Annotated in this window: 37 protein-coding genes (1 of these 37 cut by a window edge); 9 read left to right on the forward strand and 28 right to left on the reverse strand. The window is 61.5% G+C overall.

The window, feature by feature from the left end; all coding sequences use genetic code 11:
- The 3 genes from BJQ17_RS14250 to BJQ17_RS14260 form a co-directional block, all read right to left on the reverse strand.
- A protein-coding gene (locus tag BJQ17_RS14250; RefSeq protein ID WP_004575852.1) for an SdiA-regulated domain-containing protein crosses the window boundary here: on the reverse strand, positions 1–276 show its 5' portion. Its footprint begins 645 nt before the window's first position; only the first 276 of its 921 coding nucleotides appear in the window; it begins with the start codon at positions 274–276; the stop codon falls past the left edge of the window.
- Between the two features lie 202 nt (positions 277–478).
- Complete coding sequence (locus BJQ17_RS14255) at positions 479–1,144, reverse strand: fumarylacetoacetate hydrolase family protein (protein ID WP_012054022.1); 666 nt, start codon at positions 1,142–1,144, stop codon at positions 479–481.
- 26 nt (positions 1,145–1,170) lie between these two features.
- Entirely contained in the window at positions 1,171–2,568 is a 1,398-nt protein-coding gene (locus BJQ17_RS14260; protein WP_003248997.1) for an FAD-binding oxidoreductase, read from the reverse strand.
- Between the two features lie 171 nt (positions 2,569–2,739).
- Between BJQ17_RS14260 and serA the strand changes: the two genes are divergently transcribed.
- Positions 2,740–3,969, forward strand: coding sequence for a phosphoglycerate dehydrogenase (gene serA, locus BJQ17_RS14265; protein ID WP_003248995.1), 1,230 nt, complete (start codon positions 2,740–2,742; stop codon positions 3,967–3,969).
- Between the two features lie 48 nt (positions 3,970–4,017).
- Here the strand turns inward: serA and BJQ17_RS14270 are convergent, their stop codons facing one another.
- Entirely contained in the window at positions 4,018–4,494 is a 477-nt protein-coding gene (locus BJQ17_RS14270; protein ID WP_004575850.1) for a DUF4399 domain-containing protein, read from the reverse strand.
- A 223-nt stretch (positions 4,495–4,717) separates the two neighbouring features.
- Here BJQ17_RS14270 and BJQ17_RS14275 point away from each other — a divergent pair, with 223 nt between their 5' ends.
- Positions 4,718–5,206, forward strand: a complete 489-nt coding sequence (locus BJQ17_RS14275; RefSeq protein ID WP_003248991.1) for an ABC transporter substrate-binding protein — start codon at positions 4,718–4,720, stop codon at positions 5,204–5,206.
- A 190-nt stretch (positions 5,207–5,396) separates the two neighbouring features.
- Here the strand turns inward: BJQ17_RS14275 and BJQ17_RS14280 are convergent, their stop codons facing one another.
- Together BJQ17_RS14280 and BJQ17_RS14285 are read right to left on the reverse strand one after the other, a co-directional pair.
- Entirely contained in the window at positions 5,397–5,900 is a 504-nt protein-coding gene (locus tag BJQ17_RS14280; protein WP_012054026.1) for a DUF523 domain-containing protein, read from the reverse strand.
- Positions 5,887–6,519 (reverse strand): 2OG-Fe(II) oxygenase, encoded by a 633-nt coding sequence (locus tag BJQ17_RS14285; protein ID WP_014861370.1) that lies wholly within the window; start codon positions 6,517–6,519, stop codon positions 5,887–5,889. The genes BJQ17_RS14280 and BJQ17_RS14285 overlap by 14 nt, the downstream gene beginning before the upstream one ends.
- 113 nt (positions 6,520–6,632) lie before the next feature.
- On the opposite strand from BJQ17_RS14285, the gene BJQ17_RS14290 reads away from it, so the two are divergent.
- A complete protein-coding gene (locus BJQ17_RS14290) occupies positions 6,633–7,385 on the forward strand; it encodes a DUF2059 domain-containing protein (protein WP_047603666.1) in 753 nt (250 codons plus the stop codon).
- Here the strand turns inward: BJQ17_RS14290 and BJQ17_RS14295 are convergent, their stop codons facing one another.
- Positions 7,386–8,312 (reverse strand): alpha/beta hydrolase, encoded by a 927-nt coding sequence (locus BJQ17_RS14295; protein ID WP_047603667.1) that lies wholly within the window; start codon positions 8,310–8,312, stop codon positions 7,386–7,388.
- A 280-nt stretch (positions 8,313–8,592) separates the two neighbouring features.
- Between BJQ17_RS14295 and BJQ17_RS14300 the strand changes: the two genes are divergently transcribed.
- A complete protein-coding gene (locus tag BJQ17_RS14300; protein WP_004575847.1) occupies positions 8,593–9,162 on the forward strand; it encodes a DUF6436 domain-containing protein in 570 nt (189 codons plus the stop codon).
- Here the strand turns inward: BJQ17_RS14300 and BJQ17_RS14305 are convergent.
- Positions 9,141–9,707, reverse strand: a complete 567-nt coding sequence (locus BJQ17_RS14305; protein ID WP_004575846.1) for a sugar O-acetyltransferase — start codon at positions 9,705–9,707, stop codon at positions 9,141–9,143. The genes BJQ17_RS14300 and BJQ17_RS14305 overlap by 22 nt on opposite strands.
- A gap of 86 nt (positions 9,708–9,793) precedes the next feature.
- Between BJQ17_RS14305 and BJQ17_RS14310 the strand changes: the two genes are divergently transcribed.
- The gene (locus BJQ17_RS14310) at positions 9,794–12,160 is read left to right on the forward strand and encodes a penicillin acylase family protein (RefSeq protein ID WP_070096198.1); all 2,367 of its coding nucleotides are present in this window, start codon (positions 9,794–9,796) and stop codon (positions 12,158–12,160) included.
- A 134-nt stretch (positions 12,161–12,294) separates the two neighbouring features.
- Here the strand turns inward: BJQ17_RS14310 and BJQ17_RS14315 are convergent, their stop codons facing one another.
- The 11 genes from BJQ17_RS14315 to BJQ17_RS14365 all read right to left on the reverse strand — a co-directional run bounded on the left by BJQ17_RS14315 (position 12,295) and on the right by BJQ17_RS14365 (position 24,499).
- Entirely contained in the window at positions 12,295–13,080 is a 786-nt protein-coding gene (locus BJQ17_RS14315; protein ID WP_016502129.1) for a MetQ/NlpA family ABC transporter substrate-binding protein, read from the reverse strand.
- Positions 13,081–13,255: 175 nt separating this feature from the next.
- On the reverse strand, positions 13,256–14,086 hold the full coding sequence (locus tag BJQ17_RS14320) for a sigma 54-interacting transcriptional regulator (RefSeq protein ID WP_004575844.1): 831 nt from the start codon (positions 14,084–14,086) through the stop codon (positions 13,256–13,258).
- A 64-nt stretch (positions 14,087–14,150) separates the two neighbouring features.
- A complete protein-coding gene (locus BJQ17_RS14325) occupies positions 14,151–14,732 on the reverse strand; it encodes an alpha/beta hydrolase (protein ID WP_010955697.1) in 582 nt (193 codons plus the stop codon).
- A gap of 210 nt (positions 14,733–14,942) precedes the next feature.
- On the reverse strand, positions 14,943–15,932 hold the full coding sequence (locus tag BJQ17_RS14330) for a sulfate/molybdate ABC transporter ATP-binding protein (protein WP_003248965.1): 990 nt from the start codon (positions 15,930–15,932) through the stop codon (positions 14,943–14,945).
- A 3-nt stretch (positions 15,933–15,935) separates the two neighbouring features.
- The gene (cysW, locus tag BJQ17_RS14335) at positions 15,936–16,808 is read right to left on the reverse strand and encodes a sulfate ABC transporter permease subunit CysW (protein ID WP_010955698.1); all 873 of its coding nucleotides are present in this window, start codon (positions 16,806–16,808) and stop codon (positions 15,936–15,938) included.
- An 11-nt stretch (positions 16,809–16,819) separates the two neighbouring features.
- Entirely contained in the window at positions 16,820–17,638 is an 819-nt protein-coding gene (gene cysT, locus BJQ17_RS14340) for a sulfate ABC transporter permease subunit CysT (protein WP_003248961.1), read from the reverse strand.
- A 185-nt stretch (positions 17,639–17,823) separates the two neighbouring features.
- Entirely contained in the window at positions 17,824–18,831 is a 1,008-nt protein-coding gene (locus BJQ17_RS14345; protein ID WP_003248959.1) for a sulfate ABC transporter substrate-binding protein, read from the reverse strand.
- Between the two features lie 50 nt (positions 18,832–18,881).
- A complete protein-coding gene (gene oscA / locus BJQ17_RS14350) occupies positions 18,882–19,064 on the reverse strand; it encodes a sulfur starvation response protein OscA (protein ID WP_003248957.1) in 183 nt (60 codons plus the stop codon).
- A gap of 232 nt (positions 19,065–19,296) precedes the next feature.
- Positions 19,297–22,350: an efflux RND transporter permease subunit gene (locus BJQ17_RS14355; protein ID WP_070096199.1), complete on the reverse strand. Its 3,054-nt coding sequence runs from the start codon at positions 22,348–22,350 to the stop codon at positions 19,297–19,299.
- Positions 22,347–23,414 (reverse strand): efflux RND transporter periplasmic adaptor subunit, encoded by a 1,068-nt coding sequence (locus BJQ17_RS14360; RefSeq protein ID WP_003248943.1) that lies wholly within the window; start codon positions 23,412–23,414, stop codon positions 22,347–22,349. The genes BJQ17_RS14355 and BJQ17_RS14360 overlap by 4 nt, the downstream gene beginning before the upstream one ends.
- On the reverse strand, positions 23,411–24,499 hold the full coding sequence (locus tag BJQ17_RS14365) for an efflux RND transporter periplasmic adaptor subunit (RefSeq protein ID WP_070096200.1): 1,089 nt from the start codon (positions 24,497–24,499) through the stop codon (positions 23,411–23,413). The genes BJQ17_RS14360 and BJQ17_RS14365 overlap by 4 nt, the downstream gene beginning before the upstream one ends.
- A gap of 518 nt (positions 24,500–25,017) precedes the next feature.
- Here BJQ17_RS14365 and BJQ17_RS30055 point away from each other — a divergent pair.
- Both BJQ17_RS30055 and BJQ17_RS30060 read left to right on the forward strand, forming a co-directional pair.
- A complete protein-coding gene (locus tag BJQ17_RS30055; RefSeq protein ID WP_080634942.1) occupies positions 25,018–25,809 on the forward strand; it encodes an RHS repeat-associated core domain-containing protein in 792 nt (263 codons plus the stop codon).
- A 240-nt stretch (positions 25,810–26,049) separates the two neighbouring features.
- Positions 26,050–26,997, forward strand: coding sequence for an RHS repeat-associated core domain-containing protein (locus BJQ17_RS30060; RefSeq protein ID WP_083285057.1), 948 nt, complete (start codon positions 26,050–26,052; stop codon positions 26,995–26,997).
- Positions 26,998–27,099: 102 nt separating this feature from the next.
- Here BJQ17_RS30060 and BJQ17_RS14370 read toward each other — a convergent pair whose 3' ends face one another.
- From BJQ17_RS14370 to BJQ17_RS14400, 7 genes are all read right to left on the reverse strand, one after another.
- A complete protein-coding gene (locus tag BJQ17_RS14370; protein ID WP_003253739.1) occupies positions 27,100–27,993 on the reverse strand; it encodes an ABC transporter permease subunit in 894 nt (297 codons plus the stop codon).
- On the reverse strand, positions 27,990–28,910 hold the full coding sequence (locus BJQ17_RS14375) for an ABC transporter permease subunit (RefSeq protein WP_003253736.1): 921 nt from the start codon (positions 28,908–28,910) through the stop codon (positions 27,990–27,992). Before BJQ17_RS14375 ends, BJQ17_RS14370 begins: the two co-directional genes overlap by 4 nt.
- On the reverse strand, positions 28,907–30,049 hold the full coding sequence (potA, locus tag BJQ17_RS14380) for a polyamine ABC transporter ATP-binding protein (RefSeq protein WP_003253733.1): 1,143 nt from the start codon (positions 30,047–30,049) through the stop codon (positions 28,907–28,909). The genes BJQ17_RS14375 and potA overlap by 4 nt, the downstream gene beginning before the upstream one ends.
- A 70-nt stretch (positions 30,050–30,119) precedes the next feature.
- A complete protein-coding gene (locus BJQ17_RS14385; protein WP_070096201.1) occupies positions 30,120–31,214 on the reverse strand; it encodes a polyamine ABC transporter substrate-binding protein in 1,095 nt (364 codons plus the stop codon).
- 156 nt (positions 31,215–31,370) lie between these two features.
- Positions 31,371–32,468 carry a polyamine ABC transporter substrate-binding protein gene (locus tag BJQ17_RS14390; RefSeq protein ID WP_003253730.1) on the reverse strand — a complete coding sequence of 366 codons (1,098 nt, stop codon included), beginning with the start codon at positions 32,466–32,468 and terminating at the stop codon, positions 31,371–31,373.
- A gap of 168 nt (positions 32,469–32,636) precedes the next feature.
- Positions 32,637–33,998, reverse strand: a complete 1,362-nt coding sequence (locus BJQ17_RS14395) for an aspartate aminotransferase family protein (RefSeq protein ID WP_014861359.1) — start codon at positions 33,996–33,998, stop codon at positions 32,637–32,639.
- Between the two features lie 48 nt (positions 33,999–34,046).
- Positions 34,047–35,405 (reverse strand): glutamine synthetase family protein, encoded by a 1,359-nt coding sequence (locus BJQ17_RS14400; protein WP_003253727.1) that lies wholly within the window; start codon positions 35,403–35,405, stop codon positions 34,047–34,049.
- Positions 35,406–35,979: 574 nt separating this feature from the next.
- Between BJQ17_RS14400 and BJQ17_RS14405 the strand changes: the two genes are divergently transcribed.
- Positions 35,980–37,356 carry a glutamine synthetase family protein gene (locus BJQ17_RS14405; RefSeq protein WP_003253725.1) on the forward strand — a complete coding sequence of 459 codons (1,377 nt, stop codon included), beginning with the start codon at positions 35,980–35,982 and terminating at the stop codon, positions 37,354–37,356.
- A 152-nt stretch (positions 37,357–37,508) separates the two neighbouring features.
- Here the strand turns inward: BJQ17_RS14405 and argA are convergent, their stop codons facing one another.
- Both argA and argE read right to left on the reverse strand, forming a co-directional pair.
- Entirely contained in the window at positions 37,509–38,807 is a 1,299-nt protein-coding gene (gene argA / locus BJQ17_RS14410; RefSeq protein ID WP_003253723.1) for an amino-acid N-acetyltransferase, read from the reverse strand.
- 124 nt (positions 38,808–38,931) lie between these two features.
- Entirely contained in the window at positions 38,932–40,074 is a 1,143-nt protein-coding gene (gene argE, locus BJQ17_RS14415; RefSeq protein WP_003253722.1) for an acetylornithine deacetylase, read from the reverse strand.
- A 116-nt stretch (positions 40,075–40,190) separates the two neighbouring features.
- On the opposite strand from argE, the gene BJQ17_RS14420 reads away from it, so the two are divergent.
- Positions 40,191–41,558, forward strand: coding sequence for an inorganic triphosphatase (locus BJQ17_RS14420; RefSeq protein WP_070096202.1), 1,368 nt, complete (start codon positions 40,191–40,193; stop codon positions 41,556–41,558).
- The last annotated feature ends 136 nt before the right edge of the window (positions 41,559–41,694 follow it).

Consider the following 41,694-nt stretch of genomic DNA (forward strand, 5'->3'; position numbering starts at 1 on the left):
GGTTTGCGGGTTGAAGGCAACGTCCGAGGCTTCGTCATCCTCCATGCCTGGCAACGGCTTGGCGTCGATGTCCACCTGGTAATCCGGCAGCCACACGCTTTCGCTGCGCTCGGCGGTGCTTTCGAAGCTTTCTTTTACCCACAGTGCACCGCGGTCATCCCAGTGCATGGCCACGGCCACGCCATAGCCGATCACCGCCGCCACGGCCAGGCCGAAGGGCCAGCGCAGGTAGAAACGACGCTTGGGGGTTACCGGGGCGCTGGAGGAAGACGGCATGCGGTGATCCTGGGGAAATGGGCGTAGGTACGCGCATTATCCGGATTGGGTGTGAAAAATCGGTAAACAGTGCCCGCCCATTCGCGGGCATGCCCGCTCCCAAGGTGCTGCAATCCCTGTAGGAGCGGGTTTACCCGCGAAGAAGGCGACGCGTTCCCTGTAGGAGCGGGTTTACCCGCGAAGAAGGCGACGCGGTTTCGAGTTAAAGCACCCGGCTTTCGAAGCGGCTCACACCCGGCAGTTCCAGCACCAGCTCGTCACCGACATTGAACGGCCCAACACCCGCCGGGGTACCGGTGAGGATTACATCCCCCGCTTGTAGCGAGAAATGCGCTGCCATGTACTGGATCATCGGCACGATCGGGTTCAGCATCATCGCGCTGTTACCCTCCTGGCGCACTTCGCCGTTCACGGTCAGGCGCACCGGGATGTCTGTCACGTCCTCAAAGCTGGCGGCCGAGACGAACGGTGGCAGCACGCAAGCGCCGTCAAAGCACTTGGCCAGCTCCCAAGGCAGGCCCTTTTCCTTCAGTTTGGCCTGCACGTCGCGCAGGGTCAGGTCCAGTGCCGGTGCGTAACCGGAAATGGCGTCCAGCACCTCTTCCTCGCTCGGGTGGGTCGACAGCGGCTTGCCCAGCAGCACGGCAATTTCAACTTCATAGTGCACCGACCCACGCTCGGCCGGGATCTTGAAGCCACCTTCGGCCGGCACCACGCAGCTGCCTGGCTTGATGAACAGCAGCGGCTCGGTGGGGATCGGGTTGTCCAGTTCCTTGGCGTGCTCGGCATAGTTACGGCCGATGCACACCACCTTGCCCAGCGGGAAGTGAATGCGCGTGCCGTCTACGTACTGGTGCTGGTAACTCATGGCCGACTCCTTCTGGATACTGCTTTTTATTCAGGTGCGAAGATCTTACCCGGATTCATGATGCCGTTAGGGTCGAACACGGCCTTTATTGCCTTCATGCAGGCGATTTCTTCGGGGGAGCGGCTGTAGCCCAGGTAGTCACGCTTGGTCATGCCCACGCCATGCTCGGCAGAAATCGACCCGTTGTAACGCTCGACGATCTCGAACACCCACTTGTTGACCTTGGCACACGAAGCGAAGAAGTCGTCCTTGCTCATATGCTCAGGCTTGAGGATGTTCAGGTGCAGGTTGCCATCACCAATATGGCCGTACCACACCACTTCATAGTCCGGGTAATGCGCTGAGACGATGGCGTCGATATCGCGCAGGAACGCAGGCACTTTCGAGACGGTAACGGAAATGTCGTTCTTGTACGGTGTCCAGTGCGAGATGGTTTCCGACAGGTACTCGCGCAGCTTCCACAGGTTTCTCAGCTGGCTTTCGCTCTGGCTCATCACCCCATCCAGCACCCAACCCTGCTCGACGCAGTGCTCGAAGGTAGCCAATGCTTCATTGGCAACCTCTTCAGTGCTGGCCTCGAACTCCAGCAGCGCATAGAACGGGCAATCCGTCGCGAATGGCGCAGGCACATCGCCGCGGGCGAGGATCTTGGCCAACCCCTTGTCGGAGAAGAACTCGAAAGCGGTCAAGTCCAGCTTGCCCTGGAAGGCGTGCAGCACCGGCATGATAGCGTCGAAGTCCGGTGTGCCCAGCACCATGGCGGTGAGGTTGCGCGGTGCGCGGTCCAGGCGCATGGTGGCCTCGACCACGAAGCCCAGCGTACCCTCGGCACCAATGAACAGCTGGCGCAGGTCGTAGCCGGTGGCGTTCTTGATCAGGTCTTTGTTCAGCTCCAGCAACTCGCCCTTGCCGGTGACCACTTTCAGCCCGGCCACCCAGTTGCGGGTCATACCGTAACGAATCACCTTGATCCCGCCGGCATTGGTGCCGATATTGCCGCCAATCTGGCTGGAACCGCTGGAAGCGAAGTCCACCGGGTAATAGAGACCTTGCTCTTCGGCGTAGGTTTGCAACTGGCGGGTGACGACCCCTGGCTGGCAAACCACAGTACGGTCGAAAGCATTGAAGCCAAGGATCTGGTTCATGTAGTCGAAGGCGACGACAACCTCGCCATTGGCCGCCACGGCGCCGGCAGAAAGCCCGGTGCGCCCGCCAGAGGGCACCAGCGCCACCTTGTGCGCATTGGCCCAGTGCACAATGGCTTGCACCTGTTCTATCGTTTTGGGAAAGACGATGGCGCTGGGCGCTGGCGGGTAATGCTTGGTCCAGTCCTTGCCATACGCTTCGAGGGAAACCGGGTCAGTCAGGACCTTGCCAGGGTCGACAAGGGTCATCAGTTCTTCAATAACAGCGGGGTGGGTCATCGCTGGAACTCTCGACTTATTCATGGTCACCCTGAGCACTCTTCACCTGTCGGGATAAGCTCAGATTGTGTCGCGTATGCTAGCATAGCCCTCCCGCTGTTCATGCTAAGGCTGCCCTCGCGCCTGGCATCACCCCTCGCCAATTTATCTCCGGGATACAGGTTTACGCAGATGAGCAAGACTTCTCTCGACAAGAGCAAGATCCGGTTCCTTCTTCTTGAAGGTGTGCACCAGAACGCGGTCGATACTCTCAAGGCCGCCGGCTACACCAACATCGAATACCTCACTGGTTCGTTGCCGGAAGCCGAGCTGAAGGAAAAGATCGCTGATGCCCACTTCATCGGCATCCGTTCGCGTACCCAGCTCACTGAAGAGATCTTCGACTGCGCCAAGAAACTGGTCGCTGTTGGCTGCTTCTGCATCGGTACCAACCAGGTTGACCTGGAAGCTGCCCGCGCGCGCGGTATCGCCGTGTTCAACGCACCGTACTCCAACACCCGTTCGGTGGCCGAGCTGGTGCTGGCCGAAGCCATCCTGCTGCTGCGCGGCATCCCTGAGAAGAACGCCTCCTGCCACCGTGGTGGCTGGATCAAGAGCGCGGCCAACTCGTTCGAAATCCGCGGCAAGAAACTGGGCATCGTCGGCTACGGCTCGATTGGTACCCAGCTTTCGGTACTGGCTGAGAACATGGGCATGCAGGTGTACTTCTTCGACCCGCTGACCAAGCTGCCACTGGGCAACGCCGTGCAGGTCACCAGCCTGAACGAGCTGCTGGGCCTGGCTGACATCGTCTCGCTGCACGTGCCTGAGCTGCCCTCCACCCAGTGGATGATCGGCGAGAAGGAAATCCGCTCGATGAAGAAGGGCGCGATCCTGATCAACGCCGCCCGTGGCACCGTGGTCGAGCTGGACCACCTGGCCGCTGCCATCAAGGACAAGCACCTGATCGGCGCCGCCATCGACGTGTTCCCGGTCGAGCCACGCTCCAACGACGAAGAGTTCGAGAGCCCGCTGCGCGGCCTCGACAACGTGATCCTGACCCCGCACATCGGTGGTTCCACCGCCGAAGCCCAGGCCAACATCGGCCTGGAAGTGGCCGAGAAACTGGTCAAGTACAGCGACAACGGTACTTCGGTGTCCTCGGTCAACTTCCCAGAAGTGGCCCTGCCGGCTCACCCAGGCAAGCACCGTCTGCTGCACATCCACGAAAACATCCCGGGCGTGCTCAGCGAGATCAACAAGGTCTTCGCCGAGAACGGTATCAACATCTCCGGTCAGTTCCTGCAGACCAACGAGAAAGTCGGTTACGTGGTAATCGACGTTGACGCCGAGTACTCGGACCTTGCGCAAGAGAAACTGCAACAGGTCAAGGGCACCATCCGTTCCCGCGTCCTGTTCTAAATCTCGGTGCAGTATGAAAAAGGGAGGCCCTGAAGGCCTCCCTTTTTTTTATTTCACTTCAACCGTGATCTTCGTCGACTCGACGCTAGGCTTGAATGGCACATGATACTGGTCACCCAGAATCAGTTGCAGGGTGTGCTTGCCCGGGGTCAGGGTAATGCTGGTTTCGGTCTGTGCCTTGCCGAAGTGCAGCACTTGCGGCCCCTTCGGCAGTGCGACGCCGGCCTCTGGCATCAGGCTGGTTGGCAGCGGCATGTCAGCCACCGGCTCTTTGTCGACATCCACCAGCAGATGGTGGTGCCCGGTGTGCGGGGTTTGGTCACCCGCAGGCTTGAGGCCCATACCCTCGATACCGAACTTGACGGTGAAGGTCTTGTCGACCGTTGCACCATCGGCGGGGGAAACGATGAAGACCTTCGCCTCCTTGGGCGGCTCCTGGCTCTTCAGGGCGTCAGTGGCACTGGCGAACACCGACGCTCCCATCAGCAGACCGGCAACGGCAGCACGCGAAAATAGGCTGTTCATTCACTTCTCCTGTGATTCACTTATTGACCGCAGCCTGTAATCCAAAGGCGGCGGTAGTTCACCTTAGTTGAAATATCCGCCAAGGTGTTCACATTGCCTGGCAGAAATATTTCAGTCAGGGTTAAACAATGCCGAGGCTTGAAGGTCATAGGCTGCGCTCGATCACGGCGAGGAAGAAAGCCGTGACGATCGATTTCAAACTGCTAAATGAAAAGGGGCATACATGCGTTCGACCATAGGGGTACTGCTGGCAGTACTGATCAGTCCATTGGCTCAGGCAGAGCTGATCGACGAAATCGCCGACCGGGGCGAACTGCGCATTGCCGTACAGGCCGAGAACTCGCCATACGCCTTCAAACAAGACGACCACCTGACAGGTTTCGACATCGAATTTGGCCAGGCCCTGGCCAAGGAACTGGACTTGCGCGCCGAGTTCGTCGAAGCCCCGTCTGCCGAAGTGCTGGCGGGTGTCGAGAGTGGTAAGTACGACATCGCATTCGCCCCGTCGAGTGAATCGCTCACAGACGACGGCCCGCTCGATGTGAGCCTGCCGATTGGTGAGAAGAAGCTGGTGATCCCGTTCCAGAAGGACAACCCGGCGTTTGAAAGTGCCGTAAACAATGCGTTGCAGCGTTTGAAAGAGAGCGGCCGGACTGCCGAGCTTGAGCAGAAGTGGTTCAAGGGTGTGCAGGAGACTGCAGCCGGGCAGTGAGGTCTTCTTTGCAACCTGTAGCCGCGAATACGTTCGCGGCGGCAATGGTGAACGGCGGGTGGAGATTGGCCAGCAGGGCCGGCCTCTTCGCGGGTGAACCCGCTCCTACACGACGGCCTGTGTCCAACCCCCGATGGGTGTCCACCACCGTGGTAGGACCGGGTTCACCCGCGAAAGGGCCGGCACAGGTTCAAGCAGATCTATCAGCCAAAGCCCGCTGCGCCTGGTCCAGCTCCAGCTCGCTGAACACCTGCACGCCCGCCCGCCGCAGCAGCGCCGTGGTTACCCCTTCCCCCGCCACTTTCACACCCCTGAAGGTGCCATCATAGGTCAACCGGTTGCCACACGAAGGGCTGCCAGACTTCAGCACCGCTACGCGAATGCCATGCCGCCGTACCAGCTCCAGCGCCAACTGCGCACCCGCCAGAAACGCGGCACTGACATCTTCACCCGTCACCGTCAGCACCTGCGTGTCGCCATCGAGCACTGCGCTGCCCTGCCCTCCCGGGATCTCTGCTGGCGGCCGCGGTGTCGGCAAGCCACCGGCTACCTCCGGGCACAAAGGCACCACGCGCCCTTCGGCCTGCCACTGCTGCAACAAATCGGGATGACCGCTTGCCCGGCCGTCATAGCGTACTGGCTGCCCCAACAGGCAGGCGCTCACCAGCACCTTGGGCCTCTCAGAACGGGTCATTGCCACGCCGCCTGAACCAGCCGGTCAACGACAACCGCTCACGCCCGGCCGGCAGGACTTCGTGAGGCACTTCGCCCGACAGGAATACCACCAGGCAACCGGCCACTGGCTCGACATCGTGCTCGACACCGTCGGCCAGGAACATACGCAACTGGCCACCGTCATGCGATTGCCAGCCTTCATTGAGGTAAAGCACCGCTGAGACCATGCGACGGTCATCGTCGCGGAAGCGGTCCAGGTGCCGGCGATAGAACGCCCCCGGTGGGTACAGGGCAAAGTGGCACTCAAAGTCTTCCAGGCCCAGGAAAAGGCCTTGGTTGATTGCCAGGCGCAGCTGATCCATCGCCGCCAGGTACTGGTCGCAGGCCTCGGCCTGCCCCGGGTCGATCCACTGGATCTGGTCACCGCGAATGGCTTCGCGCACCTCCTGGGTAGCACCCCGCCCAACCCCTGCGGGGTTCAGTTCGCCTTCGGCATCACGGCGCCGGCACTCGGCTGCCAGCGCGCGCACCAGGTCGGCAGGCAGAAAGTGCGCCTGCTGGGACCAGCCATGGGTGGCCAGATCGTCGACGACGGCCGCAAGCATCGGGTGTTCAGGGGATATGTGCATGGCGCGCATCATATCCATTCGCCCTGTCGCCGCACAGCGCCACTTGGCCGAGAAACACGCGGGTATCTCGACAAACCGGCGCCGGGCCAAGGACAATAGCCACCTGCCGACAGGAGTCCTGAATGCGCCGTCTGTTTTCCCTGATTCTGCTGATGATCTGCACCATGCCTGTCTGGGCAGACAACCTGGATCAACTGTACAAGGCCGCCGGCTGGCCCGACCAGCGCGCCCACTTCAACGATGCCCTGACCGCTGCCCAGGAGCGCTACCGCAACAGTTTGCCACCCGCCGTCTACCAGGCGCTGGTCAACAACAGCAACCAGCGCTTCCAGGCCCAGGCGGTGGACCGTCGCGCCCAGGCAAAGCTGCGCGCCACCCTGGCCAACCCGGCACCGGCCCTGGCCTTCTTCCAGTCACCGCTAGGGCGCAAAGTGGTGGCGGCCGAGCTCAAGGCCACCCGCAAGGACGAACTGGCCAAGAACGCCAAAGGCCTGCCCAAGATCCAGGCCAGCGACGATCGCCTGCTGGTCATCGGCCACCTGGCCCAAGCCCTGCCTGCGCGTGAAGCCGGCGCCGAAGTGAGCCTTGCCATCGCCGGTGTAGCCGCCGACAGCCTCAGCTCGATGATCCCCGGCCTGTTCGGCGGCGGCCAGGCCCAGAGCCTGCTGGATGGCCAGCGCCAGCGGTTGATGGGGCAGATTGGCGAAGACCTGAACAACACCCTGCTGTACGTCTACCGCGACCTGTCCGATGCCGAGCTGGAAGCGTTCGCCACCTTTGCCGAGTCGCCCGAGGGCAAGGCTTACTACCAGGCGGCCCTGGCCGCTGTACGCGCCGGCCTGGCGGTTGGCCAAAGCACCAACGACCTGAAGTGATCAGCCCAGGCGCTGGTCGATGAAGTCGAAGTAGCGCTGGCGGATACCCGGCAACTCGTTGGCCAGGTGGTGACGGGCCTCGGGCAGCATCAGGATCTGCGGCTCGGCAAACTTGGCCTTGAGCACTTCGAGGTTGTAGGGCCAGTCCACCGTGCCATCCGCCTCCCCCTGCACGATCAATGGCCGACGCGCACTGCGCGGCGCGGCCTCGATGCGTTTGACCCAGGCGATCAGTGCGCCCACCCAAGCCGTTGGCAGGCGACGCGGTTGCAGCGGGTCGGCCTCCAGGAACGGCAGGAAGGCCGGGTCGTTGGTGTTCTCACTGAAGCGCCGTTCGATGCCATTGACGAAGTGGCGCAGCACGCAATAACTGAACTTCGACCAGCGCCAGGAACTTGGCCGCACCAGCGGGGCCAGCAGGATGACCTGGCCATCGACGGGGCTGCGTGCGCCCTGGTGCAGCAGATGGTCCACGGCAATCGCCCCCCCCGTGCTCTGCCCACAAAGGTGCCACGGGTGCGGCAGTTGCAGCGTGTGCGCCTGTTCGAACAAGGCCTCCAGCACCTGCTGGTACACCGCAAAATCATTGATGCTGGCCCGCTCACCGCTGGACAGGCCGTGGCCGGGCAGGTCACAGCTGATCACGGCGAAACCCTGCTTGAGTGCCCACTCGATCACATGTCGGTAGAGGCCCATGTGGTCGTAATAGCCGTGCAGCAGGAACAGCGTCGCGCTTGGCTGCTCGGGCAGCCATGCCTGCCCGACCAGGTCGAACCCCGCTGCCTGAAAGCTGCCCAGCCAGCTGTGTGCCGGCAGGTTCAGGCCATAGAAGCGCTGGTAGTCCTGCGCTTGTGCCGACAGTGGCTGGCGAGTGGTGAACGGCGCCAGGCTGGTGCGCAGGCGGTCGGGGTGAAAGGCAGGGGGCATCGGGTACATCCACATTGATGCAAGTATTGATCTGGAATCTTCAGCTCTGGCCGGCGCCATGGCAAGCTTGCTCACCTCGAACAACCAGCACCGAACTAATTGTGGGAGCGGCCTTGTGTCGCGAGCGGGCCGCAAAGCGGCCCCAGCGATCTATGCATGATGCCGAGATCCTGGGGCCGCTGCGCGGCCCTTTCGCGACGCAAGGCCGCTCCCACAGGGATCGCGCCAGCTTTTAGAAATTGAGCAAGACAGTTGCTCCCACAAGGGCCACCGACTCTTCATGAATAGCCGAATCATCAAACCGCTGTGCACGGTCATCGCCTTGTTGGTCGGCGCCGTAATTCTCTGGCAGGCCTACAGCGCCTTTCAGGCTCGCTACCTGCGCCCGTTCGACAACCAGGCCACGCTGTTCGACGGCAGCCAGTTACAGTTACCTGCAGAGCTGGCCGGTGCTGGCCCGATCCGCGTCGTGCATTTCTGGGACCCGGCCTGCCCATGCAACGTTGGCAACCAACAGCACCTGGGCGACCTTATCAGCCAGTTCGCTGGCCACGACGTTACCTTCCATGTGCTGCAAAAGCCCGGCAGCCACGGCCAGCTACCGGCCAATATCGGTAGCTTGCAACCCATCACCCACCTGCCCGGCAGCGAGCACCTGCCTGCGTCCCCGGCCGTGGCCATCTGGGACCGGCAAGGCCGACTGGCTTATTTTGGCCCCTACAGCGAAGGCGCCGTGTGCAACGCCAACAACAGCTTCATCGAGCCAATCCTCAAGGCTTTGCTCGACGGCCGCCAGGTCAACGCCTCCAATACCCTGGCGGTAGGCTGCTACTGCCCTTGGTCGGGCTGACGGACCCTCGCCGGGTTACCCACCACCGTCGCGCCCGCGGGCACATCCCGGGTCACCACACTGCCGGCGCCGACGATGGCGTTATCACCGATGGTCACCCCCGGCAGGATGATCGCCGCACCGCCGATCCACACGTTGTCGCCGATGGTCACCGGCCGCCCACTCTCCAGCCCGCTGCGCCGCACTTCAGGATCGAGCGGATGGTCGGCGGTATAGATCTGCACGTTGGGGCCGATCTGGCAGTCCTCGCCGATACGCACCGGTACCACGTCGAGGATCACGCAGTTGAAGTTCATGAACGTATTACGGCCAACGCTGATGTTGTAGCCGTAGTCGCAATAGAACGGCGGGCGAATCACCGCGCCTTCGCCAACCTGGCCAAAGTGCTCCACAAGCAGCCCGTGGCGTGCGTCGTTGAGCAGTTCGACACTGTTGTTGTAGCGGTGCATCCAGTGCTTGTTGGCGATCTGCTCGGCCTGCAGTTCAGGGCAGCCAGCATGGTAGAGCTGGCCGGTGAGCATTTTGTGTTTTTCGCTGAGGGACATGGAAACTCCTTCCTGGGGCTATGCTCTGTTCGCGAATCCGCCGATGATCGGACCACATTTTTCGTTTGAATGCACAAGGAGTCTGAATGAAGCGCAGCCTGACCCTGCTGGCGGTGGTAGTCACCGTTTCCGCTGGCGCCGCCGGTTACTGGTACGTGCAGGGGAAGCTGCCGCAGCGCGAGGGCGAGGTCGCCATTACCGGCCTGCAAGCGCCGGTCAGCGTGCGCTACGACACCCGCGGCGTGCCACACCTGCAGGCACAGAGCGAGCCGGACCTTTACCGTGCACTGGGCTACGTGCATGCCCAGGACCGGCTGTTCCAGATGGAGATTTTGCGCCGCCTGGCCCGTGGCGAACTGGCTGAGGTGCTCGGCGACAAGCTGCTGCCCACCGACACCCTGTTCCGCAGCCTGCGCATACGCGAGCAAGCCGCGCTGATGGCCAAGCGGCAGGATCCGCAGGCGCCGGCATGGCAGGCCCTGCAAGCCTACCTCGAGGGGGTCAACAGTTGGCAGGCCAGCCACCCCAAGCCCACGGAATTCGACCTGCTCGGCATCACCCCGCGCCCGTTCACCGCCGAGGACACGCTGAGCATCGCCGGCTACCTGGCCTACAGTTTTGCCGCCGCGTTCCGCACCGAGCCAGCGCTGACCTACATCCGCGACCAGCTGGGGCCTGACTACCTGAAAATATTCGACCTTGGCTGGCAACCCGAGGGCGCACTGGGCACGCCACTGGCCGCTGCCGACTGGAAAAGCCTGGAAGCACTTGCGCGCTTAAGCAATGAGGCACTGGGCGACGCCGGCATCCCGCAGTTCGAAGGCAGCAACGCCTGGACGGTCGCGGGTAGCCGCACCCGCAGTGGCAAGCCGTTGCTGGCTGGCGACCCGCACATCAGCTTCGCCGTACCTGCGGTGTGGTACGAGGCCGAACTGTCAGCGCCCGGTTTCAATCTCTACGGCTATTTCCAGGCACTCAACCCGTTCGCTCTGCTCGGCCACAACCGTGATTTTGGCTGGAGCCTGACCATGTTCCAGAACGATGACGTCGACCTGATCGCCGAAAAGACCAACCCTGCCAACGCCGATCAGGTGATGGTCGATGGCCAGTGGCGCACACTGGAAAAGACCGAGCAGACGATTGCCGTCAAAGGCGAGCAGCCGGTCACCATCAGCCTGCGCCGCTCGCCCCATGGCCCGATCGTCAACGACGTACTGGGCAGCACCACTGGCCCCACGCCAATCGCCATGTGGTGGGCATTCCTAGAAACCGAAAACCCGATCCTCGACGGCTTCTACCAGCTCAACCGCGCCGATACCTTGGGCAAGATGCGCGAGGCCGCCGCCAAGGTTCACGCGCCCGGGCTCAACCTTGTCTGGGCCAATGCCCGTGGCGACATCGGCTGGTGGGCGGCGGCAAAGCTGCCAATCCGCCCCGACGGGGTCGACCCGGCGTTCATCCTCGACGGCACCCGCGCACAGGCCGACAAGCTCGGTTTCTACCCCTTCAGCGTCAACCCACAACAGGAAAACCCGGCCCGCGGCTATATCGTCTCGGCCAACCACCAGCCACCGGCGGCGGTGCCGATACCGGGTTACTACAACCTGCCCGACCGTGGCCGCCAGCTCGATCACCACCTGGCCAACCCAGAGGTGAAATGGGACACCCAAAACAGCCAGGCCCTGCAGTTGGACACCGCCAGTGACTATGGCCCGCGCACGCTTGCCCCGCTTCTGGCAACCCTGCGGGCGGTGGCAGAAGGTGATGAAGAGCAAGAGCTGGTCGAGCAACTGGCGGCTTGGGCTGGGGACTACCCGCTCGACTCGACCAGCGCCACGCTGTTCAACCAATTCCTTTATGAACTGGCATTCGCGGCCCTGCATGACGAGCTGGGCGATACCTGGTTCCCGGTGCTGATCAGCACCCGCGCCATCGACGCCGCCCTGCCACGCCTGGCAGCACAAGCCGATTCACCCTGGTGGAACACCCGTGGTGGCAGCCAGCGAACGGACCGTACCACCGTCGTGCGCACAGCGTGGCAAAGCAGCTTGAAGCACCTGCGCGACACCCTGGGCAGTGATCCGGCCAGCTGGCAATGGGGCAAGGCCCATACCCTGACCCACAACCATCCGCTTGGGGTGAAAAAGCCGCTGAACCTGCTGTTCAACGTTGGGCCGTTCGCCGCACCTGGTACCCACGAAGTGCCGAACAACCTTTCGGCGAAGATCAGCGCTGCGCCATGGCCGGTAACCTATGGGCCGTCGACGCGGCGGCTGATCGACTTTGCCGATGCCGGGCAGGCCCTGACCATCAACCCGGTCGGGCAGAGTGGCGTGCCGTTTGACCGGCATTACGCGGACCAGGCTGAGGGGTATGTGCAGGGGCAGTATCAGCGGGCGCAGATGGGGGTAATCCCGGCGCAGACTACCTTACGGCTGGTACCCCCAAGGTAAGGGGCTGCTTTGCAGCCCGTTCGCAGCACAAGGCTGTCTCTACAGATGCTGCGTGTGCCTGCCCGTGCAGGGCAAAAAAAAAACGCCGACACTAAAGGTGTCGGCGTTGGCGCATACCGGGGTTGCAAGCGAAATCAGAACGCCGGCAGTACGGCACCTTGGTACTTCTTGGCAATGAATTCCTTCACTTCAGGGCTGGTCAGGGCCTTGGCCAGTTTCTGGATGGCTTCGCTGTCCTTGTTGTCCGGGCGGGCAACCAGGAAGTTCACGTACGGCGAGTCGGCACCTTCGATCACCAGCGCGTCCTTGGCCGGGTTCAGGCCGGCTTCCAGGGCGTAGTTGGTGTTAATCATGTCCAGGTCGACCTGGTCCAGCACACGCGGCAGCATGGCCGATTCAAGCTCGCGGAACTTCAGCTTCTTCGGGTTCTCGGCAATGTCCTTTGGCGTGGCCAGGGCGTTTTTCGGGTCTTTCAGGGTGATCAGGCCAGCCTTCTGCAGCAGGATCAGGGCGCGGCCGCTGTTGCTGCCTTCGTTAGGGATGGCAACGGTGGCGCCCTCCTTCAGCTCGGACAGGTTCTTGATCTTCTTCGAGTAACCACCGAACGGCTCGACGTGCACACCGATCACGGTTTCCAGGTGGGTGCCCTTGCCTTCGTTGAAGCTCTTCAAGTACGGCAGGGTCTGGAAGTAGTTGGCGTCCAGACGCTTCTGGTCCACCTGCACGTTCGGCTGTACGTAATCGGTGAAGACCTTGATCTGAAGGTCCACGCCTTCTTTTGCCAGGGTCGGCTTGATCAGTTCGAGAATTTCGGCGTGCGGTACCGGGGTAGCGGCAACCACCAGTTTCTCGGCAGCAGCGGCCAGGCCGGAGAACGACAGGGCAGCAGCCAGGGCAGTGGTCAGCAGGGTCTTCTTCATGGTGGTCCTTGTTCTGAATCTGGGCCATCGACGATGGCAAATCGGGTGCCCAACCGGTTCACCAGTGGGCTTGAGGCGGACGATACCCAAATTTTTTATTCCGCAACAATATCTTTTACTTAGCTGCTTATTCCAAAAACACAATACCATCAGCCTCTTTACCCATGAGCGATGTCTAACGCGCGGGGTCAGGCAGTTCGAGGTCTTCTGGCAGGATCTCTTCGCCGTCATTGACCAGCAAGGCAAAGTGGATGACGTTCTCCAGTTCGCGGGTATTGCCCGGCCAGAAATGCGCCTCCAACACCCGCTGCGCCGCCTCGCTCACCAAGGGCACAGGCCGTTGCAGGCGCACGCTGTAGATGCCCACGAAGTACTCGGCCAGCGGCAGGATATCGCCCGGCCGCTCGCGCAGCGGCGGCAGTTCCAGCGCGCCCTCGCGCAGATACTGGTACAGGCGCTCGTTGAAGCGCCCTGCACGTACTACACGGGCCAGGTCGATGCTGGTGGCGGCTACCAGACGCACATCCACCGGCTGTGGCTGCTGCGCGCCCACCCGAGTGACCTCGCGGTTTTCCAGGGCCGCCAGCAGCTTGCCTTGGATGGCCAACGGCAAGTCGGCAATCTCGTCCAGGTACAAGGTGCCGCCGCTGGCCGAACCGAACCAGCCGGCGCGGCTGCTGGCCGTACCGCCATGGGTGCCCGCGCTATAGCCAAACAGCTCGGCATCGGCGTAGGTGGGGCTGATGGCCGCGCAGTTGACCGACACGAACAACCCTCCACGGTCGCTGGTACGGTGGATCTGCCGAGCCAGCAGCTCCTTGCCGGTGCCGGTCTCGCCTCGGATCAGCACCGGCAAAGGTTGTGGCGCCAGGCGCTCAAGGTCCTCGCGCAGCTGCTGCGAGCGCGGGTCGATGAACACCAGCGCCTTGGCACGAATGCTCAGCGGGCTCTTGTCCAGCTCGGGGAAGGTCAGCAGCGGCTGGCCGAACGGGTTTTGAAACGTCATGACGAACTCCCGCCCCAGGCCCGTAATGGCCAGGCGTCAGGCAAAGGGTGAACAGTAAGGGCGATCAGGCGCGGCGCAGTGCGCGCTGCTCGATCCGGCTCTGCAAGCGATACAGGTAGGCGAAGCCTTGTTCCCAGCGCTCATGACCGGACTTGACGTTGATGTGCCCGGCATTGCTCAGCAAACCCGCTTCGGCGCCCCATGCCTGGGCCAGGTACAGCGCCCGTGGCACGTTCACGGCCGGGTCGTTGTCCGAGCTGACGACCTGGCTAGGGAACGGCAGCACCTCGGTAGGGATCGGCGCAAAGTTGCGCAGCACGGGTGCACAAGTGGGCCGTTCGACATCTGCCGGCGCCACCAGCAGTGCACCACGCACCTGCCGCAGCAAGGCTGGGCTTGCCTGCGCTGCCCAATGGGCGACAGTGATGCAACCAAGGCTGTGGGCAATCAGGATCACCGGCGAGCGCTCGGCGGCAATCGCCTGCTCCAGCGCGTGCACCCAGTCCTGCCGCTGCGGGGTGAGCCAGTCTTGCTGTTCAACCCGTGCACTGTTGGGCAGGGTGCGCTGCCAGTGACTCTGCCAATGGTTGTCTGGCGATCCTTGCCAACCCGGCACAATCAGGTAGCGAATCGACTCATTGCGCATGGGGACGCCTCCAGTAAGTTTGCGTGCTTGGAGACAAGTATAGGGAGGACGAAATATTCGTAAAGGAATAAGAAGATATTTATTAATACCCATATGGAATAACAAGTACGCTACCGCCACTCGCTTGTAAAAGGCTGTAAAGCTGCCCTGTCAAACGTTCAGGCAAGAAAAACCCGGGACCATGCCCGGGCTCTCTTTTCCTTGTGCGACTCAGATATCCGCCACCTTCTGCCAAACCTTCGGCCGGAAGAACAACGTCTCTCCCCGCGCCAGCCCGGTCAGGCTGTCATGGTCTTTCACCACCTCGGCCTCGATCAGCTCGCTCTGCCCTTCCACCTTCAAGGTCACCCGCGTGGTCGCGCCCAACGGCCGAATGTCGCGCACCTCGGCCGCATGGTGCCCTTCGGTCTCATGCCGCGACAGCGACACCTCGTGCGGGCGAAACAGCACGTGATGCCCTTCGCTCAAGGCCAGGCGGTTGGAGTCACCGAGGAAGTGGTAGACGAAATCGTTGGCCGGCTGATCGTACACCTCACCCGGCGAGCCGATCTGCTCGATCACACCCTTGTTCATGACCACGATGCGGTCGGCTACTTCCATGGCTTCTTCCTGGTCGTGGGTAACGAACACCGACGTCAGGTTGATATCCTCGTGCAGCCGCGCCAGCCAGCGCCGCAGCTCTTTTCGCACCTTGGCATCCAGCGCACCGAATGGCTCGTCCAGCAGCAGCACCTTCGGCTCCACCGCCAGGGCACGGGCCAGGGCGATACGCTGACGCTGGCCACCGGAAAGCTGCTCGGGGTAGCGGTCGGACAGCCAGTCCAGTTGCACCATGTTCAGCAGCTCATGCACCTTCTCGGCAATCTTGCTCTCGCTTGGGCGCTCGCCCTTGGGCTTCATGCGCAGGCCGAAAGCAACGTTGTCGAACACGCTCATGTGGCGGAACAGCGCGTAGTGCTGGAACACGAACCCGACGTTACGGTCACGCACGTCATGGCCGGAAACGTCCTCGCCATGGAACACGATATTGCCCTGGTCCGGGGTTTCCAGGCCGGCAATGATGCGCAGCAGGGTGGTCTTGCCACAGCCGGACGGGCCGAGCAGAGCCACCAGCTCGCCGCTGTTGATGTCCAGGTTGATTGCGTTCAGGGCCTGGAAGCTGTTGAAGCGCTTGCTGACGTTACGAACTTCGATCGACATGAATCATTCCTCCGCGGCGCTATGGCGCAGGCGGTTAATACGGTTCTCGCTCCACTGCTTGAGCAGCAGGATGAAGAGCGCCAGGATCAGCAACAGGCTGGCCACGCTGAAGGCTGCGACGTGGTTGTACTCGTTGTAGAGAATCTCCACATGCAGCGGCAAGGTGTTGGTCACGCCACGGATGTGGCCCGACACCACCGACACCGCACCGAACTCGCCCATGGCCCGCGCGGTACACAGCACCACGCCGTAGATCAGCCCCCATTTGATGTTCGGCAGGGTCACGTGCCAGAACATCTGCCAGCCGTTGGCACCGAGCAGCCGTGCAGCCTCCTCCTCCTGCGTGCCTTGCTCCTGCATCAGCGGGATCAGCTCACGGGCCACGAACGGTACGGTAACGAAAATGGTCGCCAGGACAATGCCCGGCAGGGCGAACACGATCTGGATATCGTGGTCCTGCAGCCACGGCCCGAGCAGGCCTTGCGCGCCGAACATCAGCACGTAGACCAGGCCGGCGATCACGGGGGACACCGAGAACGGCAGGTCGATCAGGGTGACCAGGATGCTCTTGCCACGGAAGGTGTACTTGCTCACGCACCAGGCAGCGCTTACGCCAAATACCAGGTTGAGCGGCACCGAGATAACCACGGCGAGCAGGGTCAGCTTCAGCGCCGACAACGCATCGGGTTCGAATATCGCCTCGAAGAAGGTGCCAAAACCGTTCTTCAGCGCCTGCGATACCACGATCACCAGCGGCAGCAGCAGGAACAGGGCGAACACCAGCCAGCCAAGGCCGATCAGGATACGCCGTGACGTGGCACTGCCACGGCGGGCGGCGTTGGCTGCGGCACTTGCACTCAGGGATGAACTGGACATGCCGGCCTCCTTCAAGGGGTTTCGATGCGGCGCTGCAGCAGGTTGATCAGCAGCAGCAGGATGAAGGAAACCACCAGCATCAACACGCCGATGGCGGTCGCGCCGGTGTAGTCGTACTGGTCGAGCTTGACCATGATCAGCAGCGGCAGGATCTCGGTCTTCATCGGCATGTTGCCGGCAATGAAGATCACCGAACCATACTCGCCCACGCCACGGGCGAAGGCCAGGGCAAAGCCGGTGAGCCATGCCGGCAGCAGGGCCGGCGCCAGGATGTGGCGGAACACCTGCAGTGGCTTGGCCCCCAAGCAGGCTGCGGCCTCTTCCACTTCACGCGGGATGTCGGCCAGCACCGGCTGCACCGTACGCACCACGAACGGCAGGGTCACGAAGGTCAGTGCCAGGGTGATGCCCAGCGGGGTGTAGGCGATCTTGAAGCCCAGGTCGGTGGCGAACTGGCCGACCCAGCCCTGCGGCGCGTACAGGGCAGTCAGGGCGATACCGGCAACTGCGGTGGGCAAGGCGAACGGCAGGTCGATCATCGCATCGATGATCTTGCGCCCGGGGAAGGTGTAACGCACCAGCACCCAGGCCAGCAGGGTACCGATCACACCGTTGATGATGGCGGCGAACAGGGCGGTGCCGAAGCTCAGCTTGAGCGCAGCGATCACTCGCGGCGCACTGATGATGGTCCAGAACTGCTCGAAGGTCAGCTGCGAGGCATGGATGAACATGGCCGCCAGCGGTATCAGCACGATCAGGCTGAGGTACACCAAGGTGTAGCCCAGCGTCAGCCCGAAGCCGGGTATGACGGGGGAGATACGACGCGACATAAATATCCCTGGTTGAACGCACTAAGCCCGGAAACAATCCCGGGCCGGTGCAAGCTTTTGAATCCTGGGGCTGCTTGGCAGCCCATTCGCGACACAAGGCCGCTCCCACAGGGGATCATGGTTCCTTGTGGGAGCGGCCTTGTGCCGCGAATGGCCCGCAACGCGGCCCCGCGTTCCTTTGGCCCTTACTGTGCCTGATAGATCTGGTCGAACACACCGCCATCATTGAAGAATTTCGGTTGTGCAGTCTTCCACCCACCAAAGTCCTTGTCGATGGTCACCAGGTCCAGTTTCGGGAACTGCTTGCCGAACTCCGCAGCGACTTTCTCGTCACGCGGGCGGTAGAAGTTCTCGGCGGCAATCTTCTGCCCGGCCGGGCTGTACAGGTGCTTGAGGTATTCGGTGGCAATCTCGGTATTGCCCTTCTTCTCGGCGTTCTTGTCGACCACGGCCACTGGCGGCTCGGCCAGGATCGACAGCGACGGCACGACGATGTCGAACTTGTCGGCACCCCCGTCTTCCTTCAGGGCCAGGAAGGCCTCGTTTTCCCAGGCCAGCAACACGTCGCCCTGGCCATTGTTGACGAAGGTGATGGTCGAGCCACGGGCGCCGGTATCCAGCACCGGTACATGCTTGAACAGCTCCTGCACATAGGCCTTGGCCTTCTCTTCGCTACCGCCGGCCTTCAGGCCGTACGCCCACGCGGCGAGGAAGTTCCAGCGCGCACCGCCGGAGGTTTTCGGGTTCGGGGTGATGACCGACACGTCCTTCTTGATCAGGTCGCCCCAGTCCTTGATGCCTTTCGGGTTGCCCTTGCGCACCAGGAACACGATGGTCGAGGTGTACGGGGTGCTGGCGTCAGGCAGGCGGGTCTGCCAGTTCTCGGGCAGGGTCTTGCCAAGCTTGGCCACTTCGTCGATGTCACCGGCCAGGGCCAGGGTCACCACGTCGGCGCGCAGGCCGTCGATCACCGCACGGGCCTGCTTGCCCGAACCCCCATGGGATTGCTGGATTTTCACCTTGTCACCCGGGTGGGCCTGTTGCCAGTGTTTGATGAACTCGGCGTTGTACTGCTGGTACAGCTCACGGGTCGGGTCATAGGACACGTTAAGCAGTTCGTAGTCCTTGGCGATGGCGGAACCGGCAAAAACAGCACTGGCCAGGGCGGCGAGCGCATAACGGCGGATGGACATGGTGAAGCTCCCGATTGGCATTTTTCTAGTTTTGGATGTTGTGGCGCCGATCAGCCGGGCTTGTTGCCGGGCTGTTGCAGGCGGAACTTCTCCTTGCGCTCGATCTGTACGACCTGAGCGTTGTGCACGGTGATCTCCACCGCACCGAAACGCAGGTCGCGCAGGGCGCTCTGGATTTCACGCAAGATGGTGGCTTCGTCCTGACCGTCGATGCTACGCAGAGATGCACTCATGCTCGTTCTCCTTGGAGTGAGGGCGCCGGGCAGAGGTTTGAAGGGGTTTGCGCCTGGCTTGAGGGCAATAGTAGTGAGGCGGGATTATTCTTAAAAATACTGTTTAAGAATTTTTATATAACCTTTTAAAAGCACACGCCCCTTGTAGGAGCGGGTTTACCCGCGAATACGGTGGTCGATGAACCATCGCATTCGCGGGTAAACCCGCTCCTACAAGGGGCCATATGGGCCTTCAGGCGTGTTTCTGCGGCTCGCGGATCTTGTACCAGGCCACGTACAGCGCCGGCAGGAACAGCAGCGTCAGCAAGGTCGCCACGATGATCCCGCCAATCATGGCGTAGGCCATGGGGCCCCAGAACACCTCGCGTGCAATCGGGATCATGCCCAGGCTCGCCGCCGCCGCGGTCAGCAGGATCGGCCGGCGCCGATGGTTGGTAGCCTCCACCACCGCATCCCACGGCGACAAGCCCTGGGCTTCGAACTCGTCTATCTGGGTCACCAGAATCACCGAGTTACGAATGATGATGCCCGCCAGCGCAAGGATGCCGAGGATCGCCACAAAGCCCATCGGCGTACCTGTAGGCACCAGCGCCAATACCACGCCAATCAGCCCCAGCGGCGCCACGCTGACCACCAGGAACAGCTTCTGCACGCTGTGCAACTGGATCATCAGGAAGGTCGCCATAAGGAACAGCATCAGTGGGATGACCTTGGCGATCGGCCCCTGGGCCTTGCTGCTTTCTTCAACCGTACCACCCGTGGCCACTTCGTAACCGACCGGCAGCTTGCTGCCGAACTCGTCAATTTTTGGCTTCAGTTGGGCGACCAGGTCAGTGGGCTGGATCTCGCCATTGACCGAGGCCTTGATGGTGATGGTCGGCTTACGGTCGCGGCGCCACACCAGCGGCTGTTCCAGTTCGTAGCGCACGGTGGCGAACGACAGCAGCGGGATCGACGTGCCGTTAGGGGTGAGAATTTGCAGGTTCTGCAGGGTATCAGGCGAGCCACGCTCGCTGTCTTCGGCGCGCGCGACCACATCGACCAGGTAGATGTTGTCGTTGACCTGGGTGATCTGCACGCCACTGACGATGCTGTTCATCACATTGGCAACATCTTCGGACGACAGCCCCAGCTGGCGTGCCTTGTCCTGGGCAATTTCCACGCGCAGCACCTTACCCGGCTCGTTCCAGTCGTAGATCATCTCGCCGATGTGCTCGTTCTGGTCGAGCAAGGTGGCCAGCTCGATGGCGTGTTTGCGCACCTGGTCGATGTCGGCACCGCTGACCCGGTACTGGATCGGCCGGCCTACCGGCGGGCCCATCTCCAGCGATTGCACGTTGGTGCCGACGCCGACGAACTCTTCGTGCAGGATCTTCTGCAGGCGGTCCATCATGGCCTCACGCTCTTCGAAGCCCTTGCTGACAATCACCAGCTGCGCGTAGTAAGGGTTCTGCAACTGCTGATCGAGGGGCAGGTAGAAGCGGATCGCGCCCTGGCCGATGTAGGTACTCCAGTGCACCAGGTCCGGGTCGTCCTTGATCCGTGCCTCGAAGCGGTCGACCACCTTGCGCGTCTCCTCGATCGAGGCGTTCTGCGGCAGGTTGAGGTCGACGAGAATTTCCGGGCGGTCCGAGGACGGGAAAAACTGGTTCTGCACAAAACGCATGCAGAAGATCGCCAGGGCAAACAGCACCACGGTGCCGATGATGGTCAACCAGCGGTTGCGCATGCACCATAGCAACCCGCCTTCAAATGCCCGCCCGACCCGGCCAGGCTCAGCCTCGTGAGCCTTGAGCTTGTCGCCTTTGAGAATATGCACACCAAGCACCGGCGCGAAGAACACAGCCACCACCCACGACACGATCAGGGCCACGGCAATCACCGCGAACAGGGTGAAGGTGTATTCACCCGCAGAGCTGGCGTTGAGGCCGATAGGCACGAACCCGGCCACGGTCACCAAGGTGCCGGTAAGCATGGGGAAGGCTGTGGAGGTGTAGGCGAACGTCGCCGCCTGCTCCTTGCTTTCACCCATTTCCAGCCGCGTGACCATCACCTCCACGGTAATCATCGCATCGTCCACCAGCAGGCCAAGCGCAATGATCAGCGCCCCCAGCGAAATACGCTGCATGGTGATGCCGCTGTACTCCATGAACACGAACACCATGGCCAGTACCAGCGGGATCGAGCAGGCCACCACCAGCCCGGCGCGCACGCCAAGACTGACAAAGCTCACGGCCAGCACGATCACCACCGCCTCGAACAGCGCGCTGGTGAAACCGCCGACCGCCTGCTTGACCACCACGGCCTGGTCAGAAACGGTGTGTACACCGACACCCACCGGCAGGTCCTGGACCACCTGGTCCATGCGCTTTTTCAACGCCGCACCGAACACCTGGATGTTGCCGCCGGCCTTCATGCCGATGGCCAGGCCAAGGGCTGTCTGGCCGTTGTAACGGAACATTGGCGAGGGTGGGTCGACATAGCCGCGCTCGATGTCGGCGATATCAGCCAGGCGGAAGAAGCGGTCGTTGATCCTCAAGTTGACGGATTGCAGGTCTTTTTCCGAGGCAAACTGCCCGGACGTGCGCACCGAGATGCGCTCCGGGCCGGCCTCGATCATGCCGGCCGGCGTCACCGCATTCTGCGCTTGAAGTGCCTGCATTACCTGGCGCTGGTCAATGCCCAGGGCAGCCAGCTTGCGGGTGGAGAAGTTCAGGTACAGCACTTCGTCCTGGGTGCCGACCAGCTCGATCTTGCCGATGTTGGGTACATCGCGGACCTCGGCCCTTGCCTGTTCCACGTAGTCCCGCAGTTGGCGCAGGGTCAGGCCGTCAGCGGTAAAGGCATAGATCGAACCGAATACATCACCGAATTCGTCGTTGAAGCCCGGCCCCTGGATACCGGCGGGAAATTCGCCACGAATGTCCTGGATCTTCTTGCGCACCTGGTACCAGATTTCCGGGATGTCCTTGGCCTTGGTGGTGTCGCGAAGGTACACGTAGACCGTGGACTCGCCGGGGCGGGTGTAGCTTTTGGTGTAGTCGAGTGAATCGAGTTCCTCGAGCTTCTTCTCGATACGGTCGGTGACCTGGTAGAGGGTTTCGTCCTGGGTCGCACCGGGCCAGCGGGTCTGGATGACCATGGTTTTGATGGTGAACGACGGGTCTTCCTCACGGCCCAGGTTGAAGTAGGAAAAAATCCCCATCAACAGGCCAACGAACATCAGGTACCAGACGAACGATTGATGCTTGAGCGCCCAGTCGGACAGGTTGAAGCTTCCTTTCATTGCGCATCCTCGTCGAAGGTGACCTTCTGGCCAGGCTTGAGGCTGTTGACGCCGGCAGTGACCACGCGCTCACCGGGCTGCACGCCGGCGCTCAGTACGATGCTGTCATCGGTGCGGTCGATCAGCGCCACGTCACGGGTGGCCACGGTCTTGTGCTGCGTATCGATCACCCACACCTGGGTCTTGCCGTCGCGCTCGAGCAAGGCACTCAAGGGCAGTTCGCTGCGCGGGGACACTTCCGAGCTAAGGGTCACACTGATGGCGGTGCCAAGGTGAAAGGCCGCCGGTGTGCTGGCCAGGGTCAGGCGAGCACGGCGGGTCCGGGTGGTGGCATCGGCCTGGGGCTCCAGTTCGCGCAGGCTGGCCGTGGTGTTGATGGTCGGGTCCAGTTGCGAAGCAACGGTGAAGGTCAGGCCTTTGCTCAACTGCTCGGCCAGATCGATCGGCAGGTCGATTACCGCTTCCTTCACGTCCGGCCGGGCCAGGGTCACCACGGCTTGCCCGGCGGTAACGGTTTGCCCGGCTTCGGCCTGCCACGCGGTAATCACGGCAGCGTGGTCGGTACGCAGGGTGCTGTAGTCGAGCTGGTCGCGGGCCTGGCTGACGGCGGAGCGCGCCTGCTCCAACGCCGCGCTGGTGGTTTTCAGGTTGGTCTGGGCAATATCCAGCTGTGCCTGGGCGCCTACCCCACGGTCATACAACTGCTGCTGGCGACGGGCATCGGCCTGGGCGTTGATCCACTGTGCCTGCACCTTGGCCAGATCGCCTTCGGCGGCGCGCAGCTGGTTCTGCTGGTCGGTGGGGTCCAGGGTGGCCAAGGTGTCACCCGGTTTCACCTGGGCGCCCACGTCCAGCCAGCGCCGGGCAATGCGCCCGGAAACCCGGAAGCCCAAGGTGCTTTCGAAGCGCGCCTGAATACTGCCGGCGAAGCGGCCCAGCTGCGACTGCACCTGGGGTTCGACCTTGACCGACAGCACTGGCCGGATCGCCTCTGGTGCCTCTTCTTCGCTACTGCAACCGACCAGCAGCACCCCGGCCGACAGCATCAGCAGCAGACGCTTCATAGCTCACCCCCTGGGCCCTTGGCGTCGACCTTCTGTACCTGCATGCCGGGGTGCAGCAACTGGCCGCCATTGACCACTACGGTCTCGCCGCCTTTCAGGCCGCTGGCGACCACGATCTTGCCGGTGAGGTAACGGCGGATTTTGACTTTGCGCAGTTCCACCTTGTCGCCCTCGCCCACCACCCACACGGCAGGCTCATGCAAGGCCTTGGTCAGCGCCGACCACGGCAGCTCGATGCTGGGCCGGCCCTGGGCATTGGTGGTGGCAGTAACCGGTGCCCCCAATTGCATCCCGGGCGGCACGTCCTTGAGCCCCACCTTGACCTGCACGGTGCCGCTTTGCGCCGACACGGTGGGGGTTATTTCGCGCACGAAGCCACGGGCCTGGACCTTGGGATCGTCCAGCAGGCTCACGACTACCCCGGCATCGCTGGGCGGCGCCACCAGCAGCGACTCGTAGACGTTGAACACCGCATCGCGGTCGCCATCGACGGCCAGGCTGAAGATCGGCATGGTCGCCTGCACCACTTGGCCAACCTCGGCCTGACGCTCGGTGATGACCCCGGCGGCCTCGGAGACCAGTGCGGTGTAGCTGAGTTGCTCGTTGGCATTGGCCAGTTGCGCCTGGGCGGCCTTGAGTGCGCTCTGATTGCTGCGCAGCGCGGCCTCGGCAGCATCGTACTCGCTCTGGCTGGTGTAGCCCTTGGGCAGCAGTTTTTGCTGGCGCACGAAGGCCGCACTGGTCTGGGTAACGCGCGCCTGCGCGGCGAATACTTCGGCCTTGGCCGAGTCGACATTGTTCTGCAGGTCTTTCGGGTCAAGCCGGGCCAGCACCTGGTTGGCCTTGACGTGATCGCCTACGTCGACGCTACGCGAAATGATCTTGCCGCCGACGCGGAATGACAAATCGGTCTGCACCCTTGCCTGTACGTCGCCGGTCAGGGTGACCCTGGCAGCGAAATCGGTGGGTTGTACCTGCTGCACCCCCACCCGAGGCAGCGTCTTGGGGGCCTCTTCCTTGCTACAGCCGGTGAGCATGTACAACAACCCCAGACAGATGACCGACAGCGGACGCATCAACGCCATGCTGGCTCCTTGCTTGCGCACAAATGATTTGTGGGATGCGACTGTGAGCGTAGTTCAGGGTTCGATAAACATCACTGGCGGGGGCCATGCTGGCATTTTTGTTGCCGGCCCCGGCGGTTTCATGGCGAAAGGGCCGAGCCTAGCCGAAGCAGCCGACTCGGAAAGGAAAAATCCGAGGCCTGCATGAGGGCTCGGATTCAGCAAAATGGCTTACTGATGACCTGACATTTCTACCAGTAGCCGGGCACTCCCCGCCACTGCACACTGTGTTCAAACTGATGTTTTCACCTGTGCGAGCAATAACCAGACAGCGCTCGGCTCAATGTCGAATCCCAGGAGGCCCCGTGGCCGCTGCAAAAAAAACACTGCGCTTTTATCAGAACAGTCGTATTGCTACCGAAGTCAAAGACGCTCTGACACATTCGGTCTTCCGGCATGCGGGTGGTCTTTTAGCGCAACGCGCATCATCTGCTGACGAAGGTTACGTGCTCATGGGCGTCAGCAATACAGACACCCTCATGACCCAGTTAGAGGCTGCTGCAAAAAAAGAGTATTCGTACAGCCCTTATGGCCACCGCCCCGCCCGCAACGAGTCGAATATTCCTTTGGCATTCAACGGCGAGCCGCTGGATTTGGCAACCGGCTGTTATGCCCTCGGCAATGGGTATCGTCTGTACAGTCCCACACTCAAAAGGTTTTGCAGCCCTGATAATCTTAGTCCGTTCGGGAAAGGTGGGTTGAGCGCTTATATGTATTGTGCGGGTGACCCGGTAAATCGCGTTGATCCCACAGGACACTTAAGTTCCGGTGTCATTTGGTCGGGGCTTGTATTAACCGGCCTCGCCGCTTCGACTATCGGAGCCGGGTTGTCGGTCGCTGGGGGAGTGAAAAGAGACGTAACACTCACATTGGTTGGAGGAGCACTTATGGGACTAGGCCTAACGATGATGGGTACTGGGCGATATATGTACCCAAGAATGCGCACCCTTTACTATACCAGGCCAACGCAGCCCCCTCGCCGCAACCTTAATTCTAGGCCTATCGCGACAAACAATCAGCGAGTTCCGGCTTTCGCCCCCCCACCAGCTTTCGCTGACAGTATGCCCGCACGTCAACCGGCTAATGCGCCAGCGTCTCGTCAACCTACTACAATTTTACCTCTACCGACTTACGAACAGGTAAGGCAGGCACATCCATCAACTTACCCAGTAATTGAGGAACCTCCACCGACGTACCAAGAAGTGGTGCAAGCCACTCATTCAACCTCATCTATGCGCGACACCGTAAGGACCTCCGGCCAAGTTGAATAATCAAAGAACCCACTGAGGGTACCCGCGAAAGCGGGCGGCGCAGGTCGAAGCAGCCGCCTGGCGGATAAAACAATCCCAAGGCATGCGATACGCGGCAGGCTCAGCTCGCTTGATGACCTGACATTTCTGCCAGTAGCCGGGCACTCCCCGCCACTGCACACTGTGTTCAAGCTGATGTTTTCACCTGTACGAGCAATAACCAGATAGCGCTCTGCTCAATGTCGAATCCCAGGAGGCCCCGTGGCCGCTGCAAAAAAAACACTGCGCTTTTATCAGAACGGCCGTATTGCTACCGAAGTCAAAGACGCTCTGACACATTCGGTCTTCCGGCATGCGGGTGGTCTTTTAGCGCAACGCGCCTCAGTTGCTGACGAAGGTCACTTACTCATGGGCGTTAGCAATACTGACACCGTCATGACCGAGTTAGGGCATGCCGCGCTGAAGGCGTATCCCTACAGCCCTTATGGCCACTGCAACGCCCGTAGCGAATCGAATACCCTCTTGGCATTCAACGGCGAGCCGCTGGACTCAGCAACAGGCTGCTATGCGCTCGGTAATGGGTATCGTATGTATAATCCCACGCTCGAGAGGTTCTGCAGCCCAGATAATATTAGCCCATTCGGGAAAGGTGGATTGAACGCTTATATGTATTGTGCGGGTGACCCGGTAAATCGCGTTGATCCCACAGGGCACTTAAGTTTCGGTATCATTGGGGCGGGGCTTCATTATACTGCACTCGCCACCGGGCTTGTGGGAAGCGGGCTGGCGATCGCTGGAATGATTACAAAGTCCAAAAAACTAGAAATGGCTGGAGGATTTCTTTCCTTAGTAACCCTACTGATTATAGGTGCCGGGCAACTTGCCATGCTAAAAATGCGCACCATTAACGCTGCTCGGTCGGCCCCTCTCCCTGAAGATTTACCACCTTCTTACAGTCAAGCTATAAATCGCGCAAGGCCTAGTGCCCCTACAGAGCCCCCACCACCTTCTTACAGTGAAGCTTTAAATCGCCCAGAGACCCCACCACCAACTTTCAGTAAAGCTACAGGAAACTCAGCTAATCACGCAGCGGCCGCACAAGCCCTTAACTCTAATGCAGGTACGTCCAGCGTGCCTGTTAACAACAACGGCAGGACAAGCGCATTTGCCACCCAGATCAGCATGGACAATCTACGCCAACAATCATGATATGCCGACTGAGCTAAGAAAATCTGGTGAATATCAGCCAGGCAATTTCGGAGCTTGTTCGAGCCTGTTCGCGGCACTGGCTCGCCGCGAACAGGCTCTATATCAGGCTGAAGCCGTGAGCTGGCTCGGGCGCTTGACCTGCGGCTGCGAAGCGTTGGCCGCAGCACCCTCTTCGATCGCCTGTTGAATCGCCTTGCGACGACGCTCTTCGGCCTGGCGGCTGAAGTACCAGACGAAGAAGGTCACCAGCGATACCGACAGCAAGATGAGGCTGGCCACGGCGTTGATCTCCGGTTTCACACCCAGACGCACCGCCGAGAACACTTCCATCGGCAAGGTGGTCGAGCCAGGCCCGGAGACGAAGCTGGCCAGTACCAGGTCGTCCAGCGACAGGGCGAACGACATCATGCCGCCCGCCGCCAGCGATGGCGCGATCATCGGGATGGTGATCAGGAAGAACACCTTCCACGGCTTGGCACCCAGGTCCATCGCCGCTTCCTCGATCGACAGGTCCAGCTCACGCAGGCGAGCCGACACCACCACCGCCACATACGCCGCACAGAACGTTGTATGGGCGATCCAGATGGTGACGATACCCCGCTCCTGCGGCCAGCCGATCATCTGCGCCATGGCCACGAACAGCAGCAACAGCGACAGACCGGTAATCACTTCGGGCATTACCAGCGGCGCAGTGACCAGGCCACCGAACAGCGTGCGGCCCTTGAAGCGGGTGACGCGGGTCAGCACGAAGGCCGCCAGGGTACCCAGCGCCACTGCCGCCACCGCCGTGTAGCAGGCGATTTCCAGCGAGCGCATCACCGAACCCATCAGCTGGGTGTTGTCGAGCAGGCCGACGTACCATTTGATCGACCAGCCGCCCCACACCGTCACCAGCTTGGAGGCGTTGAACGAGTAGATCACCAGGATCAGCATCGGCAGGTAGATGAACAGCAAGCCGAGCACCAGCATCAGCTTGGAGAAACTGAAGCGTTTCATGCGCGGCCCTCCATCTCTTTGGCCTGGCTACGGTTGAACAGCAGGATCGGCACGATCAGGATCGCCAGCATCACCACCGCCAGGGCGGATGCCACCGGCCAGTCACGGTTGTTGAAGAACTCCTGCCACAGCACTTTACCGATCATCAGGGTTTCCGGGCCGCCGAGCAGTTCCGGGATCACGAACTCGCCCACCACCGGGATGAACACCAGCATGCAGCCGGCGATGATGCCGTTTTTCGACAACGGTACCGTGATCTTCCAGAAGCTGTTGAAGGTGCTCGAACCCAGGTCGGAGGCAGCTTCGAGCAGGCTCGGATCATGCTTCACCAGGTTGGCGAACAGCGGCAGGATCATGAACGGCAGGTACGAATAGACCACGCCGATGTACACCGCCAGGTTGGTGTTGAGGATCTGCAACGGCTGGTCGATCAAGCCGGTCCACAGGAGGAAACCGTTGAGCAGGCCGTTGTTGCTGAGGATACCCATCCAGGCATAGACGCGGATCAGGATCGCGGTCCAGGTTGGCATCATGATCAGCAACAGCAGGACCGTCTGGGTCTCCTTCTTGGCGTTGGCAATGGCGTAGGCCATCGGGAAGCCGATCAGCAGGCACAGCAGGGTGCTGAAGAACGCCATCTTCAACGAACCCAGGTAGGCCGAGAGGTACAGCTCATCCTCGGTCAACAGCCCGTAGTTGGCCAGGTTGAGGACCAGCTGGATCTTGTCTTCGACGTAGGTGTAGATCTCGGTATACGGCGGGATTGCCACATCAGCTTCGGCAAAACTGATCTTCAGGACGATGAAGAACGGCAGCATGAAGAACAGGAACAGCCAGATGAACGGCACGCCGATCACCAAGTGCCGCCCCTCCGGGACCAGACGCTGGAAGGCTCGCTTGAGCTTGCGCAGTTTCATGACCGCAGTACCACGCCGCTGTCGTCTTCCCACCATACGTACACTTCATCGCCCCAGGTAGGACGGGTACCTTGGCGCTCGGCGTTGGCAACGAACGACTGCACGATCTTGCCGCTCGGCAGCTCCACATAGAACACCGAGTGGCCGCCCAGGTAGGCAATGTCGTGGATCTTGCCGCGCGACCAGTTGTGCTCGCAGGTTGGCTGCTGGGTGGTGACCAGCATCTTTTCCGGGCGCAGGGCGTAGGTGATGTGCTTGTCTTCCACCGAGGTGGTGATGCCGTGGCCCACGTAGATCTTGCGCTCCAGCTCCGGGCTGGCAATGATCGCGTAGCCTTCGGCGTCGTCGACCACGTCACCTTCGAACAGGTTGACGTTACCGATGAACTCGCACACCAGGCGGCTGGTAGGTGTCTCGTAGATGTCCACTGGCGAGCCGATCTGGGCGATCCAGCCCAGGTGCATGATCGCGATGCGCTGGGCCATGGTCATGGCCTCTTCCTGGTCGTGGGTCACCATCACGCAGGTTACACCCACGCGCTCGATGATCTCGACCAGCTCCAGCTGCATCTGCGAACGCAGTTTCTTGTCCAGTGCACCCATCGGCTCGTCGAGCAGCAGCAGTTTGGGGCGCTTGGCCAGCGAGCGGGCCAACGCCACACGCTGACGCTGGCCGCCCGACAACTGGTGCGGCTTGCGCTTGGCGTACTGGGTCATGTGCACCAGCTTGAGCATCTCGGCCACGCGGGCATCGATCTCGGCCTTGGGCATCTTGTCCTGCTGCAGGCCGAAGGCGATGTTCTGCGCCACGGTCATGTGCGGGAACAGCGCGTAGGACTGGAACATCATGTTGATCGGCCGCTCGTACGGCGGCATGTCGGTGATGTCGACGCCATCGAGGAAGATCCGCCCTTCGGACGGGCGCTCGAAGCCGGCCAGCATGCGCAGCAAGGTGGACTTGCCGGAGCCGGAGCCGCCCAGCAGGGCGAAGATCTCGCCCTTGCGGATTTCCAGGGACACATCGTCCACGGCTACCGTTTCGTCGAACTTTTTCGTGACCCGGTCGATCTTGACCAGCACCTGCTTGGGTTGCTGGCCACCCTCGAGGGCTTTTTTATAGGCACCGGAGGCAACTGCCATGAGTGAAACTCCCAACAAGATTTTTGTGCCCGCGTGGCCTGTTCTACGGTGCCGTCGCGGGTCTGGATTTTTACTTGCCCGACTTGACCTTGGTCCAGCTGCGGGTCATCAGCCGTTGCACCTTGGGGGGCAACTCTGAGTTCACGAACATCTTGTCCAGCACTTCCTGCGGTGGGTAAACCGCGGCGTCAGTCCTTACGGCCTGGTCCATCAGGGCGCCAGCCTTGGGGTTCGGGTTGGCGTAACCGACGTAATCACTGACCTGGGCGATAACCTCAGGTTTCAGCAAATAGTTGATGAAGGCATGCGCCTCTTTGACGTTCTTGGCGTCCTTGGGGATCGCCAGCACGTCGAACCAGAGGTTGCCGCCTTCCTTGGGAATGGCGTAGGCCAGGTTCACGCCCTTCTTCGCTTCTTCAGCACGGGCCTTGGCCTGGAACACATCACCCGAAAAACCTGCCGCGACGCAGATGTCGCCGTTGGCCAGGTCGGTGATGTACTTGGACGAGTGGAAGTAGGTCACGTACGGGCGCACCGCCAGCAGCTTCTGCTCGGCCTTGGCGTAATCCTTGGGGTCGGTGCTGTTGGGGTTGAGGCCCATGTAGTTGAGCACCGCTGGCAGCATTTCGTCTGCCGAGTCGAGGAAGGCCACACCGCACTTGGAGAGCTTCTTCATGTTTTCGGGCTCGAACAGCACGGCCCAGGAATCGATGGTATCCACGCCCAGCGCAGCCTTGACCTTGTCGACGTTGTAACCGATGCCGTTGGTACCCCACAGGTAAGGCACCGCGTACTGGTTGCCCGGGTCATTCTTTTCCAGGCGCTTCATCAACGCCGGGTCGAGGTTGGCATAGTTGGGCAGCAGGTTCTTGTCGAGCTTCTGGAAGGCGCCCGCCTTGATCTGCTTGCCCAGGAAATGGTTGGACGGCACCACCACGTCATAGCCGGTGTTACCGGCCAGCAGCTTGCCTTCCAGGGTTTCGTTGGAGTCGAACACGTCTTGCACAGGCTTGATGCCCGTCGCTTTCTCGAAGTCCGCGAGTGTAGTCGGGCCGATGTAGTCGGACCAGTTATAGAAGTGCACCGTCGGCGCCGCTTGGACGCTGCATGCCAGCGTCAGGCCCGCGCTGGCCATCAAGGCCTTGCGGAATACAGAAATAGACAAGTGGGGGTCCTCACAATCAGTGCCTGGGTAGCGACAATGCTGCCGCACACGCAAAACCGGCGCGCAACTTAACTTCGCAGCTTCGATGCCGCAATCATCAATTACCTTTCAATGGCTCTGGGCCGGCAAACCCGGCCCAGAGGTGTCGCATCAGGCTTACTTGCCCGACTTGATCTTCGTCCAGCTGCGGGTGATCACTCGCTGCACAGAAGCGTCAGGCGCAGCGATCGCGTACAGATGCTTCTTCACTTCAGCAGGCGGATAGATGCTTGGGTCGCTGCTGATGTCTTTGTCCACGAACGGGGTGGCAGCAGCGTTACCGTTCGGGAAGCGCACAGCGTTGGTGATTTCAGCCATGATTTCCGGCTGCATCAGGAAGTTCATGAACTCGTAGGCCGCGTCTTTATGCTCGGCATCTTTCGGGATGGCGACCATGTCGTAGAAAGTACCGGCACCTTCCTTCGGAATGACGTAGTCCACTTTGACCTTGTCGCCCGCTTCATGGGCACGGGCCTTGGATTGCTCCAGGTCACCCGAGTAACCGACGGCTACACAGATGTTGCCGTTGGCCATGTCGCCGATGTACTTGGACGAGTGGAAATAGGTGATCGAAGGACGGATCTTGAGGAACAGGTCCTCGGCGGCCTTCAGGTCTTCTTTCTTGGTGCTGTCGGTCGGCTTGCCGAGGTAGTGCAGCGCAGCCGGGAGCATTTCAGTCGGGGCGTCGAGGAAGCTCACGCCGCAGCTCTTGAGCTTGGCGATGTTCTCAGGCTTGAACACCACGTCCCACGAATCGATCTTGTCCACGCCCAGCACAGCCTTGACCTTTTCCGGGTTGTAGCCGATGCCGATCGAGCCCCACATGTAAGGGAAGGCATGCTTGTTGTCCTTGTCGCTGGCATCGCCAACAGCCTTGAGCAGGTCGGGGTCGAGGTTCTTCCAGTTCGGCAGCTTGGACCGGTCCAGCTCCTCGTACACACCCGCCTTGATCTGCTTGGCCAGGAAATTGTTCGAAGGCACGACGATGTCATAACCCGACTTGCCTGCCAGCAGCTTGGCTTCCAGGGTTTCGTTGCTGTCGAAGACGTCGTACTTGACCTTGATCCCCGTCTGCTTCTCGAACTTGGCGATGGTGTCCGGAGCGATGTAGTCCGACCAGTTATAGACGTTCAACACTTTGTCTTCAGCCTGAACAGCGGAGGCCATGGCACCCATCAGGGCGGCGGCCAGCAACGTCTTGCCCATTTTATTCATGCGTAATGCTCCAGAATTTTTATTTAGCAACTGTCCAGCAGCCAGAACCCACGGTGCAGAGCGCGCGGCGACTGAAACAGTCGCTAGTCTGGCAAGTTACAAGGCCCTGTATCAAGGAAAGCAGGGCCATGTAACGACTTAATGTCACAACGCTAGCCTAGCAAACGCTTATCGAATCGCCTCAAGGGTCAGGTCCAGGCACTTGCGCGCCTTTTCCACCAGTTCGTCGATCTCCGCATGGCTGATTACCAGCGGCGGCGCGATGATCATGGTGTCACCCACCGCACGCATGATGAGCCCGTTCTCAAAGCAGAAGGTGCGGCAGATCATGCCCACGCCCTTGCCCTCGTAACGGCTGCGGGTGGCCTTGTCCTTGACCAGCTCGATCGCACCCAGCATGCCCAGGCCGCGCACTTCACCCACCAGTGGATGGTCCTGCAGCTCACGCAAACGCTTTTGCAAATACGGTGCCGCTTCCATGCGCGCCTTCTCGACAATTTTCTCGTCACGCAGGATGCGCAGGTTTTCCAGGCCCACCGCGGCCGCCACCGGGTGACCGGAGTAGGTGAAACCGTGGTTGAAGTCGCCGCCTTCGCTGATCACCTTGGCCACGGTGTCACGCACAATCACACCGCCCATGGGGATGTAACCGGAGGTCAGGCCTTTCGCGATGGTCATCAGGTCGGGCTTGAGGTCGTAGTAATCAGAGCCAAACCACTCGCCGGTACGGCCGAAGCCGCAGATCACCTCGTCGGCGACGAACAGAATGTCGTACCTGGCGAGGATCTCCTTCACCTTCGGCCAGTAGGTTTGCGGCGGGATGATCACGCCACCTGCGCCCTGGATCGGCTCGGCGATGAAGGCAGCGACGTTGTCTTCGCCGACTTCGAGGATCTTCTTCTCCAACTGCTCGGCGGCCCAGATACCGAATTCGTCAGGGGTCATGTCGCCACCCTCGCCGAACCAGTACGGCTGAGGGATGTGTACGATGCCCGGAATCGGCAGGCCACCCTGCTCGTGCATGCCGCTCATGCCGCCCAGGCAAGCACCGGCGAAGGTGGAGCCGTGGTAACCGTTGATGCGGCCGATGATGGTCTGCTTGTGCGGTTTGCCCTTCAGCGCCCAGTAGTGGCGCACCATGCGCAGCACTGTGTCGTTGCCTTCGGAGCCGGAGCCGGTGAAGAACACATGGGTCATACCTTTCGGCGCCACGTCGGTGATCGCCTTGGCCAGCTCGAGCGCAGGCGGGTGAGCGGTCTGGAAGAACAGGTTGTAGTACGGCAGCTCGCGCATCTGTTTTTCCGCCGCCTGCACCAGCTCTTCACGGCCGTAGCCGACCGCCACACACCACAGACCGGCCATGCCGTCGAGAATCTTGTGCCCCTCGCTATCCCACAAATGCACACCCTGGGCCTTGGTGATAATGCGCGGCCCCTTCTCCTTCAGTTGCTTGTAGTCACTGAAAGGTGCGAGGTGATGCTCCCCGCTCAGGGTTTGCCATTCACGGGTTTGCGGGTTGTTGACGCTCATGTGCTTCTCCGTTATTGGACCGCCGCGCTCCTGCGGCACCAGGGTTGATCAGACAGCGAACAGCAGGAACTCACGCTCCCACGAACTGATGACACGTTTGAAGTTTTCGTGCTCGGCGCGCTTGGTCGCGACATACCCGGTAATGAATTTCTTGCCCAGGTACTGCACCAGCGCACGGCTGTTTTCCATGCGTTCCAAGGCATCTTCGATGGTCAGGGGCAGGCGCAGGTTGCGGCGTTCGTAACCACGGCCCTGCACTGGCGCGCTGGCCTCGATGCCTTCGACCATGCCGATGTAGCCACACAGCAGGCTGGCGGCGATGGCCAGGTATGGGTTGGCGTCGGCGCCCGGCAGGCGGTTTTCGACGCGCCGGCTTTGCGGGCCGGCATCCGGTACACGCAGGCCGACGGTGCGGTTTTCTTCGCCCCACTCCACGTTTACCGGCGCCGAAGTGTCGGGCAGGAAGCGGCGGAACGAGTTGACGTTGGGCGCGAACAGCGGCAGCGCCTCGGGGATGAACTTCTGCAGGCCACCAATGTGGTTGAGGAACAGCTCGCTCATGCTGCCGTCTTCATTGCTGAAGATGTTCTTGCCGGTGGCCACGTCGACCACACTCTGGTGCAGGTGCATGGCACTGCCCGGCTCGCCGGTCATCGGTTTGGCCATGAAAGTGGCAGCCACGTTGTGCTTGAGCGCCGCCTCGCGCATGGTGCGCTTGAACACCAGGATCTGGTCGGCCAGGTGCAGAGCGTCGCCGTGACGGAAGTTGATTTCCATCTGCGCCGTGCCGTCTTCGTGGATCAGCGTGTCGAGGTCCAGTTGCTGCAGCTCGCACCAGTCGTAGACGTCTTCGAACAGCGGGTCGAATTCGTTGGCAGCTTCGATCGAGAACGACTGACGGCCGGTTTCCGGGCGACCGGAACGGCCTACCGGGGGCTGCAGCGGGAAGTCCGGGTCTTCGCTGCGCTTGGTCAGGTAGAACTCCATCTCCGGTGCGACGATCGGCTGCCAGCCCTTGTCAGCGTATAGCTTGAGCACTTTCTTCAGCACGTTGCGCGGCGACAGTTCGACCGGGTTTCCCTTCTTGTCGTAGGTGTCGTGGATGACCTGTGCGGTTGGCTCGATGGCCCACGGCACGAGGAACACGGCGTTCTCGTCAGGGCGGCAGATCATGTCGATGTCTGCAGGGTCGAGCAGTTCGTAATAGATGTCGTCGTCGACGTAGTCGCCGGTCACGGTCTGCAGCAGCACGCTCTCGGGCAACCGCATGCCTTTTTCAGCGATGAATTTGTTGGTTGGCGAAATCTTGCCGCGCGTGATGCCGGTCAGGTCGCTGATCATGCATTCGACTTCGGTGATCTTGTGCTCTTTCAACCAATCGGTGAGCTGGTCGAGGTTGTTACTCATAAATACCTCAGGAGGTAAGGTGGTCCGCGACTTGATTCTGGATGGAGTCGATTGCTAAAGCAAAAACCCACGCGCAGAGCCACAGTGGATACACTGAAATCAGCTGTGTCCGTAATGAGTTCAAAAGGCAGGAAGACGAAGCGAAGGGCGGCAAGCCGCTACGAGGACGGGTCCGGGAACGCCAAACGTCAATTATTGCGGCCAGGGCGACCACGCCATTGACGAAGCTTGCAAAAACGACGGAAGTACCCGATTGCACTGCGCAGGCAGTACTTTCAGGTCGCGGCAAGCGGACCATGTGACCCTCGTATTATTGTGTTCTGGGTTGTGACCGAGCTTAGCCTTGTTCATTTTTTTACACAACACTTCCGTAAAAAATAAAACACGGCACGTTTGAGATCACCCTTTCAGGCAGAAATAGCGGATAATGGCCTGCCCCGATATGCAGCAAATCTGCCGTAGATGTGCCATTTCAGGGCGTCATGGGGTTGGCTTGACATCAGTATGGCTTTTCGGTTGACTGGTCCTGCAAGCCCCCCTTGATTGATATTTTTAACAACAAAGGTGTTGCATCATGTCGGTACCCCCGCGTGCCGTTCAGCTTAACGAAGCGAACGCGTTCCTTAAGGAACATCCTGAGGTTCTCTACGTTGACCTTCTGATTGCAGATATGAATGGTGTGGTGCGTGGCAAGCGCATAGAGCGCACCAGCCTCCACAAGGTTTACGAGAAAGGCATCAATCTGCCGGCCTCCCTCTTTGCCCTGGACATCAACGGTTCCACCGTCGAAAGCACCGGGCTGGGCCTGGACATCGGCGATGCTGACCGCATCTGCTATCCAATCCCCGACACGCTCTGTAATGAGCCGTGGCAAAAACGCCCTACCGCCCAGCTGCTGATGACCATGCACGAGCTGGAAGGCGAGCCGTTCTTCGCCGACCCGCGTGAAGTGCTGCGCCAGGTGGTGAGCAAGTTCACCGATATGGGCCTGACCATCTGCGCCGCATTCGAGCTGGAGTTCTACCTGATCGACCAGGAGAACGTGAATGGCCGCCCGCAGCCGCCGCGCTCGCCAATCTCGGGCAAGCGCCCGCAGTCGACCCAGGTGTACCTGATCGACGACCTCGACGAGTATGCCGACTGCCTGCAGGACATCCTCGAAGGCGCGAAGGAGCAAGGCATCCCGGCCGACGCCATCGTCAAGGAAAGCGCCCCGGCGCAGTTCGAAGTCAACCTGCACCACGTGCCCGACCCGCTCAAGGCCTGCGATTACGCAGTACTGCTCAAGCGGTTGATCAAGAACATCGCCTACGACCATGAAATGGACACCACTTTCATGGCCAAGCCCTACCCGGGCCAGGCTGGTAACGGCCTGCATGTACACATTTCCGTGCTGGACAAAGATGGCAACAACATCTTCACCAGCGAGGATCCCGAGCAGAACGCCGCGCTACGTCACGCTGTCGGCGGTGTGCTCGAGACCCTGCCCGCGTCCATGGCGTTCCTCTGCCCGAACGTCAACTCGTACCGCCGCTTCGGCGCGCAGTTCTACGTACCGAACGCGCCAAGCTGGGGCCTGGACAACCGCACCGTGGCCCTGCGCGTACCGACCGGCTCGCCGGACGCCGTGCGCATCGAGCACCGCGTGGCCGGTGCCGACGCCAACCCGTACCTGATGATGGCTGCGGTGCTGGCGGGCGTGCACCACGGCCTGACCAACAAGATCGAACCGGGCGAGCCGATCGAAGGCAACTCGTACGAGCAGCTGGAGCAGAGCCTGCCGAACAACCTGCGCGATGCCCTGCGCGAGCTGGACGACAGCGAAATCCTGAACAAGTACATCGATCCGAAGTACATCGACATCTTTGTCGCGTGCAAGGAAAGCGAGCTGGAAGAGTTCGAGCACTCGATCTCCGACCTCGAGTACAACTGGTACCTGCATACCGTGTAAACGAAAACGCCGCCCCTCAAGGGCGGCGTTTTTGTTTGAGACCGGTGTCGCCCTCTTCGCGGGCTCGCCCGCTCCCACAGGGTAATTTCGAGGGCTGAAGCCTGTGGCTTACCTGTGGGAGCGGGCGTGCCCGCGAAGAGGGCGGCCCAGGCTTACAGGGGCTTCTCGAAAATCTTCGAATTGCGCTGGTAGTTGTACAGCGAAGCCCGCGCCGCCGGCAGCCGCTCCACGCCACTGGGCGCAAAGCCGCGCTCGCGAAACCAGTGCGCAGTGCGCGTAGTCAGCACGAACAAAGTACTCAAACCCATCTGCCGTGCCCGGCTCTCGATGCGTTCCAGCAGCTCATCGCCACGTCCGCCATGGCGGTACTCCGGGTTCACCGCCAGGCAAGCCAGCTCCCCGGCCTCGGAATCGGCAATCGGGTACAGCGCCGCACAGGCGATGATCATGCCCTCGCGCTCGACCACGCTGAACTGCTCGATCTCTCGCTCCAGCACTTCGCGCGAACGGCGCACCAGGATGCCCTGCTCTTCCAGCGGGCTGATCAACTCCAGCAGGCCACCGACGTCCTCGATGGTCGCCTCGCGCACCACTTCGAACTGCTCCTGCGACACCAGCGTACCGCCACCGCCCCGGGTGAACAGCTCGGTGAGCAGCGCGCCGTCCTCGGCATAGCTGACGATATGGCTGCGCGCCACACCGCCTTTGCAAGCCTCGGCCGCAGCATCCAGCAGTTCGCCCTGGTAGTCGCTGCCTAGACGCTGCAGATGCGGAGCAACCTGCTGCGGGCGCAGTTCACGCACCAGCCTTCCGTCAGCGTCCAACAGGCCCGGCTCGGCGCCGAACAGCAACAATTTGTCGGCACCCAGTTCGATGGCCGCGCGGGTAGCCACGTCTTCGCAGGCCAGGTTGAAGATTTCACCGGTAGGCGAGTAGCCCAAGGGCGACAACAGCACGATAGAGCGCTCGTCGAGCAGGCGGCTGATGCCCTTGCGGTCGACGCGGCGCACTTCGCCAGTGTGGTGGTAGTCCACGCCTTCGAGCACGCCGATCGGCCGCGCGGTGACCAGGTTGCCGGAGGCCACGCGCAGGCGCGAGCCCTGCATCGGCGAAGCGGCGATGTCCATCGACAGCCGCGCTTCAATGGCCAGGCGCAGGGCGCCGACGGCATCGATTACGCAGTCCAGGGTGGCCGCATCAGTAATACGCATACCCCGGTGGTAGTGCGGGGTCAGGCCGCGATCGGCCAGCCGGCTTTCGATCTGGGGGCGCGAGCCATGCACCAGCACCAGCCGCACGCCCAGGCTGTGCAACAGCACCAGGTCGTGGACGATGTTGCCGAAATTAGGGTGTTCCACCCCATCGCCAGGGAGCATGACCACGAAGGTGCAGTCGCGATGGGCATTGATATAGGGGGATGCATGACGCAGCCAGTTGACGTAATCGGGCATGACAGGGCCTGTGGATAAGTGGACGGAGAACGGCGATGCAGGGGGCGTTCAGGATCATCGTCGGAACAGGCTTGCGGTCACGCGCGGTCTCCTCTAGGCAGGAACGAATCAGTTCGATTGACGTTTAGTGCAGGCAATAGTGCCGGATCAGGTCACGCAATAGACGCACGGTAGGCTCGATTCGTGACATTTCAAGGTATTCGCCGGGCTGGTGGGCGCAGGCAATGTCGCCAGGGCCCAGCACGATGGTCTGGCAGCCCAGTTGCTGAAGATAAGGTGCTTCGGTGCCGAACGCCACCGCTTCAGCGCGATGGCCAGTCAGGCGCTCCGCGACCTGAACCAGTTCGACATCGGCAGCCTGCTCGAACGGCGGCACCTCCGGGAACAGCGGCGCATAGTCGATGCGCACCTCATGGCGCTCGGCCACGGGTACCAGCTTTTCGCGAATGGCCGCGCGCAGTTGCTCCACATCCATGCCCGGCAGCGGCCGCAGGTCGAATTCCAGGGCACACTGGCCGCAGATGCGGTTGGGGTTGTCACCGCCGTGGATGCAGCCGAAGTTCATGGTCGGGGTCGGCACGGTGAATTGCGGGTTGCTATAGGTGTTTTGCCAGTGCTGGCGCAGGCCCATCAGCTCGCCCATGACTGCGTGCATGGCCTCCATGGCGCTGCGGCCCAGGCTTGGATCCGACGAATGGCCACTGCGGCCGAGGATGTCGATGCGGTCCATGAGGATGCCCTTGTGCATGCGAATTGGCCGCAGCCCGGTAGGCTCACCGATGACCGCTGCACGCCCCAGTGGCTGGCCGGCCTCGGCCAGGGCACGGGCGCCGGACATGGAGCTTTCTTCGTCGCAGGTGGCAAGGATCAGCAGTGGCTCCTTGAAGTCGTGCTCCAGCAGCGGGATGACCGCTTCGATGACCAGGGCGAAGAAGCCCTTCATGTCGCAGCTGCCCAGGCCAACCCAACGGCCATCGGCTTCGGTCAGCTTCAGCGGGTCGCTGGCCCACAGCTGTTCGTCATAGGGCACGGTATCGCTGTGCCCGGCCAGCACCAGCCCTCCTGGGCCGGTGCCACGGCTGGCCAGCAGGTTGAACTTGCCGGGGCTGACCTGCTGGATATCGCACTTGAAACCCAGGTCGCCGAGCCAACCGGCCAACAGGTCGATAACCTGGCGGTTGGACTGGTCCAGCGCAGGTTGGGTACAGCTAACCGAAGGCGCGGCGATCAAGGCGGCAAACTGGTCTTTCAGCGTCGGCAACGGCATGCGCGTACTCCTCGGAAACGTTGCCCATCATAGGACTATCCGCTGTCTGGAATAAACCGTTGAGGGCTGACTGCTGTAGACTCTCTGCCAACCACGCCCCCTCTTTCGAGTCTGTGATGCACAAAGAAACCGAACTGAAGCTCCGCGCCAGCCGCGAGACCCTTGCCGCACTTCGCGAGCACCCTCTGCTGAAAAAGCGCAACAAGTCCGGCTGGCAGACCCGTGAACTGCTCAACCAGTACTTCGACACCCCCGAGCGTGAGCTGTCCGCCGCCCGTGTCGCCCTGCGCCTGCGCCGCGATGGCGACGCTGTCATCCAAACCCTCAAGTGCCGCGGCCAGAGCGTGGCTGGCCTGTCAGAGCGCAACGAGTACGAATGGAACCTGGACAAGGTCAAGCTCGACCTGAAGAAGCTGGACGCCACCTGCTGGCCCGAGCAACTGGCCAATCTGGACAAGAAAACCATCAAGCCGCTGTTCACCACCGACTTCAGCCGTGAATACGCCGAAATCGCCTGGGGCCGCGGCAAGAGCAAGGTGGTGATCGAGGCCGCGCTGGACCAAGGCTTCGTGATCGCCGGCAAGTGCAAGGAAGAGATCTGCGAGCTGGAGCTGGAGCTGCGTGAAGGTGAACCGCAAGCACTGCTGGAACTGGCTGCAGAACTGGCCGCCAGCCTGCCACTGATGCCGTGCGACATCAGCAAGGCTGAGCGCGGTTACCGCCTGCTGGAACCGGACAGCTACGAGCTGGACCTGCCGCACACCGCGCTGGAAGCCGAAATGGCCTTGGACGACGCCTATGCCGCCCTCGCCTGGCAACTGCTGGGCAGCAGCCAGCGCCTGGCCGAGCAGTACCGCCACAACGGCCACTGGCGCCTGCTCCAGGACTGGGTCGAGTGCCTGAGCGAGCTGCGCGCACTCACCGCCAGCCTGGGCCAGGCAGCACCGCGCGCCACCACCCGCGACCTGCGCGCCAGCCTTGATGCCTTGCTTGAAGACTGGCGCCCGCTGGTTCAGGCCGGCAACGATGACGAAGACATCCGTCGCGCCGCGCCCGAGCAGTTCGCCGAAGAGCTGGAAGACGTACGCTGGGGCCAGTTCTCGCTGGAAACCTCACGCTGGCTGATGGCCCGGACCTGGACCGCTGAGCGCAAGGGCCGCGGCGAACGCCAGGGCAAGGCGCAGTTGGCCAGCTGGCTGGGTCACCTGCTGGGTGAGGAAGGCCGCGCGCTGAAGCTGCCGCTGTACACCCAGCGCCCGGAAGACCTGGCTGAGCAGCTGCCACGTATCGAGCAACTTCTGGCTTGGCTGCACCACGCCCGCCAGGTGCTGGAAGCGCCGCAAATGGACCGCTTGTACGGCGATCTGAAAAAGCTGCACGAGCTGGCCGAGCAGCCTATCAGCGATGAAGTGCTGGAAGCGCGTATCGAACAGGCTCGGGCGGTGGACCAGAGCCGCGGCTGGAAGCACCTGCTCAAGGCGTGATACCGCGTCGCCTGCTTCGCGGGTAAACCCGCTCCTACGTACGATCCGCGCCAGGCGTGGGGCCAGTGTAGGAACGGGTCCACCCGCGAATGACCTCACCGGTGTAGGAGCGGGTCCACCCGCGAATGGCCTCACT

The organism is Pseudomonas sp. NBRC 111139, from assembly GCF_001753955.1.
Taxonomy (GTDB): Bacteria; Pseudomonadota; Gammaproteobacteria; order Pseudomonadales; family Pseudomonadaceae; genus Aquipseudomonas; species Aquipseudomonas alloputida.

Excerpts from the sequence above, each read along its gene's own strand:
- BJQ17_RS14260 (WP_003248997.1), bottom strand. The coding sequence starts at position 2,568 with ATGACCCACCCCGCTGTTATTGAAGAACTGATGACCCTTGTCGACCCT.
- BJQ17_RS14305 (WP_004575846.1), bottom strand. The coding sequence starts at position 9,707 with ATGTCCCTCAGCGAAAAACACAAAATGCTCACCGGCCAGCTCTACCAT.
- BJQ17_RS14285 (WP_014861370.1), bottom strand. The coding sequence starts at position 6,519 with ATGCGCGCCATGCACATATCCCCTGAACACCCGATGCTTGCGGCCGTC.
- BJQ17_RS14280 (WP_012054026.1), bottom strand. The coding sequence starts at position 5,900 with ATGACCCGTTCTGAGAGGCCCAAGGTGCTGGTGAGCGCCTGCCTGTTG.
- BJQ17_RS14325 (WP_010955697.1), bottom strand. The coding sequence starts at position 14,732 with ATGCGCAATGAGTCGATTCGCTACCTGATTGTGCCGGGTTGGCAAGGA.
- BJQ17_RS14290 (WP_047603666.1), top strand. The coding sequence starts at position 6,633 with ATGCGCCGTCTGTTTTCCCTGATTCTGCTGATGATCTGCACCATGCCT.
- BJQ17_RS14255 (WP_012054022.1), bottom strand. The coding sequence starts at position 1,144 with ATGAGTTACCAGCACCAGTACGTAGACGGCACGCGCATTCACTTCCCG.
- BJQ17_RS14320 (WP_004575844.1), bottom strand. The coding sequence starts at position 14,086 with ATGACGTTTCAAAACCCGTTCGGCCAGCCGCTGCTGACCTTCCCCGAG.
- BJQ17_RS14365 (WP_070096200.1), bottom strand. The coding sequence starts at position 24,499 with ATGGCGTTGATGCGTCCGCTGTCGGTCATCTGTCTGGGGTTGTTGTAC.
- serA (WP_003248995.1), top strand. The coding sequence starts at position 2,740 with ATGAGCAAGACTTCTCTCGACAAGAGCAAGATCCGGTTCCTTCTTCTT.
- BJQ17_RS30055 (WP_080634942.1), top strand. The coding sequence starts at position 25,018 with ATGACCCAGTTAGAGGCTGCTGCAAAAAAAGAGTATTCGTACAGCCCT.
- BJQ17_RS14345 (WP_003248959.1), bottom strand. The coding sequence starts at position 18,831 with ATGTCCATCCGCCGTTATGCGCTCGCCGCCCTGGCCAGTGCTGTTTTT.
- BJQ17_RS14420 (WP_070096202.1), top strand. The coding sequence starts at position 40,191 with ATGCACAAAGAAACCGAACTGAAGCTCCGCGCCAGCCGCGAGACCCTT.
- BJQ17_RS14395 (WP_014861359.1), bottom strand. The coding sequence starts at position 33,998 with ATGAGCGTCAACAACCCGCAAACCCGTGAATGGCAAACCCTGAGCGGG.
- BJQ17_RS14390 (WP_003253730.1), bottom strand. The coding sequence starts at position 32,468 with ATGAATAAAATGGGCAAGACGTTGCTGGCCGCCGCCCTGATGGGTGCC.
- BJQ17_RS14405 (WP_003253725.1), top strand. The coding sequence starts at position 35,980 with ATGTCGGTACCCCCGCGTGCCGTTCAGCTTAACGAAGCGAACGCGTTC.
- cysW (WP_010955698.1), bottom strand. The coding sequence starts at position 16,808 with ATGTCCAGTTCATCCCTGAGTGCAAGTGCCGCAGCCAACGCCGCCCGC.
- potA (WP_003253733.1), bottom strand. The coding sequence starts at position 30,049 with ATGGCAGTTGCCTCCGGTGCCTATAAAAAAGCCCTCGAGGGTGGCCAG.
- BJQ17_RS14270 (WP_004575850.1), bottom strand. The coding sequence starts at position 4,494 with ATGAACAGCCTATTTTCGCGTGCTGCCGTTGCCGGTCTGCTGATGGGA.
- argA (WP_003253723.1), bottom strand. The coding sequence starts at position 38,807 with ATGCCCGATTACGTCAACTGGCTGCGTCATGCATCCCCCTATATCAAT.
- oscA (WP_003248957.1), bottom strand. The coding sequence starts at position 19,064 with ATGAGTGCATCTCTGCGTAGCATCGACGGTCAGGACGAAGCCACCATC.
- BJQ17_RS14330 (WP_003248965.1), bottom strand. The coding sequence starts at position 15,932 with ATGTCGATCGAAGTTCGTAACGTCAGCAAGCGCTTCAACAGCTTCCAG.
- cysT (WP_003248961.1), bottom strand. The coding sequence starts at position 17,638 with ATGTCGCGTCGTATCTCCCCCGTCATACCCGGCTTCGGGCTGACGCTG.
- BJQ17_RS14355 (WP_070096199.1), bottom strand. The coding sequence starts at position 22,350 with ATGAAAGGAAGCTTCAACCTGTCCGACTGGGCGCTCAAGCATCAATCG.
- BJQ17_RS14375 (WP_003253736.1), bottom strand. The coding sequence starts at position 28,910 with ATGAAACTGCGCAAGCTCAAGCGAGCCTTCCAGCGTCTGGTCCCGGAG.
- BJQ17_RS14295 (WP_047603667.1), bottom strand. The coding sequence starts at position 8,312 with ATGCCCCCTGCCTTTCACCCCGACCGCCTGCGCACCAGCCTGGCGCCG.
- BJQ17_RS14315 (WP_016502129.1), bottom strand. The coding sequence starts at position 13,080 with ATGAAGAAGACCCTGCTGACCACTGCCCTGGCTGCTGCCCTGTCGTTC.
- BJQ17_RS14300 (WP_004575847.1), top strand. The coding sequence starts at position 8,593 with ATGAATAGCCGAATCATCAAACCGCTGTGCACGGTCATCGCCTTGTTG.
- BJQ17_RS14400 (WP_003253727.1), bottom strand. The coding sequence starts at position 35,405 with ATGAGTAACAACCTCGACCAGCTCACCGATTGGTTGAAAGAGCACAAG.
- argE (WP_003253722.1), bottom strand. The coding sequence starts at position 40,074 with ATGCCGTTGCCGACGCTGAAAGACCAGTTTGCCGCCTTGATCGCCGCG.
- BJQ17_RS14310 (WP_070096198.1), top strand. The coding sequence starts at position 9,794 with ATGAAGCGCAGCCTGACCCTGCTGGCGGTGGTAGTCACCGTTTCCGCT.
- BJQ17_RS14275 (WP_003248991.1), top strand. The coding sequence starts at position 4,718 with ATGCGTTCGACCATAGGGGTACTGCTGGCAGTACTGATCAGTCCATTG.
- BJQ17_RS14370 (WP_003253739.1), bottom strand. The coding sequence starts at position 27,993 with ATGAAACGCTTCAGTTTCTCCAAGCTGATGCTGGTGCTCGGCTTGCTG.
- BJQ17_RS14360 (WP_003248943.1), bottom strand. The coding sequence starts at position 23,414 with ATGAAGCGTCTGCTGCTGATGCTGTCGGCCGGGGTGCTGCTGGTCGGT.